Source organism: Clostridium sp. 1001275B_160808_H3, from assembly GCF_015550425.1.
Taxonomy (GTDB): Bacteria; Bacillota; Clostridia; order Clostridiales; family Clostridiaceae; genus Clostridium.
The window spans coordinates 115,343-173,013 of record NZ_JADNAT010000006.1 but is presented as its reverse complement, the minus strand read 5'-3'; the positions used below and the strand labels follow the sequence as shown (position 1 = coordinate 173,013).

Genomic DNA, 57,671 nt, shown 5'->3' with positions numbered 1-57,671 from the left:
AGAATGTATTGATAGGGTCTTTAGATAAATTAAATAAATATTTTAAAGATAAATGTGAAAATATAAAGTAAGAAAAACTAGTTGTTCTAATAAAGTAATCAGTTTAAGTTACTATAATGAATCTAATGTTTATGATATTATTAATGTATAAATATTAGGGGTGGGAGGATATTATGGGAAACACTAGTTTAGAAGTTGCTAAGTATGCAACTAGGATGGCAATTTCATCTAGAGATGAAGAGGAAGAACTTAAGGTTGAATTTAAGAAAAAAGGTGTCTTAGTAACTGCTGTAAATATAGGTGGTAATATAAATGATTCAACATCTAAAATATTAGAAAGAGCATTAGTAGCTTCTAAAAGAAATGGAGTAATAAGAGAAGAACATTTACACGAAGGTGGAGTAATTGGAGCAACTAGAGATGCATTGATGCAGGTTTGGAACAGAGCAAGTGGACAAAATGTAGGTGGAAAAGTAGGGATTGCAAGAAGAGGAGAACACCTAACTGTATGTATTTTTCTAAGTGTTGGACTCCTACATTTAGATGAAGTAGTGATTGGGATAGGGCATAGAGCTATTCCTAAATGATTAGTACAAATAAAGGTAATATGTTTATAAATATAAACATATTACCTTTATTTTTTATAAAATAACTAATAAAAATTTAAATAAAAATAATAATTATGATGTTTATATATTATGGATGGAATATATAATTTATAGAATATATTCTTTTGAATATTTTAAATTAATTCTATAAGAAAAAAGGGAAACTTAATAATAAGTAATTAAAGAAAAATAGCTTTTAACCTTATTAGATAATTACGTATAAAAATATATAAGTGAATATAAAGTTTAATATAATAATCTTACGAATTAAAGATTATTATATATGAATATTTAAACGGATTTTTGGAAAATTAATATTAGCTTTAGTATTTATAATAAAGCTAATATTTTTATTTTTGAAAATATTGGTCAAGGAATTGTTAAGTTTAACTCATTAATTGTTATAAATATAACAATTAACTACCGAAATTTACAAAATTAACTCAACAAATTTCTTGGGGATTTTTTCTAAAATTATACCATAACTCAAAAATGAGCAAGTATTCAGAAAATGGTAGAGGTATAAAGTCGAATATTATAAGAAATATCAAACTTGAATACAAAATAAATAAAGAAAGGAAAATTTAAACTTATGAAATTGCATTAAAATAGTACAAAAAATAAGAAAATAAAAAATGTGATAAACTTTTAACAAAAAAAGATTGACAAAAATTAAACAATGGAATAAAATGAAAATGTAGTTAAGTTAAACATAATATTAAAAAAGTAAATAAATCAGAATGTAAAAATTAACTTATAGATATTTAGGAGGAATAAAAGATGGCTGTAACAAATGCACAGGAATTAACTCAAAGAATTAAAGAATTAAGAGAAGCACAAAGGGTATTTGCTACTTATAATCAAGAGCAAGTAGATGAGATTTTTAGACAAGCAGCTATGGCGGCAAATGATAACAGAATTAAATTAGCAAAGATGGCAGTTGCTGAAACTGGAATGGGAATAGTAGAAGATAAAGTTATTAAGAATCATTTCGCAGCTGAATATATATATAATCAATATAAAGATATGAAAACTTGTGGAGTTTTAGAAGAAGATAAAACTTTTGGTATAACAAAGGTTGCAGAACCAATAGGAGTTATAGCAGCTATAGTTCCAACAACTAATCCAACTTCAACAGCTATATTTAAAACTTTAATAGCATTAAAAACTAGAAATGCAATAATTATATCACCACACCCAAGAGCAAAGAAAGCTACAATTGAAGCTGCTAGAATAGTATTAGAAGCAGCAGTTAAGGCTGGAGCTCCAGAGGGAATCATAGGATGGATAGATGAGCCATCAGTAGAATTATCACAAAATGTTATGAGAGAATCTGATATAATTCTTGCAACAGGTGGTCCAGCAATGGTAAAAGCGGCTTATTCATCAGGAAGACCAGCTTTAGGAGTTGGAGCAGGTAATACTCCAGCTATAATAGATGAAACTGCTCACATAAAGATGGCTGTAAACTCAATATTACTTTCAAAAACATTTGATAATGGGGTTATTTGTGCATCAGAACAATCACTAGTTGTTATAGATCAAGTTTATGATGAAGTTAAGAGTGAATTAAGTGATAGAGGAGCTTACATTCTTAAGGGTGAAGAAGTAGATAAGGTTAGAAAGATTATATTAAATGAAAAAGGTGGATTAAATGCAAATATAGTTGGTCAATCAGCTTATAAAATTGCAGAAATGGCAGGAGTTAATGTTCCAACAACAGCTAAAGTTTTAATTGGTGAAGTTGAATCTGTAGAATTAGAAGAACCATTTTCACATGAAAAATTATCTCCAATTTTAGCTATGTATAGAGTTAAGTCATATGAAGAGGCTTTAGAAAAGGCTAATAGATTAATAGAATTAGGTGGTATGGGACATACTTCAATTCTTTACACTGATCAACTTAAATCAAGAGATAGAATATTAAAATTTGGAGAAATGATGAAGACAGCTAGAACATTAATAAACATGCCAGCATCTCAAGGTGCTATTGGGGATATATTTAACTTTAAACTAGCTCCATCATTAACTCTTGGATGTGGATCATGGGGAGGAAACTCAGTTTCAGAAAATGTTGGTCCAAAGCACTTAATTAACATTAAGAGCATAGCTGAAAGGAGAGAAAATATGCTTTGGTTTAGAGTTCCAGAAAAAGTTTACTTCAAATATGGTTGTTTACCAGTAGCTTTAGAAGAATTAAGAGATATGGGTAAAAAGAAGGCATTTATAGTAACTGATAAAGTATTATTTGAAATGGGATATACAAATAAGGTTACAGAAGTTTTAGAAAGAAACGGAATACAATTTAAAATATTCTCAGATGTTGAACCAGACCCAACACTTAGATGTGCAAAAGCTGGAGCAAAAGAAATGTTAGATTTCAATCCAGATGTAATAATTGCCCTTGGTGGTGGATCAGCAATGGATGCTGCAAAAATTATGTGGGTAATGTATGAACATCCAGAAGTTAAATTTGAAGATTTAGCAATGAGATTTATGGATATAAGAAAGAGAGTTTATAAATTCCCAACTATGGGTGAAAAAGCTATGATGGTATCAATAGCTACATCAGCAGGAACAGGTTCAGAAGTAACTCCATTTGCTGTTATTACAGATGAAACTACAGGTGTTAAATATCCACTTGCAGATTATGAACTAACTCCAGATATGGCAATAGTTGATGCTGAGCTTATGATGACTTCACCAAAGGGATTAACAGCTTGTGCAGGAATAGACGTATTAGTTCACTCAATTGAAGCGTATGTATCAATAATGGCTTCAGAATATACTAATGGTTTAGCTTTAGAAGCAATAAGATTAGTATTTAAGTATTTACCAGATGCTTATAATGAAGGAACAACTAATGTTAAAGCTAGAGAAAAAATGGCTCATGCATCATGTATGGCTGGGATGGCATTCTCAAATGCATTCTTAGGAATTACACACTCAATGGCTCATAAATTAGGTGCATTCCATCACTTACCACACGGTATGGCAAACTCATTATTAATGAATGAAGTTATAAGATTCAATGCAACTGATGCTCCAACTAAACAAGCAGCATTTGCTCAATACAAATATCCAAATGCAGCATGGAGATATGCTAGAATAGCTGATCATCTTGGATTAGGCGGAAACACTGAAGAAGAAAAGGTAGAATTATTAATAAAGGCTGTTGAGAAATTACAAGCTCAAGTTAATATGCCAAAAACTATAAAAGAAGCTGGAGTATCTGAAACTAAGTTCTATGAAACATTAGATGAAATGGTTGAGCAAGCATTTGATGATCAATGTACAGGTGCTAACCCAAGATATCCATTAATGAGTGAATTAAGAGAAATGTATATTACAGCTTATGAAGGTCCAAAAACTAAAGAAGTTAAAAAAGAAACTAAGAAAAAATAATATTTTATGATAAAAAAATAGAGGCTACTCTTATGTAGTCTCTATTTTTTATTTACATATTACTCATATATGACAAGAAATTGTGATATTATTTATAAAGAGAATTTATTAAGATATTACAAAGAATTAATATTACAAAATGGAGGAAATATATGAAAAAGAAAATATTAATAATATCTTTATTATTATTTGCACAAATACTTATGTTTGGATGTACAAAGGATGTAAGTAGGCAAGATGAGAAAAGGATAAAAGAAACAATTGATTTAGTTTTATCATATAAAGATGGATACGATGATACTATGAAGAAACATATAAGTGAGGATAATTTTTATGTTTGCAATTATGTAGAGTTTTACTCATTATATATAGGTGAATTAAATCTTGAGAAATATGAAAGTAAAATAGTAAGTATAAAAAATGAAAATGGAAAATATAAAGTGTGTATGACTCTTGATATGGTAGCAAAAGCTTTAGAGACACATGGCGATGAACATGCAAGTGATGAGGCTATAGGCGAAGATGTACCAATTGAAGTAATTGTAAAAGAAAAAGACGGAGAAATTTTTATAGAAGGATTTACTGAATATGAAGATATTGAAAAGGCTAAAGAATTAAATGAAGGATTTAATTAAAAATAACAAAAAGAAAGAGTGAAAATAATGAAACCATTAGCAGAAATAATGAGACCAAAAACATTAGAAGATTTTGTTGGTCAAAATGAGATATTAGCTAAAGGAAAGCCGTTATATAACTTAATTATAAATAAGATGATTCCAAATTGTATACTGTATGGACCACCAGGAACAGGAAAAACAACTTTAGCAAATATAATGGCAAATTATGTTGATAGAAAATTTTATAAATTAAATGCTACAACTGCTTCTGTAAAAGATATACAAGAAATTACTGAGAGTTTGGATAGTTTACTTAACTATAATGGAGTAGTTATATATATTGATGAATTACAGCATTTTAGCAAAAAACAGCAACAAGCACTTTTGGAATTTATAGAGAATGGAAGAGTTACATTAATAGCAAGCACTACAGAAAATCCTTATTTTGCAATTCATAAGGCAATATTAAGTAGATGTAATATATTCAAATTTGAGGCACTAAATATACATGATATAACTATAGGGTTAGAGAAGGCGATAAAAAAGCTAATTGGTGAAGGTATTAATGTAGAGTATTCTTTAGAAGCTTTGAAGTATATTGGTGAAATTTCTCAAGGAGATTATAGAAAAGCTTATAATATATTAGAATTAACTATAAATTCACAACTTAAAAATATAAAGGAAATATCTGTAGAATATATAGAAAGTTTGAATCAATCTCATATGAGAGCAGATGCAAGTGGTGATGAGTATTACAATTTATTAAGTGCATTGCAAAAAAGCATAAGGGGCAGTGATCCTGATGCAGCTATACATTATTTAGCAAGGCTTATTAAATCAGGAAACTTAACGGCAATAATAAGAAGAATTTCTGTAATAGTAGCAGAAGATATAGGACTTGCACATCCTAATGCGCTAAGTGTAGTAAATTCAGGTATAGAGTTGGCTTTAAAGGTAGGGCTTCCAGAGGCACAAATAATACTAGCAGAACTTGTTATATATTTAGCTACATTACCTAAATCTAATAGTGCATATTTAGCTATTGCTAATGCTATGAAGGATTTAGAAAACAAGAATATAGGAGATGTACCCAATTATTTAAAGGATGCACATTATTCCGGAGCAGAAAGCTTAGGTGTTTCAGGGTATAAGTATCCACACGATTATGAAAATAACTATGTAAAACAAATATATATGCCAGAAAGATTAAAAGATTCTAAATATTATTTTCCTCAAAAAAATAAATATGAGGAAAGCATAACTATGTATTGGAACAAGATAAAATAAGGAGTTATGATGAAATGATGATTATTGACAATAGTAGAGTGGTTTGGTAAGATATATAAAGTAAATACTAGTAAAATAGTCAACATTAAAGGGGGAAGTATAATGAAGCTTTCTACTAAAGGTAGATACGGGGTCAAGGCTATGGTAGACCTTGCAATGCACTATGGAGATGCCCCCGTTTCAATAAAAACAATCTCCCAAAGACAAAATATATCAGAATATTATTTAGAGCAATTATTTTCACCACTTAGAAAAGCAAAACTTATTAAAAGTATAAGAGGTGCTCAAGGTGGATATGTGTTAAATTATGCTCCAAAGGATATAACAGTAGCAGATGTTATGAATGTACTTGAAGGACCTGTTGAAATTGCTGAATGCATTGAAGGAACAGAGTGTGATAACGTAGATTTTTGTGCTACTAGATTGTTATGGGAAAAAATTAAAAATAGTATTGATGAAGTAATGAAAAACATTACACTTCAAGATATAGTAGATGATTATGTAAGAATGAAGGATGAAAATCAATCCGTTAAGATTGTTAAAAGGAGCGAATAGACATGAGAAATGTATACATGGATTATGCAGCAACTACATATGTTAAACCAGAAGTTTTAGAAGAAATGATGCCATTCTTTACTGAAAGGTACGGAAATCCATCATCTTTCTATGGAATTTCTAGAGAAACTAAAATGGCTATTGATAAAGCTAGAAGTAGAGTTGCTAATACTTTAAATTGTGATCCAAATGAGGTTTATTTTACTGGTGGCGGATCAGAAGCAGATAACTGGGCTATTAAAGGAATAGCATCAGCTCATAGAAAAAAGGGAAACCATATTATAACAACAAAAATTGAACACCATGCAGTACTTCACACATGTGAATACTTAGAGAAAAATGGATTTGAAGTGACTTATCTGAATGTAGACAAAGAAGGTTTTATTGACTTAGAAGAACTTAAAAATGCTATAACTGATAAGACAATATTAGTTTCAATTATGTTTGCAAATAACGAAATAGGAACTATTCAACCTGTTAAAGAAATAGGGGAAATTTGTAGAGAAAGAAAAGTTTTATTCCATACTGATGCAGTTCAAGCAATAGGAAATGTTCCAGTAGATGTTAAAGAAATGAATATTGATTTATTATCTTTAGCAGGACATAAAGTTTATGGACCAAAAGGAATAGGAGCACTTTATATAAGAAAAGGCGTTAGAATTGACAACTTAATTCATGGTGGTGGTCAAGAAAGAGCTAGAAGAGCTGGAACTGAAAATACAGCTTCTATAGTAGGGCTTGGAAAGGCAATTGAACTTGCTACTGAAAATTTAGAAGAACATAATAAGAAGATAACTAAACTTAGAGATAGATTAATTGAAGGTTTATTAAATGTACCACATACAAGATTAAATGGACCAGTAGGGGAAAAAAGATTACCAGGTAATGCTAATATTACTTTTGAATTTATAGAAGGTGAATCAATACTTCTATCATTAGACTTTGAAGGTGTATGCGCATCAAGTGGTAGTGCATGTACTTCAGGATCACTTGATCCATCTCACGTATTACTAGCAATAGGATTACCTCATGAGTTAGCTCATGGATCTCTAAGATTGACATTAGGTGATGGTTCAACAGATGAAGATGTAGATTATGTACTTGAAGTTGTTCCACCTATTATAGAAAGACTTAGAAATATGTCTCCATTATGGGAAGACTTTTTAAAGAAGGGAGAAAAATATTATGATGTACAGCGATAAGGTTATGGATCATTTTAGAAATCCAAGAAATGTAGGGGAAATTGAAGATGCAAATGGCGTAGGTGAAGTGGGAAACGCTAAATGCGGAGATATAATGAAGGTTTATTTAAAAATTGAAGACAATATAGTTAAAGATGTTAAATTCAAAACATTTGGATGTGGATCTGCTATTGCTTCATCATCAATGGCAACAGAATTAATAAAAGGAAAGACTGTAGAAGAAGCTTGGGAATTATCAAATAAAGCAGTAGCAGAAGCTTTAGATGGACTTCCACCTGTAAAGATGCATTGTTCTGTTTTAGCAGAAGAAGCTATACATAAGGCAATTAATGACTATAGAAAAAACACAGGTTTAGAGCTTTGGGATTTTGAAGAACATGATGATATACATGATCATGTTCATGGTCACGAATAGGAATTAATATGAAGAAAAAAGTAGTTGTAGGTATGAGTGGCGGAGTTGATAGCTCCGTTGCTGCATATCTTTTAAAAGAGCAAGGTTACGAAGTAATAGGCGTAACAATGAAACATTTTGATGATGAAGATGAAGACTATGTTGAAAGAGAAGGTGGATGTTGTTCTCTTTCTTCAGTAGAAGATGCAAGAAGAGTTGCCGATAAACTAGGAATACCTTTTTATGTTCTTAATTTTAAGGATTCATTTAAAGAAAAGGTAATAGATTATTTTGTACAAGAGTATATGGAAGGAAAAACACCTAATCCATGTATTGCTTGTAATAAACATATAAAGTTTGATGAATTTCTAAGAAGAGCAAAAGGGATTGGAGCTGATTATGTAGCTACAGGACATTATGCTAAAATAGAGAAAAAAGAAGATGGTAGATATCTTTTAATAAAAGCAGATGATGATAAAAAAGATCAGACATATGCTTTATATAACTTTACACAAGAACAATTAAGTCAAACATTAATGCCTTGTGGAGATTATACTAAGGATAAAATAAGAGAAATAGCTAAAGAGATTGGTCTTGCAGTTCACAATAAAAAAGATAGTGAAGAAATATGCTTTATACCTGATAATAATCATGGTAAATACATTTTAAATGCTAGACCAAATCAAGTGAGAGAAGGAAATTTTGTTGATAAAAATGGTAATATATTAGGTAAACATAAAGGTATAGTTTATTATACAATTGGCCAAAGAAAAGGCTTAGGTTTAGCATTAGGAACTCCTATTTTTGTTACTGATATAAACCCAAGAACTAATGAAGTTGTTATAGGGCCAGAAGAAGATGTGTTTAAAACTGATTTAGTTGCAAAGGATGTTAACTTTATTCCTTTTGATTCTCTTAATGAAGAAACAACTGTATTTGCTAAGGTTAGATATCAGGCAAAACCTTCTGAAGCAATAATATCACCACTTGCAGATGGAAAAGTTAAAGTTTCTTTTAAGGAAAAGCAAAGAGCTATAACTAAAGGACAATCAGTTGTATTTTATGATGGAAACGTCGTTGTTGGTGGCGGAATAATAGAAGAAATTATATAAATAAGAAAATTCTCATATGTATATATGAGAATTTTTTTTTATCTTTAGGAGATAATATAGTTATTCTATATAGAAGGGAGAAAGCTTATGTTAAAGAGTAAGGATTTCTATCTACTAAAAGTGTATGATATAAGGGGGAAGTACCTAGGTGTTGTAGATGACATATATATTAATTTTCATGAAGGTAAAATAGTTGGTTTTTTTGTTTCTAATTATCTTCTGTTTAGTAAGAAAAATTTTGTTAGAAGCGGTGATATTATTTCTTTAGAAGAAGTAATGATTGTAAAAGAATTAAATAAAAAAGAAGGATTATCTTTTAAGAGTATAAAAGATATGGATATTAAAGATAAAAATAATACAATGAGAGGGGTATTAGAAGATTTAATAATTGAAAAAAAAGATTTATCAATAAAAGGCATAGTTATGAGTTCGGGAATATTTGATAGGATGATAAAAGGTAAAGAAATATTGTTATTGAAAGATTGTTTATTAGGTGAAGACTTTATCTTATATTATGGAAGTGATGAGGTTAGGCTTCAAAGTATACCTCGTAAAAGAAAAACATGTTGATATATAAGAAATATAAAAAGATTATAAATTCAATTTTAATAATCCTATCAATTGTTTTAATTTTAATTTTGTATATAAAAATTAAGACAATAAACAGTATAGTAAATATTATTTTTATAGGATTTATATTGGCCTATGCTTTAAAACCTCTAAGAGATACTATAAGTGAGAAGTTTAAATTAAGCAAAAGGATTTCGTCAATTTCTATAATACTAACTATATTATTTGGTTTAATATTACTTTCATATATAGTTATCCCTTCAATGTTAAGAGAAAGCTCTAATATTGGATATATACTAGATAATATTGATGAATATGTTAAGAATATTGTAGATAAATTGAATTTAAATGATATATCCTTTTTAAAATCAATATATAATCAAATGAGTGAAGAAATAAATATGTTTTTTAGTAAAGCTACTGATAATTTTTTGGAAAACTTAATGGTTTGTTTTGAAAGTATGATTTCTTTTGCTATTGTACCAATAGTAACATATTATTTCCTAGTTGATGGTGATCTTATTTATAATAAGCTTTTATTAATATTACCAACAGAAAAGAGGATAATTGCTAAAAAGGTTATTAGTCATATAGATAAAGTTTTGTCAAGATATATAATAAGTCAATTATTATTATCATTAATTATAGGAGTACTAACATTTATTGTTCTACTTATAATAAATGTTAAATTTGCATTAATACTTGGTATATTTAATGGTGTCTTGAATATAGTACCTTATTTTGGGCCAATAATAGGTGGAGTTCCTGCTATATTTGTAGCACTTTTGGAATCGCCCAATAAAGCGTTATGGACACTTTTAGCAATATTTTTGATACAACAAATTGAAGGAAATATATTATCTCCTAAAATAACAGGTGATAGTACTAATATGCATCCTATAATAATTATAATTTTATTGTTGGTAGGAGAAAAATTAGGTGGGCTCATAGGGATGATAGTGGCAGTTCCAATAGGAGTTATAGTTAAAGTAATATATGATGATATCAATGATTATTTGTTTTAATAAAATAATTGACATATTTTAATAAATAAACTATAATTTCATTGAAATATAAGAAAAATTAATATTTAGCGTTGAAGAGAATGAGTAAATATACACTATGTATTTAGAGAAGAAGTGGTTGGTGAAAACTTCTTACATAATATATTGAAGCTATCTTGGAGCTATATTATCTAAGTGATGTATTGTTAATACATAATTAGGGTGGTACCGCGGAATTTATGTTTTCGTCCCTTTTTTATAGGGATGGAAACTTTTTTTATTATAAAATACTGTAAAGTAAAAAATGGAGGTAATATATATGAAGTTCATGGGAACAAACGAGCTTAGAGAAGCTTATTTAAGATTTTTTGAATCAAAAGATCACTTAAGATTAGAGAGTTTTCCTCTAGTCCCTAAAAATGATAAATCTTTATTATTAATAAATGCAGGTATGGCACCTCTTAAGCCATATTTCACTGGCTTACAAGAGCCACCAAGAAAAAGAATAACTACTTGCCAAAAGTGCATAAGAACAGGAGATATAGAAAATGTAGGTAAGACTTCAAGACATGGTACATTCTTTGAAATGCTTGGGAACTTCTCATTTGGAGATTATTTTAAAGAAGAAATTATTCCTTGGGCTTGGGAGTTCATAACTGAAACTCTTCAAATTCCAAAAGATAAATTATACGTAACAATATATTTAGAAGATGATGAAGCTTATGATATTTGGTGTAAAAAGACAAATGTAGATCCAAATAGGATATTTAGATTAGGAAAAGATGATAACTTCTGGGAAATAGGTGTTGGCCCATGTGGACCATGTACAGAAATTCATTATGATAGAGGCGAGGGTGTAATTACAAATGTAGATGACTTTGTAAAAGCAAGTGATGAAGATAGAGTAGTTGAGTTTTGGAATCTTGTATTTACTCAATTTGATAAGGATGAAGAAGGAAATTACAATAAATTAGCAAATCCTAATATAGACACAGGAATGGGACTTGAAAGAATTGCAACTATAATGCAAGGTGTAGATAATATATTTGAAATAGATACAGTTAAAAATATTTTAAATAAAGTATCAGAGCTTTCAGGAGTAAAATATGGGGAAGATAAGCTTAAAGACATTTCTTTAAGAATAATAACAGATCATGTTAAATCTGTAACTATGCTAATTTCTGATGGTGTTCAACCAAGTAATGAAGGTAGAGGATATGTATTAAGAAGACTTTTAAGAAGAGCAGCTAGACATGGAAGATTACTTGGTATAAAGGGATTATTCTTAACTGAAATAGTTCAATCAGTAGTTGAAAACTATAGTGGTGCGTATCCAATGCTTATAGAAAATAAAGAATATATAGAAAGAATAGTTTCACTAGAAGAAGAAAGATTTAATGAAACAATAGATTCAGGAATGAACATATTAAATGACTATATAGAAGATATGGAATCTTCTAATGAAAAAACTTTAAAGGGTGAAAAAGCATTTAAACTATATGATACTTATGGATTCCCTATAGAGTTAACAGAAGAAATCTTAGAAGAAAAAGGCATGAATGTTGATCACGAAGCATTTAGAAAAGAAATGGATGAGCAAAGACAAAGAGCAAGAAGTGCAAGAGGGGAATCATCATATATGGGAAGCGATGAAAGCCCAATTAATAAGATAGAAGCTTCAATAAATACTGAGTTTATTGGATATAGCAATGTTGAAGTAGATTCTAAAATTCTTGTTTTAGCTAATGATAATGAGTTTGTAGATGAATTGTCAAAAGGTGAAAAGGGATATATAGTTACTGAAAAAACACCTTTTTATGCTGAAATGGGTGGTCAAGTAGGTGACAAAGGTATTATAAAAACTTCTTCTGGAGAAGCTTGTGTCTATGATACTAAGAAAAATGTTGGTGGAAAAACTATTCATTATGTTAAAGTTTTAGATGGAACAATAAAGATAAATGAAGTGGCAAATCTAAAGATAGATGTTTTAAGAAGAAATAATATAACTAAGAATCATACTGCTACACATATGCTACATGAGGCGTTAAAACAAGTTGTAGGTAAGCATGTAAATCAAGCAGGTTCATATGTTGATGATGAAAGATTAAGATTTGACTTTGCTCACTTTCAAGGGTTAACAGAAGATGAAATAGAAAAGGTAGAAGAGTTAGTTAACAAAAAGATAATGGAAGTATTTAATGTTAATACAAATCTTATGACTTTAGATGAAGCAAGAGAATCAGGTGCAATGGCTTTATTTGATGATAAATATGGAGATAAGGTTAGAGTTGTAAGTGTTGGAGAATTCTCAAAGGAACTTTGTGGAGGTACTCACGTTAATAACTCAGGAGAAATTGGATTATTTAAAATAATAAATGAAGCAGGTGTTGCTGCTGGAATAAGAAGAATAGAAGCAGTGTCAGGATTAAATGCTATAAAATATATGGAAGAAAAGCAAAGACTCCTAAAAGAAGCATGTAGTGCTTTAAAATGTAGTGAAAAAGATGTATTAAAGAAGATAGCTTCACAAGGTGTTGAAATTAAAGAAAAAGAAAAAGAAATTTTAGAGCTTAAGAGCAAGTTAACAAGCGGTGTCGAAGATGATATTTTAGCCTCAGTTAAAGAAGTAAATGGTGTAAAAGTAGTAGCTTATGGTGTAGAAGGAATAGATGGAAATGCATTAAGAGACTTAGGAGATAAAATGAGAAATAAACTTTCAAGTGGAGTTGTTGTCTTATTAAGTAATGTAGGTGGAAAAGTTAATGTGGTTTCTATGGCTACTAAGGATGTTTTAGAAAAAGGTATTCATTGTGGAAAGATAATTAAAGAGGTTGCTGCAGTAGTAGGCGGAGGCGGCGGTGGAAGACCGGATATGGCTCAAGCTGGCGGTAAGAATCCAGAAAATATCAAATCTGCAATTGAAAAAACATACGTAGTAGTAGAATCTTTAATAAAATAATCTTTAGTAAAATAGTGTACTTTTATAATTATATGGTTTATAATATAATTAAATTAAGTAAACCCGTGAATAGAATTTTTAAAATAAGAGATAATATTATTAGGGATACTGTTAAACTAAATATAAGTAAGGGGGTGAGCTGCAAATAGCAGCAGTTGTATGAATAATAACTTAGATCAAACAATGCAATTTAATTTAAACATCAACAAAGAGGATTTAACAAAGTCAATATTGACAGATGTTTACAATGCGTTACAGGAGAAAGGTTATAATCCGATAAATCAGTTAGTTGGATATCTTATTTCAGGGGACCCTTCTTACATCACAAGCTACAACGGAGCAAGAGCTTTACTAAGAAAACTTGAAAGAGATGAAATTCTTGAGGAAGTTATAAAATCTTATTTAGAAATAAAATAAAGAGTGCCCGTTAAATCGGGCACTCTTTAATGTTTAAGGAGATAAATATGAGAATACTAGGTTTAGATGTTGGATCTAAAACTATAGGTGTTGCAATAAGTGATCCTTTAGGTTGGACTGCACAGGGAATTACTACTATAAGAAGGACTAAAAGAGAGCAGGATATAGAAGAAATCAAAAAAATATGTAAAGAATATTCTGTTGAAACTATAGTAATAGGTTTACCTAAAAATATGAATGGGACTATAGGGGAATCAGGAGAAAGAGTACTAGAACTTTCAGAGATAATAAAAGAAGCTACAGGTATAAAAATTGAGATGTGGGATGAAAGACTTACTACTGTAGCTGCTCATAAGGCGATGCTTGAAGCGGACTTATCAAGGGGAAAAAGAAAGAAAATAGTTGATAAAATAGCAGCTACTTATATACTACAAGGATATTTAGATAGGCTTAGTATGAAATAATTAATTCATTTCCAATTGAAAATTATTATTGACAACCATTAAGGTAAAAATTACAATTATAAAAAAAGGAGAGAAAATTTATGGATAAGGATTTAAAACAATTAGAATTATATGATGAAGATGGAAAATTAGTAAAGTTAAATGTTGTTGCATTTTTTGATATGGTAAATCCAGATACAGAAGAAAAAAGTGAATATGTTATAGTTTATGATGATGATTATACTGAAGATGATATATTTGCTTTAAAGGTAGGAGTAGATGAAGACGGAGATGATCTATTAATACCTATAGATGACGAAGTTGAATTAGCAGCCGTTCAAGAAGCTTATGATACTATTTTTGCTGATGAAGAATAAAATCTAACTAAGAAAAAAGGAAAGGGGTGTTGTTTGTGGAACAATCAAATAGTATAGATTTTAATGTTTTAAAAGAAGATTTAAAACAAAAAGGGTATAAATTGACGCCTCAAAGAAGAGCTATAGTTGACACTATTATAGATAAAGAAGGAGAACATTTAACTGCAGAAGAAATTTATGATGAAGTTAAAAAGAGTTGTCCTGAGATTGGTTTAGCTACAGTATATAGAACTATAATTTTGTTAGAAGAATTAGGTGTAATCTGTAAGCTGGATTTAAATGATGGTTGTAGTAGATATGAATTAGTTCGTAAAGATGAGGGGCATAGACACCATCACTTAGTTTGTAATGAATGCAAAAGCGTTATTGAGGTTCAGGATGATTTATTAGATGAACTTGAAGAAGAAGTTGAAAGATCATATGGTTTTAAAATTGTAGACCATAGTGTTAAATTCTTTGGTGTTTGTAGAAAATGCCAAAGCAAAATGGATAACAATAAATAAGATAAATAAGGGAAATCCTCTCTATGGAGATGACAACCTTTGTAATACATATTTTAGGAAGAAGGAGGGGACATATTGAAAAACGAGAAGGCAAAAGTTAAGATTATTCCTTTAGGTGGGATAAATGAAATAGGTAAAAATATAACTGCAATAGAATATAAAAATGATATAGTAGTTATAGATTGCGGCTTGAAATTCCCAGATGAAGATATGTTCGGTATTGACTTAGTAATACCAGATATTAGTTATTTATTAAAAAATAAAGATAAGATAAGAGGGATATTTTTAACTCATGGGCACGAGGACCATATAGGTGCATTACCTTATGTTTTAAAACAATTAGATGTACCTGTATATGGAACAAAATTAACTCTTGGAATTGTTGAAACTAAGCTTAAGGAGCACGGATTATTAAGTTCAACAGAATTAATAAGAGTTAAACCAAGAGATGTAATTAAATTAAACTCAGTTTCAGTAGAGTTTATAAAAACAAATCATTCTATTGCAGATTCAGTTGCAATAGCAATACACACTCCACTTGGGGTAGTTTTACACACAGGAGATTTTAAAATTGACTACACTCCTATAGATGGAGAACCAATGGATTTTGCAAGATTTGCTGAAATTGGTAAAAGAGGTGTGTTAGCAATGATGGCTGATTCAACAAATGTTGAAAAGCCAGGATACACTATGTCTGAAAAAGTAGTAGGTGAAAGTTTTGCAAGATTATTTTCGAAAGCAAAAGGTAGAATTATCGTTGCAACATTTGCATCTAATGTACACAGAATACAACAAATAATTGATGCAGCAAGTATGCATGGAAGAAAAGTTGCAGTATCAGGAAGAAGTATGGAAAATATAGTAGCTGTAGCTGCGGAACTTGGATATTTAGAATTTGAAAAAGATATTTTGGTCAGCATAGATCAAATCAACAAGTACACAAATGACAAAGTAGTAATTATAACTACAGGTAGTCAAGGTGAACCAATGTCAGCACTTGCAAGAATGGCAAGTTCAGAGCATAGAAAGGTTAACATTGTAGAAGGTGATACTGTAATAATCTCTGCAACGCCAATTCCTGGAAATGAAAAATTGGTTTCTAAGGTTATAAATCAATTATTCCAAAAGGGTGCTGAAGTTATATATAAATCATTAGCTGAAATTCATGTATCTGGGCATGCGTGTCAAGAAGAATTGAAGTTAATGCAATGTTTAGTAAAACCAAAGTTCTTTATACCAGTTCATGGTGAATATAGACACTTAAAGCAACATGGTGAGCTAGCAATATCTTTAGGTATGCCAGAACAAAATGTTATAATTCCTGAAAATGGTGGAGTTATAGAAGTTAATAGAAGTAGTATTAGAAGAAATGGATCTGTAAATTCAGGTCAAGTCTTTGTTGATGGATTAGGTGTTGGAGACGTTGGAAATATTGTTTTAAGAGATAGAAAACATTTATCTCAAGATGGTATTTTAACTGTTGTAGTAACCTTATCAAAAGAGAATAATTCAGTTATTGCAGGACCTGATATAATATCTAGAGGGTTTGTTTATGTTAGAGAATCTGAGGGATTAATGGACGAGGCTAAAGAAATAGTTAAGGATGCTCTAAGACAGTGTGAAGAAAATAATATAACTGATTGGGCAAGCTTAAAGTCTAAAGTAAGAGATGAACTAAGAGGATATCTATATGAAAAGACAAAAAGAAAACCTATGATATTACCAATAATAATGGAAATATAATCTGTAAGGTTGACATTTTGCAATAATAATCTTAGAATGGAATATAGTCTAAGATATAAATTTTAAAAAAAATTGGATACAGGTGTATCCAATTTTATTTTGGGAAAAATAAGTTATAGGTTTACATTAAAAATATACTGGAGGAAATTAAATGAATTTAATAAGTAGAGATGATATAAGAAATATAGCTATAATAGCTCACGTTGACCATGGTAAGACTACACTTGTAGATGCTTTATTAAAAGAGAGTCACGTTTTTAGAAACAATGAAAAAGTAGAAGAAAGAGTAATGGATTCAAATGATTTAGAAAAAGAAAGAGGAATTACAATTCTTTCTAAAAATACAGCTATTATGTACAATGGGGTTAAAATAAATGTAGTAGATACTCCAGGGCATGCTGACTTCGGTGGAGAAGTTGAACGTGTACTTAAGATGGTAGACTCTGTTTTATTAGTAGTTGATTCTTACGAAGGCCCAATGCCTCAAACTAAGTTTGTTTTAAAGAAGGCATTAGAACTTGGATTACAACCTATAGTTGTTATAAATAAGATAGACAAACCAAATGCAAGACCAGAAGAAGTAATTGATGAAGTATTTGAATTATTCCTAGAGCTTGGAGCAGATGATGAACAATTAGATTTCCAAATAATCTATGCATCTGCAAGAGAAGGATTTGCAAGATATAATGTTGAGGATACAAATACTGATATGGTTCCATTATTTGAAACTATATTAGAAAATGTAGAACCTCCAAAGGGATATATAGATGGACCTTTCCAAATGCTTGTAACTACATTAGATACAAATGAATATGTAGGAAGAATAGCTATTGGTAAAATACATAGAGGAACCGTTAAAAAGAATCAACAAGTTGCTTTAGTAAGAAAAGACGGTAGTACAACAAATTATAGGGTTTCAAGTATATTTACATATAACGGATTAAATAGAGAAGATGCTCAAGAAGCTTCACTTGGAGATATAATTGCATTAAGTGGTATTCCTGATTGTAATATAGGGGAAACTATAGCAGATGCCCAAGAACCTGAAGCTCTACCATTTGTTGAAATAGATGAACCTACATTAAGTATGAACTTTATGGTTAATGATTCTCCTTTTGCAGGTAGAGAAGGTGAATTTGTTACATCAAGACATTTAAGAGATAGATTATTAAAAGAATTAGAAACAAACGTAAGTTTAAAAGTTAATGAAGTATCTTCAGATTGCTTCGAAGTTTCAGGAAGAGGGGAACTACACTTATCTATTCTTATTGAAACAATGAGAAGAGAAGGTTATGAATTCCAGGTTTCAAAAGCCAATGTTATCTTTAAAGAAGAAAATGGTAAAAAGTTAGAACCTATGGAGTACTTAACTATAGACGTTCCAGAAGAATTTATGGGACCTGTTATGGAAAAATTAGGACCAAGAAAAGCTGAAATGGTAAATATGACTTCAGCAGTAAATGGTTATACAAGATTAGAGTTTGTTGTTCCAGCAAGAGGTTTAATTGGATTTAGAAGTGAATTCATGACTGATACAAAAGGTAATGGTATAATGAACCACGTATTCCATGGATATGATAAATATAAAGGAGAAATTCCAGGAAGAAGTAGAGGATCAATATGTTCATTTGAAGATGGTGATGCAATAACATATGGCCTATTTAATGCACAAGAAAGAGGAACATTATTTATTGGAGCTGGAATTCCTGTATATCAAGGAATGATAGTTGGTGAATGTTCAAGAGCAGAAGATATAGATATAAACGTATGTAAAGGTAAAAAGTTAACTAATACTAGAGCATCAGGATCAGATGATGCACTTAAGCTAACACCACCAAGACCAATGTCATTAGAACAATGTCTTGAATTTATTAATGCAGATGAATTAGTTGAAGTTACACCTGAAAATATAAGAATGAGAAAAAGAGTATTAGATGCAGCTGAAAGAAGAAGAATATCAAGTAGAAGTAAAAAATAATAAATGAAATAAAATCTCTTTATAAGTATAAAAAAAAGTATTATAATAAAGTAAATAGCCATAATAGGCTATTTACTTTATATGTAGGGGGTTTTTATGAGAAAATTTAAATCCAAAACAATTCCCATAATAATAATTTTAATACTAATTATAAGTTTGTTTGTTTTATTTAAAAGAGTAATAAATAAACCATTAAACACTTCAGAAGACATAGTTATCAATGTACAAGAAGGGGATAGTTTTTATAGTATAATAAATACTTTAGCAAAAGAAAAAAAAATTAAAAGTCTGCCGCTTATTAAATTGTTTGTTAAGGTTTCAGGAAAAAACATAGATGTGAAACCAGGTGAATATGTGTTACAAAAAGATTTAAGTGTTAATGAATTAATAAATAAATTAACTAATGAATCGTCACTAAATATAGTGAAGTTTACAGTTCCTGAAGGATATACAATAGATGACATAAGTGAGGAAATGGAAAGACAAGGAATATGTAGTAAAGAGGATTTTATTAAAGCTATAAAAGAATATGAGTTGCCGTCATTTGTAAAAATAAATAGTGAAAAAAGATATAATTTAGAAGGATATTTATTTCCAGATACATATTTAATAAAAGTTGGAGAAACACCTAAAGAAATAATTACAAAAATGGTTTCAAGATTTAAAGAAATTCTTAATAAAGCAATGGAAGAAACAAATACAAATATTGAGGATGAAGATATTGAAACTGTAATAACAATTGCATCAATGATTGAGAAAGAAGCAATAGTTCATTCTGAAAGGCCTATGATTGCATCTGTAATAATCAATAGACTAAATATTGATATGATGTTACAGATAGATGCAACTGTAATATATGCATTAGGTGAACATGTAGATACAGTATTATATAGTCATTTAGAAACAAATTCTCCATATAATACATATAAAAATTATGGATTACCTGTAGGACCAATCTCTAATCCAGGTTTAGAATCAATAAAAGCTGCACTAAAACCTGATGAAACAGATTATTTATTTTATGTTTTACAAAATGATAAAACCCATTACTTTACTAATAACTATGAAGATTTTATGGAAAAACAAGATGAACTTGGATATTAAGATAAAAACTTAATGTTATAAATTATAGCCGCTATTCGGAGGAGTAATATGAGTGGAATAACCCATGATTATATGGAAGAATATATAAGAAGTTTAATACCTGAAGCTTGTGATAAATACAGAGATTTAGAGGATTTTGCTAAAGAAAACAAGGTTCCAATAGCACAAAAAGAAACAGCTAAATTTCTAGAATTTATGGTTAGTATGAAAAAACCTTTAAGGATTTTAGAACTTGGAACAGCTATAGGATATTCAGCGATATTAATGTATGAAGCTTCAGGTACGAAACCAACTATTACTACTATAGAACGTGATGAAAATATGATAAGATATGCTAGAGAAAATTTTAAAAAGTATAATCTCGAAGGGAAAATAGAGATTAAAGAAGGAGATTGTCTAGAAATTTTAGAGGATTTAAAAGAACCATATGATTTAATATTTATGGATGCTGGCAAAGGTCACTACAATCATTTTTTACCACATTGTTTAAGATTGTTAAAAGATGATGGAATTATAGTAGCAGATAATGTTTTGTTTAGAGGCATGGTTGCATCTAATGAATTAGTAAAAAGACGAAAAATTACAATAGTAAAAAGAATGAGAGAATACTTAGAATTAGTATCTAATGATAAAAATTTAATAACTTCTGTAATACCAATGGGGGATGGAATTGCAGTGACTAAAAGGAGGTAAAAATATGATAAAACCAGAAATTTTAGCACCAGCAGGGAGCCTAGAAAAATTAAAAATTGCAATAGACTTTGGAGCAGACGCAGTATATATAGGTGGAGGAAGGCTTAATTTAAGAGCTTTTTCAGATAACTTCACAAACGAAGAAATGGCAGAAGGTGTAAAATACTGTCATGATAGAGGGAAAAAATTATATGTAACTATGAATGTATTTCCAAGAAACCATGACTTAAAAGGTGTAGAAGAATACATTAAAGGATTATATGATTTAGGTATAGATGCAATTATAGCTGCAGATCCATCAATAGTAATGGCAGCTAAAATAGCAGCACCAGATTTAGAAATACATTTAAGTACTCAAGCTAATACAGTTAACTGGATGGCAACTAAGTTTTGGTATGAACAAGGTGTTAAGAGAGTAGTTTTAGCTAGAGAATTAACTTTAAATGAAATTAATGTAATAAAAGCAAATATACCAGAGGATTGCGAATTAGAAGTATTCATACATGGTTCAATGTGTATTGCATATTCAGGTAGATGTCTTATTTCAAATTATATGTTAGGCAGAGATGCTAACAAGGGAATATGTTCAAATGCATGCAGATATAAGTATTATTTAGTTGAAGAAACTAGACCAGGCGAATATTATCCAGTTGTAGAAGATGATAATGGTACATATATAATGAATTCAAAAGATTTATGTATGATAAAGCATATACCAGAACTTATTAAGAGCGGGATTCATTCATTAAAAATAGAAGGAAGAATGAAGAGTGAATTTTATGTAGCTTCAGTTGTTAAAGCATATAGAGAAGCTGTTGATTCATATATGGCAAATCCTGAAGGCTATGAATTTAAGCAAGAATGGATGGATACATTATTAAAAATAAGTCATAGACAATATCATACAGGTTTCTTCTTTGGCAAGACTGGAGAACAAAATTATGATGTGTCATCTTATGTTAGAGATTATGATATAGTAGGTATTGTTCAAAGTTATGATCCTGAAACTAAAGAAGCAACTATCCTTCAAAAAAATAGAGTTTTTGAAGGAGATGAAGTTGAAGTTTTAAGAGCTCATACACCTAATTTCAATGTAAAACTTGAAGAAATGTTTGATGTGGAGAAAGATGTTAAAACTAATGTTGCGAATAGAGCACATATGATATTTAAAGCTAAAGTTGAGACTCCATTAAAAGAAAAAGATATGTTAATTAAAGGTAAGAAAGTTTTAGAGCTATAGACATAAGAAGGAGGAACTATAATGAAAAAGCCAATCTTAATTGGAATAACTGGGGGAACAGGATCTGGTAAAAGTAGCATTGCAGATGCCATATATTCAAGTTTTTCTAATGAATGTATAGTAATGATACAACAAGATATGTATTATAAAGATCAAAGTCATTTATCTATGGAAGAAAGGGTAAAAACAAATTATGATCATCCAAGGGCATTTGATAATGATTTGCTAATTAAACATTTAAGCGATTTAATGAATGGAATTGCTATCGATAAGCCTATTTATGATTTTTCAAATCATAATAGAGCTAAAGAAACAGTAAGGATAGAGCCTAAAGATATCATAATCGTTGAAGGTATATTGGTATTAGAAGATGAAAGACTTAGAGAGCTGTTAGATATAAAGGTATATGTTGATACTGATGCTGATATAAGAATCCTTAGAAGATTAGTTAGAGATATTAATGAAAGAGGAAGAACTGTAGATTCAGTTATTAGTCAATATTTAGATGTTGTTAGACCTATGCATATGCAATTTACAGAACCAACAAAAAGATACGCAGATATTATAGTTCCAGAAGGTGGACAGAATAAAGTTGCAATTGATATACTTGTGACTAAAATAAAAGATATAATAAAATAGAAAAAAATGTATAGAAAACACCTCTAAAGGCTAGAATTAAGCCTAGGGAGGTGTTTTTTTAATAATGAATAAAAATAGAGTGAATTTAAAAAGAGTTATAATAATAATGGGGAGTTACTTAATAATTATATCTTTATTGATTGTAAGATTATACTTTCTTCAGATACATCCATCATCCAATGTTTCGGGACAAATGCAAAATTACCAATCAGAAAATCTATCTCAGATGAAATATAGAATTTTCGATACTAATGGAAAGGACATGATGGATTATAATAAAAAATATATAGTAATATTAGATACTAAGCCTTTTATGCTTAATAACTATGAAGAGACATTAGAAGATTTAATGGCCTTAAATTTTATCATGAAATCTGAAGAGCCTGATTTTAACTATTCAGATGTTATGAAAAATGATGGTAAAATATACTATAATGTTAGTGAGGAAACTTTTAATAAAGTAAATAAATTAAAGAATATAAAAGGAATATATACCTATACATATGATGAAGTTGATACTAAAGAAGCTTGGAAGACAAGTAATTTTTTAGCTAATATATCTGATGAAAATGTTATTGAAGGATCACTAGAATACGATTTAAATTCTTATATAAAAAATAATACTTATCCAGAAGCTAAATTTTATTTAGATGAAAAAGCTATTTATGGAGATGGGGAGCTAACTTTAGAAAATAATAATAATATTAAACTAACTGTAGATGAAACTTGGGAAGATAAAGTTAGGGAAGTACTTAAAAAAGAGGATTATGCATTTTTAAAAAATGTTGGCGTAGTAGTATCTGATGTTGAAACAGGGAAGATAAAAGCTATGGTTCAGAAGGATGAAACTCAAGCTAATGTAGATTTAGGAATAGAGCAATTAGGCTATGAACCAGGGTCAATATTTAAAGTAATAACAGAAACCATTGCATTAGATAAAGGTATTATAAGTCCAACAGATGTTTTTTCTTGTACTGGTGAGATTTGTAGCAAGAATGGCAAACCTTATGGTCATGGCGATTTATCAGTAGAGGATGCACTAAAAGTATCATGTAATGATATTTTTGCAAAAGTAGGGGCAAAAGTTGGCTATGATGAAATGATGACTTACTTAGAAAAGATGGGATTATTTAAACCAGTTTTAAACTTAAAAGGTGAAAATAGAAATGAAGCTTCAGGAGTAAAGCCTACTTTAGAAAATAGTATGAATAATATTTCAATAGGTCAAACTATAATGGTTACTCCAGTACAAATGGCTGGATTATATAATACAGTAGTTAATGATGGAGTTTATATAAAGCCTACTATAGTTGAGTCAATAGTAGATGATAATGATAATATTGTAAAAGAATTTAAAGAAGAGCAGGTAAGGGTATTCAGTCAAACTGCTGCAAGACTAGCTCAGGAAACTATGTCTAAAGTAATTTGGGAAGGTTCAGGGTTTGAAGCTAAGGTAGAAGGTGTTAATATTGGAGGTAAAACTGGTACATCAACAGGTAATGGTGGTACTAATCATGGGTGGTTTGCTGGATATTTTGAAATGGATGGCAAAAAGTATACTATAGTGGTTATTGCCCCTAATATCGGAGAAAAACATCCAGATGGAAGAGAACTTGGAGGAGGAAATACTGGAGCTCCTATATTTAGAGATATAGTTACATCATTAACTAAGAAATAAGAAGCTTAATTTTAATAAAAAAATATAAAATTATTATAAATAATAAAACTGTTATAAAATCTGTGTTGATTTTATAACAGTTTTTATTTTATGAGATAATATGATTTTATAAGTTGTATTATATATGGATATAAAAAATTAATAATAATGAAAAATGACTCATATAACAATATAAAAAAATATTCCAACTTTATTTTAAGAAACACAAGCAATATTTTCGGATTTCATCATATTATATAATAAGCACTACGAGGAGGAAGTTCTGTGTTTTTTTTATCTAATATTATAGAGCTGTTATGTAATTCTGTATTTTTAACAGGATATATTTCAGGCAATAATACATTTCCAAAACCACTTGATGAAGAAGAAGAAGAGCAATATTTAAAACTTTTAAAAAATGGGGACAAAGAAGCAAAAAGTATATTAATAGAAAGAAATCTTAGATTAGTAGCACATATAGTAAAAAAATATAATTTCCCAAATAAAGACATTGACGAACTAATATCTATAGGAACTGTTGGGCTTATAAAGGCAATAGATTCATTTGATGCATCAAAAGGAACTAGATTAGCGACTTATGCATCAAGATGTATAGAAAATGAAATATTAATGCTTTTTAGAAATAATAAAAAACAAAAAAATGAAGTTTATTTACAGGATCCTATTGGAGTTGATAAAGAAGGAAATGAAATTTGCTTAATTGATGTCTTAAGTAGTGAAAAAGATTCTGTTTTAGAAAAAGTTGAAAGTAACCTTCAAATTAAGCAATTATATAATAAAATATGTGTTTCATTAAGCGAAAGAGAAGGAGAAATTGTGAAAATGAGGTATGGTCTTATTGATGGTAGGTGCAGAACCCAAAGGGAAATAGCAGCATTATTAGGAATATCAAGATCATATGTTTCAAGAATTGAGAAGAAAGCTTTAAAGAAATTGAAAAAAGAATTATCAACAAAATAGTGTTATAAACACATATATCCTATGTTGAAATATTATGTAATATAAAGAAGGAATATGAAAAGTTTTATCGAATAAATTAAAGTAGACATAGTCTAGCAACATGGAGGATATAGAATTATGTATGTGTTGAATGATTTATTAAATGAGACAATAGAAAAGGGTGCATCAGATTTGCACTTGACAGTTGGGTTACCTCCAACTATAAGAGTTAATGGAAGTTTGATCAAATTAGGAACTGAAAAACTAATGCCAAGTGCATTAAGGGATTTTTCAAAAGAAATTTTAGGAGAAAATTTTGAGTTATATAATAAAACTGGTGAAATGGATACATCGTATTCTATTTCTGGAACAGGAAGGTTTAGAGTAAATATATTTAAACAAAGAAACAGTGATGCTATTGCTATTAGAGTAATTGCATTAAAAATACCTAGTTTAGATGAATTAAAGCATCCTAAAGTGATAAAGGATATAATTCAAAAGCAAAGAGGATTAGTATTAGTTACTGGGCCAACAGGAAGTGGCAAAAGTACAACATTAGCAGCCATGATAAATGAAATAAACAATACAAGAGAGGCCCATATTATAACATTAGAGGATCCAATAGAATACCTTCATAAGCATAATAATTGCATTATAAATCAAAGAGAAATAGGAAAAGATAGCAAAAGTTATCAAAGTGCACTAAGAGCTATTTTAAGAGAAGATCCAGATGTTATACTTGTAGGGGAGATGAGAGACCTAGAAACTATTTCAATTGCAATAACTGCAGCAGAGACAGGTCATTTAGTATTCTCCACACTACATACAATAGGAGCTGCTAAAACTATTGATAGAATTATAGATGTTTTTCCACCGCATCAACAGCAACAAATAAGAGTACAATTAGCAGCGGTATTACAAGGTGTTGTATCTCAGCAATTAGTACCAGTTGAAGATAATAAAGGAAGGGTTGCGGCCTTAGAGGTAATGACTACAACACCGGGTATTCAAAATTTGATTAGAGAAGGTAAAACACATCAAATAGAATCAGCAATTCAAACAGGTGGAAAATATGGAATGAAAACTATGGATATGGCGTTAGCAGAATTATATAAAAAGGGAATCATAAGTGGAGAAACTGCATTAACATATTCAGTTGATAGAGATACTATAAAAAGAATAATGATGTTATAAAACAGAGTTTATACTCTGTTTTTTTTATTAAATTTATAAAATAGTATAACTTATTAGAGGAAATTTAGAATCTTTGTTGAATATAAGATTATAAATATTTTTTTATATATTTTAAATGTATTTAACAATAGATAATAAGAAAAGCTTATTATACATGGATAAAGGGAGTGTTATTAAAAGAAGTACGGATGATTTCTTTAAAAATAATCATAATATTAACGAAAAGGTTGAGTTATTTCACTGTAGATGATAAAATATAATTGAATTTTATTAAATTTAATTATAAAAATTATGGTTATATTTATAAAAGTAAATAAAATTTACATTGATTTCTAAATTTTAATAGTAATTAAAAAGAATATAAGTAAAAAATACAAGTGAAAGTCCAAGAATATACATTTATTGTCTTTAAATAACAAAATCTTTCTTATTTAGGATATTAAAGTATTGTTAAAAAGGTACAGTATGATGTAAAATTAATATACGAAGATATATTATTATTGAATTTGAGATTAGTAAATGAATGAAGAGAAGAAACAAAGTAGAAAAATTACTAGTAGATATTTTCTAAAGGAGGAATTATTTTGTTAGATTTCGAAGTAGATATGCAAGAGTTAACCAACATTAAGGTAATTGGTTGCGGAGGCGGTGGAGGAAATGCCGTTAATAGAATGATTGCTGAAGGGCTAAAAAACGTTGAGTTTATTGCCGTTAATACAGATAAACAAGCTTTAATGCTATCTCATGCTAATGTTAAAATCCAAATTGGAGAAAAGTTAACAAAGGGGCTAGGAGCTGGTGCTAATCCTGAAATAGGAAAAAAAGCAGCAGAAGAAAGTAGAGAAGAAATAGCTGAAGCTATAAAGGGAGCAAACATGGTATTTATAACTGCTGGTATGGGCGGTGGAACAGGTACTGGTGCAGCTCCTGTAGTTGCAGAAATAGCTAAGTCTATGAGCATACTAACTGTAGGTGTAGTTACTAAGCCATTTCCTTTTGAAGGTAAAAGAAGAATGAGACATGCGGAAATGGGGATTGAAAACCTTATGAAGGCTGTTGATACTTTAGTTATTATACCAAATGAGAAATTACTAAGTATGGCTGATAAGAAGACAACTTTATTAGACTCATTTAAATTAGCAGATGAGGTATTAAGACAAGGGGTACAAGCTATATCTGACCTTATAACTATTCCAGGGGTAGTTAATGCTGACTTTGCAGACATAGAAACTGTTATGTTAAATAAAGGGCTTGCTCATATGGGAGTCGGTCATGGAACTGGAGATACTAAAGCACAAGATGCTGTAAGACAAGCTATTTCATCTCCATTACTTGAAACATCAATAGATGGAGCAACAGGAGTTATTATTAACTTTACAGGTGGAGTAGACCTTGGAGCTATAGAAGTATATGAAGCAGCTGATATCGTTAGAGAAGCGGCTGATCCAGATGCAAATATAATATTTGGAGCTGTTATAGATGAAACACTGTCTGATGAAATTAGAATAACAGTTATAGCTACAGGATTTGAGGAAGATAACAATAAAATATTACATCATGAACCGGTATTTGAGAAGAAAGTAGTTAAAGAGCAACCAATTAAACAGGAAGTTGAAATATCCGAGCCTACAAAAAGAGTAGATCCTCTTTTAGATATTGAAACTGACAGTGTAAATATACCAAGCTTTTTAAGATCAAGAAAATAGTTAATTAAAAAGACTAAGAAAGTCATACTTTCTTAGTCTTTTTTGTTTTTAATGCGCATTAACAATTATAGTACTTCTTTGTTTTTTTTATTATAATAATCAAATAACTGTAGTTATATGTAATAAATAAGAGATGAAAATATATTTTGCGAAGAGTTTTTATGACAAAATTTTAAAGAGTAACAGTTTATAATTTAAGTACGAGGGGGGAGATGTATATGGTAGTTTACATAGATATACTTATAATAGAAAATTTTATTGTAAATCTATTTTTATTATTAATTACTATGAAGGTGTCTAGGTATAAATATAATAAAACTATTTATTTTGCAGCTGTAATTGGATCGCTTTATACGATAGTATTATTCTTTGAAAATAGTATTTTAACATCTTTACCATTTAAACTTTTAGTAGTCTTAATAATGGTCACAATTTCAAATAAAAGTTTTAAAATACTTAGTATTATAAAAGCTTCAATAACATTTTTAATTATGTCATTTACACTAGCTGGATTTTGTTTTAGTTTTTCGTTGATGGACAACCAGTACAGTATCTTTGATTCTTTTAAAATAAGTAATTATTCTATGAAGTATTTATTAATATCAATAATGATACTATACATAGTTATAGTTAGGGTAGTAGATTACTTAAGGGAAAGAGCTGTAATTAATAATTTTATATATGAAATTGAAATATCTGATGAAAAAAACACATTATTTATTAAAGGATTATTAGATACTGGAAATGCTTTAAGAGAGCCTGTTACTAATTTGCCTTGTATTATAATAGAAAATGATTTTTTAAATGGATTTGAGATACAAAAGGATGAAGAATTTTACATTCCTTATAGCACTATTGGAGAGGAAGGAAATTTAAAGGGGTTCAAAAGTGAAAAAGTAAGAATTCGTGGAGAAGATAAAGAATGGAGAACTATAGAAGCTATAATTTGTAGCTGTAAAAATAAATTAAGTAAGGAAAATGAATTTAACGCATTATTATCAAGAGGAGTAATATAGGTGAGAATATGATGAATTTAAGAGTATTAATAAATAGAATTTTACAAAGACTTAAAATTTTTAAGAATGAAGTCCATTACGTGGGAGGAAATGATGCACTTCCACCACCTTTAAAAAAGGAGGAAGAAGAAGAACTTGTAGAGAAACTTATACATGGTGATGAATCTATAAGGGATATATTAATTGAAAGAAACTTAAGATTAGTAGTATATATAGCAAGAAAATTTGAAAACACAGGAGTATGCGTAGAGGATTTAATTTCTGTAGGAACTATTGGATTAATAAAGGCGGTTAATACTTTTAATCCAGAGAAAAAGATAAAATTAGCTACGTACGCTTCTAGATGTATAGAAAATGAAATTTTAATGTATTTAAGAAGAAATAGTAAAGTAAAAGCAGAAATATCTTTTTATGAGCCATTAAATATTGATTGGGATGGTAATGAACTTTTATTATCAGATATTTTAGGAACTGAAAATGATATTGTTTATAATTTGATTGAAGATGAGGTTGATAGACAGTTATTATTTTTAGCATTAAAGCATTTAAATGATAGGGAAAAAGAAATAGTTAAGCTAAGATTTGGTTTAAATGGTACTAGAGAAAAGACTCAAAAAGAGGTTGCAGATATGCTTGGAATATCTCAATCATATATTTCAAGGTTAGAAAAGAAAATAATAAATCGATTGAAAAAAGAAATCAATAAAATGATATAGGTTGTCTTTAGTATAAAATTAATCACTCTCGGGGATAATTTTTAATGCAGTATGTTATTACTTCCGAAGGGGTTGATGAGCTTGATTATTAATAAAGTAGAAATATGTGGAGTAAATACTTCAAAACTACCTATATTAAAAGAAAAAGAAAAAAGAGAGTTACTTTTAAAAATGAGAGATGGAGATAAGGGTGCTAGAGAAACTTTTATTAAAGGTAATTTAAGATTGGTTTTAAGTGTTATACAAAGATTTAATAATAGAGGTGAAAATGTTGATGACTTATTCCAAGTGGGCTGTATAGGGCTAATGAAGGCAATAGATAATTTTGATTTAGGTCAAAATGTTAAATTTTCAACTTATGCAGTACCAATGATAATAGGGGAAATAAGGAGATATTTAAGAGATAATAACTCAATAAGGGTTAGTAGATCACTAAGAGATATAGCTTATAAAGCTTTATTAGTAAGAGATAAACTAATAAAGGAAAATAACAAAGAACCTACTGTTTCACAAATAGCTAAAGAACTTAATTTACCAAGAGAAGAAGTAGTATTTGCATTAGATGCTATACAAGATCCAGTATCTCTATTTGAGCCTATATATCATGATGGTGGAGACGCCATTTATGTTATGGATCAAATAAGTGACTCAAAAAACAGTGATGAAAATTGGCTTGAAAATATATCTATAAAAGAGGCAATGAAAAAGTTAAATGATAGGGAAAAGCTTATATTAACATTAAGGTTTTTTAATGGAAGAACTCAAATGGAAGTTGCTGACGAAATAGGAATATCTCAAGCTCAAGTTTCAAGATTGGAGAAAACTGCATTAAAGCATATGAGAAAGTATGTATAGAGCTCTTTTAATAGAGCTCTTTTAAAATAATAAAAGATGTACATGCTATTAATTTTGTATTGAATAAATTAAATCTTAAGAACATAAGAATATTTATTATAGGCGATTATTTAAAGGGGGATTTTTTATGGGATTATTTGATAATATTAAAACTGAAAATGAAATGTATTCTGAAGTAGAAGAAGATGATTTATTACTACATTCTTTAAATGCATTAAGAACTATGGAAGTCATAGATATTAAAACAGGATCGAAAATGGGATATATAAAAGATTTTGTTATTAATATAGAAGAAAGTAAGGTTATATCAATAATATTACCAGGAACCGCGAAGGGCTGGTTTAGTAAGGAAGAAGATTTAGAAATACCATGGAGTAAGGTTAAAAAAGCAGGAGTAGAAGTTATATTAGTTGATAGTTCTGATATAGAAGGATTTAATTTATAAAATAATATCTAGTAAAATTCTAAAAAAATCTGTATAATCTATATATACTTAAGACAATACTTAGGAAAGGCGTGAATAAAATGAGATGTCCTTTTTGCTCCTTTGAAGAGAGTAAGGTAGTAGATTCTAGATCTACAGATGATAATACTACTATTAGAAGAAGAAGAGAATGTTTGAACTGCAATAAAAGATATACTACATATGAAAAGGTTGAAGATATTCCGATATTAGTTGTTAAGAGAGATTTGACAAGAGAAAATTTTAATAAAGAAAAGATAATTAATGGTCTAATTATAGCTTGTCAAAAAAGACCAATATCAAGAAAACAAATAGAAGAGTTAGCAGAAGACGTTGAAAAGGCTATTTCAAATAAAATGATAACAGAAGTTAATTCTAAAATCATTGGAGAAATGGTAATGGAGAGGCTTAAAAATTTAGATGAAATATCATATGTTAGATTTGCTTCTGTTTATAGACAATTTAAAGATATAAATACTTTTTTAGAAGAAATTAAAAATTTGGTATCTAATGAATAAAAAGTTAACTTAAAGTAGAAATTTTCTATTTTAAGTTAACTTTTTTTATGTAAAAAACAAGGTTAAAAGTAAGTTAAAACATGATTAATAAAGTAAAAAAAAATAGAAAACATACTTAATAAATGGTAAAATGTATTAAAACAAATTAAAGAGGTGACTACATGATAAACTTATCTGTAAGGGATTTTAAGTTAAAAAAAGATTTTTTAGTTTATGATTTAGGAAAAATAGAGCTAGTTTTTTCAACAGCAGAAAAAGATAGAAGTTTTAATAGACATACAGAGGATGGAGTTAATAATTTAAAAAGTATAATAAAAGATTTTGATTTAAGTGACATTGTTTATTTAAATCAAATCCATAGTGATAAAATTTATACTTATGACAAAAATTATATAAATATAAAAGATGAAGAAGGAGATGCTTTAATTACAAAAGAGAAAAATATAGCAATAGGGGTGTTTACAGCAGATTGTGTGCCAATAATAATAGTGAATGAAAAAAGTAATATAGTAGCAACTATTCATAGTGGGTGGAAGGGAACATTTAACTCAATAGCTTTGAAGACTTTATTAAGAATGAAGGATGAGTTTAATATAGATATAAATGAAACAAAGGTTTTTATAGGACCACATATAAGAAAGTGTTGTTATGAAATCTCTGAAGAATTGAAAGAAAAATTTATAGAAAAGACCATGATAGAAGAAGATAAATTATTTGATGGAAAAAATTTAAGTATGCAAGAATGTATCTTAAAAGATTTAAGAGAATTTGGGATAAATGAAAATAATATATATTCACTAAATTTATGTACACATTGTGAGAAGAATATAAAGTTATATTCATATAGAAAATCAGTTGGTACTTACGGAAGACTATTTTCATTTGCATTTATAAAATAGGGAGGAATATTAATGGCAGAAGAAAAAATACTAGTAGTTGATGATGAGGACCATATAGTAGAACTCATAAGCTATAATTTAATGAATTCAGGTTATAAAGTTTTAACTGCTAATAATGGAATAGATGCTGTTAAACTAGCAAAAGAAGAAAATCCAAAGCTTATACTATTAGATTTAATGATTCCTGGATTAGATGGATATGATGTCTGTAAAGCTATAAGAAGTGATAATGATACTAAAGATATATCGGTTATAATGTTAACAGCAAAAGGAGAAGAGTTAGATAAAATATTAGGGCTTGAGCTTGGCGCCGATGATTATATGACAAAACCTTTTTCAATAAGAGAATTACTAGCAAGAATAAAAGCAGTTTTAAGAAGAACCAAGTCATTAGGGGGAAGCGAGGAGATATTTAAGACAAAGGGAATTCTAATAAACTTTGATAGAAGAGAAGTAATTATATCTGATAAAAAAATAGATTTAACACTAAAGGAATTCGAGCTGTTAGAAATATTAATTAAAAATAAAGGGAAAATATTAACTAGAGAAACTCTTCTAGATAAAATATGGGGATATGAGTATGTTGGTGAAACGAGAACTGTAGATGTTCATATTAGATATTTAAGAAAAAAGATAGAAGTAGATGATAAAAATCCAAAGTTTATAGAAACTATAAGAGGAGTAGGATACAGATTTAATCCTAATAACTAAATTATGAAGAAGAGAATATTAGCATCATCATTAATAACTGTAATTTTTGCATTACTAATTGTAACATGTTCTTTTATAGCATTAGTAAATATTAAAGAAATAGATAAAACTAAAGAAATTTTATCTGTTTATAATAATTTAGTAATAAAATCAAATAGCTTTAAAGATGGCAATTTAGATGAGTTTAAAATAAATAATACAAAGGTAAGATTTACTTTTGTGGATAAGTATGGAAATGTATTGAAAGATACTGATGGGGAAAATCTTGAAAATCATTTAAATAGAGATGAAATAGTTGAAGCTTTAGAAGGAGGAGAAGCTTCATCTACTAGATATAGTAATACTGAAGCTACAAATGTTATTTACTATGCAACTAAAATAGATGAAAATATATTAGTAAGATCATCTGTACCTTTATATACAATAAAAGTATTTTCTGAAAGTTATATTATATATTATTTTATAGTTATAGTATTTGTAATTTTATTATCATTAGGGCTTTCTTTAAAACTGATTAGAGCTATAATTTATCCTGTTAAGGAATTAGAAATTGCTACTAATAAAATTGCAAATGGTGATTATAGTAGAAGAGTTAGTATATATACAAATGATGAAATTGGATCATTAGCAAGCACTTTTAATAATATGGCAGATCAGTTGCAATCTAGAATTAGTGATTCACTAGATAAACAAAATAAGTTGGAAGCTATATTGGAAAGTATGGAGAGTGGAGTAATTGCAGTAGATAATAAGCAAAAGGTAATGCTTATTAATCCATATGCTAAAAATTTGTTTGGCATACAAAAGGATATTATAGGAGAAAATATTTCAGAGTATATAATTGATTATGATATATTAAGCTTTATGAAGAATATTCCAGCAATAGGAACAAAAGAAATAAAAATTATTCATCCAATATTAAGAGAACTTAGAATTAAGAAAGCTCCTATAATAAATGATAAGAAAATTCCAATAGGTGTAGTAATAACTGTTTTAGATATAACAGATATAAAAAGGCTTGAAAATATAAGAAGTCAGTTTGTTGCAAATGTATCTCATGAATTAAAAACGCCGTTAACATCCATAAAAGGTTTTGCTGAAACACTTAAATTTGTGGAGGATTCACCTACTAGAAATAAATTTTTGGATATAATTGATAAAGAAGCAGAAAGATTAACCAATTTAATAAATGATATATTAATTCTTTCTAATATTGAAAATAATCATAAAATGAAAGATGAAAAGTTTAATCCATCAAAGGTAATAGAAGATGTTATAAATATGGTTACTCCTCAGATGAATAGTAAACAAATTGAAATAGATTTTTCGAATAATTGTACAAATGAATTGATTGGAGATAGAGATAAATTCTTTCAAATGATATTGAATTTAGTAGAAAATGCTATAAAATACTCAAATGATAAAACTTTAATAAGTATTAAGACTTATGAGGTTAATGATTACACCTATATAGAAGTAGAAGATAATGGAATTGGCATCCCTAAAGAGGATTTACCAAGAATATTTGAAAGATTTTATAGGGTTGATAAATCAAGAGCTAAGGGTGGAACTGGTTTAGGATTAGCCATAGTAAAGCATATAGCTAAAATGTTTAATGGAGAAATTTTTGTTAAATCAACTTTAAATAAAGGAACTAAATTTACAATAAAATTAAGAAAAAATATAAATATAAATGATTTTACATATTAAAAAGAAAAGGCTGTATTGCCTTTTCTTTTTTTGTATTTAAATCTGAAGTAGTGTTAATTTTTCTTAACAAGATCATAACTTTTCTTAACTTTGAACTAATATTTACTTAACTTTTAGGGATTAATATAAGTATGTAGAGAAAATTAATAAATATAAAAGATTAAATTAAATTATTAATTGGAGGAGAAATTTATGAAAAGAAAGAGCTTAAAACTTATATGTACAGTTTTATTAGTTACAATAATAGGAGGAGCTTTTGTAGGTTGCGGTAATGGCGAAGAAAATGGTGAAGGTGCTGGAAAGTCAGTAACAATATCAATTTCAGGGTCGACATCAGTTGGACCGTTAATGGAAAAAATTGCAGAAAAGTATGAGGGTGACAATGGTAATGTATCAATTGAAATAAATCAAGTAGGATCTTCAGCAGGAATAAAAGATACTATAAATGGAATATCTGAAATAGGTATGTCTTCAAGAGAACTAAAGAGTGAAGAAGAAAAAGAAGTTAAGTCAACGGTTATAGCTTATGATGGTATAGCAATAATAACTAATAAAAATAATCCAATTAAAAATATTACATTAGATCAAATAAAAGAAATATTCACAGGAAAAATAACTAACTGGAGTGAAATTGAAGGTGGAAAAAATGCACCTATAGTTGTATCTTCAAGAGAAGAGGGGTCAGGAACAAGAGACGCATTCCAAGAAATAGTTGGATATAAATCAGAAGAATTAAAAGCTGATGCAATGATTTCTAATGGAAATGGGGGATTAAAAGAAATAGTTGTAGGAAATGAAAATGCAATTGGATTTGTATCTTTTGAATACTTAGATGACAAAGTAAATATTGTAAATGTTGAAAATGTTGAGCCAAAAGCTGACTTAGTAAAATCAGGAGAATATAAGATTTCAAGACCATTCTTATTAGCAACTAAGGAAGGAAACTTAAGTGAAAATGGTCAAAAACTAATTGATTTTATTTTAAGTGATGAAGGTCAAATAATAGTTAAAGAAAATAAATTAATTCCAGTTAAATAACTTTGAGTTATTAAGAATGCTCATTATCGAGCATTCTTACTTTCATAGGAGAGGATAAGCATGTTAAATGTAAAAAAAAACAACAATAGTAAATACTTAATAGAAAATATATCAAAAGGAGTATTTTTAGCAAGTGCTCTAATTGCAGTAATAAGTTTATTGTTAATTATATGTTTTGTATTTTATAAGGGATTAACGCCTTTTGTAAGTAAAGGATATTCTTTTAAAGATTTTTTATTTGGAACAAGGTGGATTCCTAGTTCTGACCAATTTGGAATTTTACCAATGGTACTAGCATCTATTTTTGGAACTTTAGGATCTTTAATAATAGGAGTACCAATTGGAATACTGACAGCTATTTTTATAGCAGAAATTGCGCCTAAAAAAGTTGGTAAAATAATATCTGGAGCCGTTGAACTTTTAGCAGGAATTCCATCAGTTTTATATGGGGTATTTGGCTTAGCGGTAATAGTACCATGGATTATGGACACATTCAGTTTACCAAAAGGGCAAAGTCTTTTAGCGATTATAATAGTTTTAGCAATTATGATGCTGCCAACAATAGTAACAGTTTCAGAAACTGCAATTAGAGCAGTTCCTAAATCATATAAAGAAGGATCTTTAGCTCTTGGAGCTTCACATATAGAAACAACTTTTAAGGTTGTTGTACCAGCTGCAAAATCAGGTATTTTAGCCGCTGTTGTTCTTGGTATAGGTAGGGCCATTGGAGAAACTATGGCAATAATATTAGTAGCAGGGAACTCAGCTATAATTCCAAGTTCATTAATGGATTCTGTAAGACCTTTAACTACGAATATTGCATTAGAAATGGGTTATGCATTCGGAACACATCAAGAAATGTTGTTTGCAACAGGAGTAATATTGTTCTTATTTATATTATTGTTAAACTTAGTATTAAGTAAACTTTCTAATAAGGAAGGTAATTAGATATGAGAAAATTTAAAGAAAATTTACTAAAAGCATTAGTATGGATTTCTGCCGGACTCACAGTTGGAGTATTAATATTTATATTAGGATTTATATTTTTAAAAGGTTATAAAGATATAAATATAAGTTTTTTAACTAAAAATTATTCCGCATCAGGTAATGGTGGGATTTTACCTATGATAGTGGCTACCTTATATACGGTTTTTATATCAATAATAGTAGCAACGCCAATAGGAATATTAGCTGCTATTTATTTAACAGAATATGCAAAGCAAGGTAAATTAGTGAAAATTATAAGATTTGCAACAGAAAGTTTATCTGGAATACCATCAATAGTATATGGATTATTTGGGTCAATATTTTTTGTTGTAACATTAAAACTTGGATATTCATTATTGGCAGGATCACTAACAGTGGCAATAATTATATTGCCAGTAATAATGAGAACCACAGAAGAAGCTTTAAAATCAGTTCCAGCATCATATAAGGAAGCATCATTGGGACTAGGAGCAACAAGATTCCAAACTCTTTATAAGGTTATAGTGCCTAGTGCTATTCCAGGTATTTTGGTTGGGGTAATACTATCAGTAGGGCGTGTAGTCGGAGAATCGGCAGCAATACTTCTAACTGCAGGTACTGTTGCTAAAATGCCTAAAGGGATAATGTCTAGTGCAAGAACACTAACAGTTCAATCCTATTTAGTGACCCAGGAATCTGGAGATATAGAACAAGCAGCAGCTGTTGGTATAGTATTAATAGCAATAATATTGATTTTAAATATTTTAGCAAAGTTAATAACGAAGAAATTTAGTAAAGCAAATTACTAATTAAGAATAAAAGCTAAGAGGTGTAAGTATGTCAAAGGAATTAATGCCTAAAATTAGAGTAAGAAATTTGAATTTATATTATGGGGATAATCAAGCATTAAAAAACATAAACATAGATTTGGAAGAAAATAAAGTAACAGCATTTATAGGACCTTCAGGATGTGGTAAATCAACATTTTTAAGAACCTTAAATAGAATGAATGATTTAATAGATAATGTTAAAATTGATGGTGAAATACTAGTTGATGGAGAAAATATTTATAAAAGTAAAGATGTTATAGCATTAAGAACAAAGGTAGGAATGGTTTTTCAAAAGCCAAATCCTTTTCCAATGTCAATTTATGATAATATAGCATATGGGCCTAGATTACATGGGATAAGCGATAAAAAAGCTTTAGATGAAATAGTTGAGAAAAGTTTAAAAGGTGCAGCACTTTGGGATGAAGTAAAGGATAGACTCAAAAAAAGTGCTTTAGGTTTATCAGGAGGACAGCAACAAAGGCTTTGTATAGCTAGAACTATAGCAGTTTCACCAGAAGTTATATTAATGGATGAGCCAACTTCTGCACTTGATCCTATTTCAACTAATAAAATGGAAGAATTGATGGAAGAGTTAAAAAAGAAATACACAGTTATAATAGTAACTCATAACATGCAACAAGCAGGAAGAATTGCTGATAAAACTGCATTTTTCTTAAATGGTGAGGTAATAGAATATGCTGATACGGAAGATATATTCTATAAGCCTAAGGATAAAAGGACAGAGGATTATATTACAGGAAGATTCGGCTAAAAATATATAAGAGGTGATTTGAAATGATGAGAGAAGTAATGAGCAACAAGATAAAATTGTTAAACTCAGAACTTATAGAAATGGCTAGCTTGGTAGAAAAACAAATATATGACGGTATGACTGCGCTTAAAAATCAAGATTTAGATTTAGCAAAGAAAGTTATGAAAAATGATGATAAGGTGGATAATCTTCAAAGAGAGATAGAAGAAAAGTGTGTAAAGTTTATGGCTACTGAATCACCAGTTGCAAGAGATTTAAGAAGTATATATACTACATCTAAAATTGTAACTGACCTTGAGCGAATGGCTGATTATGCAGTAGATATTTGCAAGATAGTTCCAAGAGTTAAAGGGGTAAATTTTTCGAATGAAATAGCACCAATTTGGCAAATAGTAGATATAATTATAAGCATGATAAAACTTGCAATTGAAGCCTATGTAAATGGAGATGAAAAAGCTGCATATGAAATTTGCGATATGGATGATAGAGTAGATGAAATTTATCAAGGCATGTTTGAGATTGTATTAAAGAAAATGGGGAAAGATGAATCCATGATAAATCAAGGAACACAAATATTATTTGCATCTAAGTATTTAGAGAGAGTTGGTGACCATGTCACTAATATATGTGAGTGGATAATATTCTCTAAGAATGGTAATTATGTTGATTTAAATGAATAGATAAAGAAAAACATCCCCTATAATGGGGATGTTTTCTGTTGACTAGAATTTATTATTAATGTAATATAACATCAAGTGATTATTATACTTAGGTGGGGTATGCTTATAATTAAATAAGCTCTCTATCACAAAAAATAAACTAAGTATTTATGGATATTTAAGTTGATTAAAAAAAGATAATGTTAATTTAGATAAACTATAAGACAATATGTTTAAGATATTGAGGTGAAAAAAATGAAAAATCTAATAAAAAAAGTAGACCTTGGAAGTATCGCGGAAGAGGTTGGAATAGAAGTTAATGACGTATTACTATCAATTAATGGCACACCTATAGATGATATTATAGATTATAAATTTTTAGCTGTAGATGAAGAAGTACTACTAGAAATTGAAAAACCTAATGGTGAAGTTTGGGAATATGAAATTGAAAAGGAATATGGAGAAAATTTAGGTCTTGAATTTGAAGGCGGAATAATGGATAAGGCAAAGAGCTGTTCTAATAAGTGTATGTTTTGTTTTATAGATCAACTTCCTAAAGGAATGAGAAATTCTTTATATTTTAAAGATGACGATTCAAGATTATCATTTTTACAAGGTAATTTTGTAACTTTAACAAATATGAAAGATGAAGACATAGATAGGATAATAAGATATAAAATAAGTCCTATAAATATTTCAGTACATACAACAAATCCAGAGCTTAGAGTAAAGATGTTGAAAAATAGATTTGCAGGAGCTATAATGGATAGACTTAAAAAGCTTAGAGATGCAGAAATTGAAATGCATGCACAAATAGTTTGTATTCCTAATGTAAATAATGGAGAAGAATTAAGAAAAACTGTTCTTGATTTATATGAATTACATCCATATGTGAAAAATGTAGCTGTTGTACCAATAGGAATTACTAAGTTTAGAGAAAACCTACCTTATGTTGATACATTTACAAAAGAAACATCAAAAAAAGAAATAATGATGATACAAGATCTACAAAAGAGGTTTATTGAAGAAACAGGAGCACCATTTGTTAGATTATCAGATGAATTTTATATAGTATCTGGATTAGATGTTCCAAACGAAGAATTTTATTCAGAATATGACCAACTAGAAGATGGGGTTGGAATGATTAGATATTATAGGGAAGTAGTGCAAAGATCAATAGAATTTCTAGATAAAAAGTCAAAAGGAAGTTTTTCAATGGTAACTGGAGAATTAGCTTATGATGAAATAAAAAGGTCTGCAGATCTTATTATGAAGCATAATTCAAACATTGAAATAGATGTATATAAGGTTATTAATAACTTCTTTGGAAATACTATAACTGTAGCAGGACTTTTAACTGGAACTGATATAATAGATCAATTAAAAGGAAAGATAAAAACAGATTATTTAATTATGCCAAGTAATATGTTTAGAAAAGGATATGAACTTGCACCTGCAGATATGGTTATGTTAGATGATTTAAGAATTGATGATGTAGAAAAAGCGTTAGGCGTTAAGGTGATAGTTTGTGATTATACAGGAGATGACCTTATTGATATAATAAATGCAAATTGTAAGGAGGAAAAATAATGGCTAAACCAATAGTAGCAATAGTTGGAAGACCAAATGTAGGTAAATCTACCCTATTTAATAAATTAGCTGGACAAAGAATATCTATAGTTCAAGATACACCGGGGGTAACTAGAGATAGAGTATATGCTCAAGCAGAATGGCTTAACTATAATTTTACAATGATAGATACTGGTGGTATAGAACCAGAAAGAGAAGATATAATAGTAAAACAAATGAGAAGGCAAGCAAATATAGCTATAGAAACTGCTGATGTCATAATATTTGTTGTGGATGGTAAGGAAGGGTTAACTCCTGCTGATCATGAAGTAGCAAATATGCTTAGAAAAAGTAAAAAAGAAGTAGTTTTAGTAGTTAATAAAGTAGACTCTTTAAAAGAGGAAGAGAACGCATGGGAATTCTATAACTTGGGAATTGGAGACCCAGTAACTATTTCAGCTTCTCAAGCATTAGGGCTTGGAGATATGCTAGATAGAGTTGTAGAAAACTTTGATAAATTTATCGAAGAAGATGAAGAAGATGAATTTATAAGAATAGCTATGATAGGAAAACCTAATGTAGGAAAATCATCTTTAATAAATAGATTATTAGGAGAAGAAAGATTGATAGTTTCTGATATCCCAGGAACAACAAGAGATTCTATAGATAGTGCTTTAGAAACTGAGCAAGGGAAGTTTGTTTTAGTTGATACAGCTGGTCTTAGAAGAAAAAGTAAGGTTAAAGAGGAAATAGAAAGATATTCAGTGATTAGAACATATACAGCTATTGAAAGAGCTGATGTATGTATATTAATGATAGATGCTACTGAAGGTGTTACTGAACAAGATGAAAAAATAATAGGTTATGCTCATGAAATGAATAAAGCTATTATGGTTATAGTAAATAAGTGGGATTTAATTGAAAAAGATGATAAAACAATGCAAAGATATAAAGAAGAACTACAAATGAATCTTAAGTTTCTAAAGTATGCAAAGTACTTATTTATATCTGCTAAGACAGGACAAAGAACACATAAGGTTTTAGAAACTGCAAAGGAATGTTATGATAACTATTCAAAGAGAATCCCTACAGGAATATTAAATGAAGTTATAAATAAAGCGGTTCTTATGAAAGAACCTCCGATAGTAGGACTTAAGAGAATGAAAATATATTATGCAACTCAAGTAGCATCAAAACCACCAAAGTTCATATTCTTTGTTAATGATTCAAGTGCATCTCATTTTTCATATGAAAGATATCTTGAAAATCAATTAAGAGAAAGCTTTGATTTTAGTGGAACAGGTATTCAAATAGAATATAGAGAAAGGAAGGAATAAGCATGAGCAAGGTGACTTTTTTAGGCGGAGGTAGTTTTGGTACTGCTTTAGGAATATTGTTAGCTAAAAAGGAAAATAATGTTAGCATATACGATAGAAATAAAAATGTTGTTGACGATATAAATATAAATAGAAAAAATAATAGATATATTAAAGATCTACATATACCTGAAAATGTCACTGCTTATACGAATCTAGATGAGGCTATAGAAGGAGCAAATTATATAGTATTATCAGTTCCATCTCATGTAATAAGAACAATTGCAAGATCATTAAAAGGTAAAATAAATGATGATGTAATTATAGTAAGTATAGCAAAGGGAATTGAAGAAGGAAGTAATTTAAGATTATCGCAAGTTATTAAAGATGAATTGCCAAATAATGAAGTTGTGATATTATCTGGACCTAGTCATGCTGAGGAAGTTGCTTTCGATATTCCAACAACTGTAGTTGTTTCTTCTGAAAATATAGAGGCTGCTAAAAAAGTTCAGGATTTATTTATTAATAAAAACTTTAGAGTATATACTAATGAAGATTTAGTAGGTGTTGAAATAGGTGGTGCAGTTAAGAATATTATTGCATTAGCAGCAGGAGTTTGTGATGGTATTGGATATGGAGATAACTCAAAGGCAGCTCTTATGACGAGGGGAATGGCCGAAATAGTTAGAGTTGGAATGAAGCTTGGAGGAAAGTCTGAGACTTTCCTTGGGCTAACAGGAATGGGTGATCTTATAGTAACTTGTACCAGTCTTCATTCTAGAAATAGGAAGGCAGGATATTTAATAGGTAAAGGAAAGACAACTGAGGAAGCTATTAAAGAAGTCGGAATGGTTGTTGAAGGTATTAAAGCATGTAAGGCTTTTTATGAAGTTAAAGAAAATTTAAATGTAGAAATGCCTATAACAGATATCTTATATAAGATTTTATTTGAAAATAAAAATCCTAAGGAAGCCGTTATAGATTTGATGGAAAGAAAAAGAAAAAGTGAAATATACTAATGAGAAAGGAGAAGTAAAGTTTACTTCTCCTTTTTCATTAGTAATAAATTATAACTAGAGACAATATATTATTATATATGTAATTGAGAAAAAATTAAAATTTAAAAAAAGTTGTATACTTTTTTCCACTCTCGAATATATATATAGTGTTAAAAATAAATAGGAGGTTACACCGTGGACAGCTTTAATATATACAAGGATATAGCTGAAAGAACACAAGGGGACATATATGTAGGTGTTGTTGGTCCAGTTAGAACAGGTAAGTCAACATTTATAAAAAAGTTTATGGACCTTATGGTAATACCAAAGATTGATAATAATTATAAGAAGGAAAGAGCAAAGGATGAACTACCTCAAAGTGGATCAGGAAAAGGCATTCACACCACAGAGCCTAAATTTATTCCAAATGAGGCTGTAGAAATTACTATTGATGAAGACATAAAATTTAAGGTTAGAATGGTTGATTGTGTTGGTTATATAGTAAAGGGTGCAGTAGGATATATGGATGGCGACCAAGCTAAAATGGTAAATACTCCATGGTATGAATACGAGATACCTTTTGAAGATGCAGCAGAAATAGGAACTAGAAAAGTAATAACAGATCATTCTACAATAGGCCTTGTAGTAACAACAGATGGAAGTATTACAGGGATAGAAAGAGATGAGTACTTAGAAGCGGAAGAAAGAGTAATAGAAGAATTAAAGGCAATAAATAAGCCTTTTATAGTTGTACTTAATACGAAATATGTCAATGCTCCAGAAACAAGAGCAATGAAGAAAGAATTAGAAGAAAAATATGATGTTACAGTTCAAGTTATGGATGTAGCTAATATGAATGAAAATGATGTAGAGGATGTATTTAAACATGTACTTAAAGAATTCCCAGTTAAAGAAATCAATATTGAAATGCCTAGCTGGGTTGAGAAGTTAGAACCAGAGCATTGGTTAAAAAAGAATTTCTTTGGTATAATTAAAGGAATGTGTGAAAACATAAGTAGAGTTAGAGATATAAAATCTACATTGAATCTATTAAAAGAGGAAGAAAACCTAGCTCCAACAGAAATGAGTTCAGTTAATTTAGGTGAAGGTAAGGCAACAATTACTATGAAGCCTAAAGATGGAATATTCTATAACATATTAAGTGAAATTTGTGATTTAGATGTTAAGTCTGAAAGCGATTTATTATCATTAATAAAAGAACTTAACTTTGCTAAAAAAGAATATGATAAAGTGAAAGATGCATTAATTGATGTACGTGAAACTGGTTATGGTTTAGTTGCACCTCAATTATCAGAGATGAAATTTGAAGAACCTGAAATGGTTAAGCAAGGAACCAAGTTTGGTGTCAAATTAAAAGCATCAGCACCATCATTGCATTTTATTAAAGCTAATATAAAAACTGAGATAAGTCCTATAATGGGTTCAGAAAAAGAAAGCGAAGAGCTTGTAAAGTCTTTAATGGAACAATTTGAAAAAGATCCAGCTTCATTATGGCAAAGTAATATGTTTGGTAAACCGCTAGAAGTATTAATTAAAGAAGGATTACAAAATAAACTATATAAAATGCCTGATGATGTTCAAGTAAAGATTCAAAAAACTCTTCAAAAGATTATAAATGAAGGTAGTGGCGGATTAATCTGCATAATATTATAAGGGAGGAAGACTAGTCTTTTTTTTAGGCTAGTCTTTTTCTTTTTTTATACAAATTTCTAATATCAGTAAATTTATACAATGTTAATGAATAATATATTATATAAGAGATGTTTTACAAATTAAGCTCATATACACTATACAGAATTGAGGGATAGATATGGAAGACAGATTTAGTACCTATAAGAGAGTAGGGTATTTTAAAGAAAGAATGGCAGAAAACTTAGGGGTAAAATTTACAGGTACCATCTATGCATCCCCAGGGGTAATAAAGCATATTAAAAAAAGACATGGAAAACATTTGAGTAAAAAGATAGCTGGGAATTTAATAGAATGTATGAAAGATATAATTGAAGAACCAGACTATATAGGAGTATATAAGCTAACTGAAAATGGAACTCATATTGAATTGATTAAAAAGGTAGATTCTAATATACTAATAGGTATAGATATAGATAACGAGAGAGATTATATATATGTTTCTACTATGTATCCTATAACAGAAGGGAAGATAAATAATAAATTATATAGTGGAAAATTAATAAGATGGAGATAAAAATAAAAGTTGAAACATTTTAATATAAAAGCTATAATATGTATATTGGCTTAGAATAAAGAGATTATTGAGGTGAGAAATGGCTCCTCATGCGCTGGATTTTCAGTAATAAGAGATGTAGGATACGCCGACCTACCAATAATCAACTTTTACAATTTTTAAACTTTTGGGTACACCAAGAGTTTTTATTTTATAATTAACTTTAGGAGGAAACTATGAAAAAGGTAGCAGTAGTTTTTAATGGTGGAACAATTTCAATGAAGGTTGATGAAAGAATTAAAGCAGCTGTTCCAAGCTTGACTGGGGAAGAAATAATGTCAATGGTAACTGGAATAGAGGAGTTTGCAGAGGTAGAATCTCATAGCTTTTCTAGCAAGCCTTCTCCACATATGACTATACAAAATATGTTAGAGCTTAGTAAATTTATAAAAGAATTAATAGATAGAGATGATATAGATGGTGTAGTGTTAACTCATGGGACTGACACTTTGGAAGAAACAGCATATTTTTTAGATTTAACTATAGATACTGAAAAGGTCATAGTAGTTACTGGAGCAATGAGAAGTAGTTCAGAGCTTGGTTATGATGGTCCTTTTAATTTAGCGACTTCTATTTGTACAGCAATTTCAGAGGATGCTAAAGGTAGAGGTGTGTTAGTTTGTTTTAATGGAGAACTGAATTCAGCAGCTGAAGTTACAAAAGTAAATTCTATGGCACTTAATGCTTTTAAGACTCCTAACTTTGGTCCGATAGGTATAGTAGATAATAATAAAGTTTTATTTTATAGAAATACAAAAAAACATAGGGTATATCATGTAGAAAATATAATTGATGAAGTTGCTTTAATAAAATGTGTTGCAGGAATGGGTGCGGATTATATAGATTATTTTATAGATAAAGGATATAAAGGAATAGTAATTGAAGCATTAGGAAGAGGGAATGTTCCACCTACTATGGTTGATGGTATAAAAAGAGCTTTAAATAAGAATATACCTGTGGTTGTTGTATCAAGATGTTTTGAAGGAAGAGTTTATGAATCATATGGATATGATGGAGGCGGAAAGATGCTTAAGGATTTAGGGGTATTTTTTGAAGAAAGTATGCCAGGACAAAAGGCAAGAATTAAGCTTATAGTAGCTCTTTCAAGTAAAAAAGCAATTGATATTAGAGAATCATTCAAAAATAATACGAATTTTAACGGAAATTAAAATAAAATCATGCGTATATATTGACAAGGATTTATCTAAAATATATAATAATATTCGCAGAGGAGATAACTCATATAATATTGGCGATAAGGGTCAAAAGTTTCTACCGAGATACCGTAAATATCTTGACTATGAGTAAAATGCGAGCAAGTTTATATTGTTAGATATATAATCATGTCAGCATTTCTAGCTAAAAGCCGCTATGAGTTATCTATTGATAATTCATAGCGGCTTTTGTTGTATAAAAATACTAGGGGGATTAGCAATGAAAAACTCATCAAAAACACAAGTATTATTACCTATATTATCAAATGAAAATGTAAATTTAAAAAGAGAAATAGTAGCTGGTATTACTACTTTCTTAACAATGGCTTACATAATAGCAGTAAATCCAAATATATTATCAGAAACAGGAATGCCAGCAGGGGCTTTAGTTACTGCAACCTGTTTAACAGCAGCTATTGGATGTATATTAATGGGGATATTTGCAAACTTACCTTTTGCACTAGCATCTGGAATGGGACTTAATGCATTTTTTGCCTTTTCAGTTGTGATAGGAATGGGAATATCTTGGGAAATGGCTTTAACAGCAGTATTTATAGAAGGAATTATATTTATATTATTATCTATATTTAAAGTTAGAGAAGCTGTTGTAAATGCAATACCAATGACAATGAAGCATGCAGTAACTGCAGGTATTGGAGTTTTTATAGCATTTATAGGAATGGTTGGAGCAGGATTAGTAGTAAATGATGATTCAACATTAGTAACAATGGGACACTTTTCACCAACAGTTATAATTGCATTAGTTGGTGTTGTTATAATAGCAGTATTAGATAAAAAGAAAATAAAAGGATCTATATTATTTGGAATATTGACAAGTACATTACTAGCATGGGGATATGCATTAATAAATCCAGAAGTTGCAGCAGACCTTGGAATATATTTACCAGAAGGATTATTTAAGTTTGAAAGTATAGCACCAATAGCAGGGAAGTTAGATTTTTCACATTTAACAAACAAAGAAACCATAGGAACATTTATAGTTGTAATATGCACTTTCTTATTCGTTGATTTCTTCGATACAGTTGGTACTCTAGTAGGTGTATCATCAAGAGCAAATATGCTTGACGAAAATGGAAATGTTCCTAATGCAGGTAGAGCTTTATTAGTTGATGCTGTTTCAACAACAATAGGAGCAGCAATGGGAGTATCCACAGTTACAACATATGTAGAAAGTTCAACAGGAGTTGCAGCAGGGGGAAAAACAGGGTATACAGCAATAGCTACTGGAATATTGTTCTTACTTGCTATGTTCTTTTCACCGGTATTTATAGCTATACCATCATGTGCTACTGCACCAGCATTAATTTATGTAGGATACCTAATGCTTGGGGCTGTAAAAAATATTGAATTTGATAATATAACTGAGGGTGTGCCAGCTTTCCTAACAATAACAACTATGGCTTTAACATATAGTATAGGTGATGGTTTAACTATAGGAATATTATCATATGTAGTTATTAATTTAATTTATAACTTATTATGTAAAGATAAAGAAGATAGAACTAAGGTATCAGTAGTTATGATAATACTTGCAATATTATTCATAATTAAGTTAGCTTTTCTATAAAATAAAGATAATTTATATCAAAATTTATATAAATTATAAAAGAGATAACTCTTTTGTATTCGTAAATCCCAAAAAAGAAGTAGAATTTATCTACTTCTTTTTTAGTGATAAAAATAAAATGTTAACAATTTATGAACAAGTTATTGACAGTTAAGTGAAATATAAATTAATATTAATATGTTCTTAAGGAATTAAAATAATATAAATCTATAAAATGATTTCTATAAATTTATAACGATTTATAGAAATATACATATTTATAAAATTTATATAAGATAGGCTGTGGAGGCATATATGGTTAAAAGTATGACTAGTTTTGGCAGAGCTAGTAGCGAAGAAGGAAATAAATATTTATTTTCAGTTGAAATGAAAAGTGTAAATAGTAGATATTTAGACGTTAATGTAAGATTACCTAAAAGCATAATTTCTTTGGAAGAAGAAATTAGAAAGTTAATAAACTCAAAGCTTTTTAGAGGAAAAGTAGATGTTTTTATTAATCAAAAAAGTTATTCCGGTGGAGAAGGAATAGCTAAATTAAACTTGAGACTTGCAGAAAGTTACTATAATTGTTTAAAAGAAATAGAAGAAAATCTTAATTTAAAAAATGATATCACAGCTACTCAAATAGCAAGATTTTCAGATGTTATAACAATTGTTGAAGAAGAGGGTTCAATAGAAGAAATTTGGGGTGTTATAAAGCCGCTTATAGATTCATCTTTATCAATGATGGATGAAATGAGAATACTTGAAGGCGAGAAGCTTAAAGAAGATATTCTACAAAAATTAAATGAAATAGAGTCTTTAGTTTATGAAATAGATAAAATAGCATATACAGTGCCAAGTACATATAAAAAGAAACTAGAGTTAAAACTTAAAGATTTACTTGGTGGCATAGAAATAGATGAGACAAGAATAGCGCAAGAAATAGCTATAATAGCAGATAAGTCTGCAGTAGATGAAGAAATTATCAGATTAAAAAGCCATTTAAATCAAATGAGAAAAACCTTTGAAGAAGGCGGGCAAATTGGAAGAAAACTTGATTTTATAATTCAAGAAATGAACAGAGAAGCTAATACTATTGCTTCTAAATCCAGTGATATGAATATGACAAATTATGTCATTAACATAAAAAACTTAATTGAAAAAATAAGAGAACAATCGCAAAATATAGAATAACTAGGAGGAAAGTAATGGGTATAAAGTTAATTAATATTGGATTTGGTAATATAGTTTCTGCTAATAGACTTGTTGCTATTGTAAGTCCAGAATCAGCGCCTATAAAAAGAATAATACAAGAGGCTAGAGATAGAGGAATGCTTATAGATGCAACTTATGGTAGAAGAACAAGAGCTGTAATAATAACAGATAGTGATCATGTTATATTATCAGCTGTTCAACCAGAAACAGTAGCTCATAGACTTGTAGCAAAAGATGAAGCTGTAGATGAGGTTGATGAATAATGCAGAGTAATAGAGGTGTATTAATAGTTATTTCAGGTCCATCAGGAGCGGGAAAGGGTACTATTTGTAAGGAACTATTAGAAAGACATGAAAATATATACATTTCAGTTTCAGCTACAACAAGATCTCCAAGAGCTGGAGAAGTAGATGGAATAAATTATTACTTCTTAACAAAAGAATCTTTTGAAGAAAAAGTAGCTGAAAATGGATTCTTAGAATATGCTAATGTACATGGAAACTTTTATGGTACTCCAAAAGTTAATGTGGAAAAAATGCTTGAAGAAGGTAAGGATGTGATATTAGAAATTGATATCCAAGGAGCATTACAAGTTAAAGAAAATTTCAGTGAGGGTGTATTCATCTTTATTCTTCCTCCATCAATGGAAGAATTAAAACAAAGAATTATAAAAAGAGGCAGCGAAACAGAAGAATCATTAATGACTAGATTTAAAAATGCATATAAAGAAATAAATTATGTATCAAAATATAATTATGCTGTAGTTAATGATACTTTAGATTTAGCAGTTTCAAAGGTAGAATCAATTATAGCTGCTGAAAAGTGCAGAGTTGATAGAATAAAAGAAAATACAATTTTAGATTCTAAGGAGGGCTTAATTCATGAACAACTCTATGATTAATCCATCAATAATGGATTTACTTAAAAAGGTAGACGACAGATATTCTTTAGTAATAGTTACTTCAAAAAGAGCAAGACAAATAATAGATGGAAGTGAACCAATGGTTGCAACAAAATCAAAGAAGCCATTAACAATTGCTATTAATGAAGTTAATGAAGGTGAAGTAGGATATGAACCTGCTCCTTTAAAAGAAGGATTTAAATAATTATGAATGAAAAAAAGTGTGTATGTATAGGAGTAAGCGGAGGGATTGCAGTTTATAAAGCTTTAGACATAGTAAGTGCTTTAAAAAAGAAAGATATTGATGTAAGAGTTATTATGACTGAATCTGCAACTAAGTTTGTAACTCCTTTATCATTTCAATCATTAAGTCAAAATATGGTTGTAACTGATATGTTTGCAGAACCTAAGGCTTTTGAAATACAGCATATATCACTAGCAAAAAGAGCAGATGTTTTCTTAGTGGCACCAGCCACTGCAAATATAATTGGAAAAGTTGCAAATGGAATATCTGATGACATGCTATCCACGACTATTATGGCCACAAAAGCAAAAGTTATTTTTGCTCCAGCTATGAATACTAATATGTATGAAAATGCAATAGTCCAAGATAATATGGAAAAATTAAAGAAATATGGATATGAATTTATTGAGCCAGCTTCAGGAAGACTTGCTTGTGGCGATTTAGGAAAAGGGAAGCTTGCAGATGTAAATACAATTGTAGAAAGAGTATTAGAAGCATTAGATGAAAAAGAATTTACTAAGGATTTAAGCGGTAAAAATGTTTTAGTTAGTGCAGGACCAACTCATTCTAAAATAGATCCAGTAAGGTTTATTACAAATAGGTCTACAGGAAAGATGGGATATTATATAGCAGAAGAAGCTAAACGTAGAGGTGCTAATGTCACATTAGTATCAGGACCTACAAATCTTAATCCTCCTAATGGAGTGACTGTAATAAATGTAACAACAAATGAAGAAATGAAAAATGCAATTTTAGATAATTTTGAAAAAAGTGACATAGTTATTAAATCTGCGGCTGTTGCAGATTATAAAGCAAAAAATTATAGTAATGAAAAGATAAAAAAAGGTGATGAAGATTTAGTCCTAACCTTTGTAAGAGATAATGATATCTTAAAAATATTAGGCGAAAAGAAAAGTAATCAAATTCTTGTTGGATTTGCAGCAGAAAGTAATGATGTATTAGAAAATGCAAAGAGGAAACTAAAAAATAAGAATTTAGATTATATAGTAGCTAATGATATTACAAGTGCTGACACCGGATTTGGAAGTGAAGATAATAAAGTTATTATCATTTCAAAAGATGGAGAAGAAATATATTTAGATAAGATGAGTAAAAAAGAAGTTGCATCTAAAATATTTGAAACTATATTAAGAAAGCGCTAAGATGCGCTTTCTTCTTGTATAGGGGGAAATAGAACCTAATAAAAGGGTGATGAATTTGAAAATATATGCACAAATTATTATAAATAGTGATGCTTTAGATATAGATAAACCCTTTACTTATGAAATACCAGATGATCTTAAAAGTGATATAAGGGTAGGGCAATGGGTAAAGGTACCTTTTGGAATGAAAAATTCCCTTGTAGATGGATTCATATTATCTATAAAAGAAGAGGAAATAAAAGGTATTAGAATAAAAAAGATAAAATCTATAGGTTCAATAGAACCGCTTTTAAATAATGACGATTTAAGACTTGTTTACTTTATAAGGGAAAATTATTTATGTAAATATATAGATGCAATAAGACTTCTTATTCCACAAGGTGTCTTAAAGGGTGCAAAAAATAAATACAAGATGGTAATAGCACTAGGAAATAAGTCTTACGGCAAAGACGTTGAAGAGAAATATGGAGATATATTAAAATTTATAAAAGATAATAATGGGAAATTTAATAAAAATGAACTTGTAAATTTACATTCACTTTCATTATATAAAATAAATAAGCTTATTAAAGAGGGATATTTGAAAGTGGATGAAGAAATAGTATATAGATATAATGATAAAGAATATATTGATTATAAAGAGAAAAAGCTTACAAAGGATCAAATTAAAGCTTTAGAAAAAATTGAAAAGTCTGATAAAAAAGTATTTTTACTGAAAGGTGTTACCGGATCAGGAAAAACAGAGGTATATATGAAGCTTGTAAGTGATACTATAAGAGATGGGAAATGTGCTATAGTTTTAGTTCCTGAAATTTCTTTAACACCACAAATGATAGAAAGATTTAAAGGAAGATTTGGAAAGGAAGTTGCAGTTTTTCATAGTAAATTATCAGATGGAGAAAGATATGATGAATGGTTTAGGGTGAAAGAAGGAAAAGCTAAACTTGTAATAGGAGCAAGAAGTGCGTTGTTTTTACCAGCACCTAACTTAGGTGTAATTATAATAGATGAAGAACATGAAAGTACTTATAAGTCTGAACAAAATCCTAAATATGTAACAAGAGAAGTAGCTGAATTTTTAAGTGAAATAAAAGATTGTAAAGTTATATTAGGATCAGCAACCCCTTCTATAGAGACATATTACAGGGCTATAACAGAGGAGATAGAATTAGTAGAATTAAATAATAGAATAGATAATAAGCCAATGCCTATAATGGATATAGTAGATATGAGAGAAGAATTAAATAGTGGTAATGTTTCTATGTTTAGCAGAAAACTTTTTACTGAAATCAAGGAAGCATTAAATAAGAAAGAGCAAATCATTTTGTTTTTAAATAGAAGAGGATTTTCTACATTTGTATCTTGTAGAAGCTGCGGATATGTATTTAAATGCCCTAAGTGTGATATAGCAATGACATTCCATAAAAATGGATATTTAGTGTGTCATTATTGTGGTTACGGCCAAAAGCAACAAAAGATTTGTCCAAAATGTAAAAGTAAGTATGTAAAACATTTTGGGGCTGGTACAGAGCGGGTTGAAGAAGAGGTTACAAAGTACTTTAAGGATGCTAGAGTTCTAAGAATGGATGTAGATACTACAAGAGGTAAGAATTCTCATGAAGAAATATATAAAGCATTCAAAAATGGAGAAGGAGATATCCTTATTGGAACTCAAATGATATCAAAAGGTCTAGATTTCGAAAATGTAACATTAGTAGGAATACTTGCTGCTGATATGTCTATAAATATACCAGATTATAGATCAGCAGAAAGAACTTTTCAAATAGTAACTCAGGTTGCTGGAAGGGCAGGTAGAGGAAGTAAAGAAGGTAAAGTAATTGTTCAAACATATAATCCAGAGCATTATAGTCTAATTTATGCAAAAAACTATAATTATGAAGGGTTTTATGATGAAGAATTTACTACAAGGGGTTTGATGTATTATCCTCCTTTTGGTAAAATACTATTAGTGAATGTTTCTTCTAAAAATGAAAACTCACTTAAAGATTTTATGAAATTAATAAAAGGTGAGATGGAAATAATTAAAGATGAATATTTAAATATAGAAATGCTTGGACCAGTTCCATGCATAGTTTCTAAAATAAAAGATAATTATAGATGGCAAATATTATTTAAAGGTGATTTATCTCTAGATTTTTGTAAAAAAATAAAAGATAAACTTTATCAATTAAATAAGAATGTATATAATGAAGTAAAAGTAACTATTGATATTAATCCAAACAATTTGACTTAGGAGGTAAAGAAATGGCAATTAGAAATATAAGACAAAATGGCGATGAAGCATTAAGAAAGAAATGTAAGGTTGTTACTGAAATAACACCAAGAACACTTAAATTAATAGAAGATATGGCAGACACTATGTATGAAGCCGATGGAGTTGGTTTAGCAGCACCACAAGTTGGAATACTTCAAAGAATATTTGTTATAGATGTTTATGATGATTATGGATTAAGAGTATTTATAAATCCAGAAATTTTAGAAGTTTCAGGAAGTCAATTAGGAGAAGAAGGATGTTTAAGCGTACCTGGAGAAGTTGCAGATGTTGAACGTCCAAATTATGTAAAGGTAAAAGCTTTAAATGAAAAGGGAGAAGAGTTTGTTTTAGAAGCAACAGAACTTTTAGCAAGAGCTATACTTCATGAAAATGACCACTTAAATGGAACTCTATTTATAGATTATTTAAAATAGCAAAGGAGGATTAACATGAAAATAGTATTTATGGGAACTCCAGATTTTGCAGTACCATCATTAAAAAAGATAATAGAGACTTATGGAGTTGAAAGTGTATTTACTCAACCTGATAAACCGAAGGGAAGAGGAAAGAAAATGGCCTATTCTCCAGTTAAGGAAGTAGCTTTAGAAAAAAATATAAGGGTTTTTCAACCTATTAAATTAAAAGAAGATAGGGAAGCTATAGAGTATCTAAAAGAGTTAAAGCCAGATTTTATAATTGTAGTAGCTTTTGGTCAAATACTGACTAAAGAAGTGTTAGATATTCCAAAGTATGGATGTATAAACCTACATGCATCATTGTTACCGATGTATAGAGGAGCAGCACCTTTAAACTGGGCTATAATAAAAGGTGAGAAGAAATCTGGTAATACTACAATGTTAATGGACGTAGGTCTTGATACTGGAGATATGCTTCTTAAGGATGAAGTTGAAATAACTGATAATATGACAGCTGGAGAATTACATGACGTATTAATGGAGAAAGGTGCAGAACTCTTAATTAATACTATAGAGGGATTGTATAATGGAAGCATCATTCCAGAAAAGCAAAGTGAAGAAACTTTTTACGCTAAAATGTTAAATAAAGAACTTGGAAGAATAAATTGGAATAATACTGCTAAGGATATTCATAATTTAATTAGAGGACTTAATCCATGGCCTATTGCGCATACTACTTATGATGATAAATCAATGAAAATATATGAGAGCGAAGTATTATGTGAAAATAGTAATAAAGAGCCTGGTACTATAATAAATGTATCAAAAGAAGGTATGAAAGTTTCAACAGGTTCAGGAGTACTATTAGTTAAAAAAATTCAATTTCCAAATGGTAAGCCTTTAACTATAGAGCAATATATAAATGGTAATGAACTAGAAATAAGTAAAAAAGTTATTTAAGAGCTATAATAATTAATTAAACTATATAAAAGGAGATGGGTTTATGTTTTACCCAGGATTTTTATTTGACCCAACATATTTAATTTTAATACCAGCTATGATAATAGCTTTTTGGGCACAGTTTAAAATAGATAATGCTTATAAAAAGTATAAAACTGTTAGAACTTTAAGTGGTGTTACTGGAAGCGAAGTTGCAAGAAGTATATTAGATGGAGCAGGACTTTTTGATGTAAGAGTTGAAAGGTATGGAAAGCATCTTGGAGATCATTATGATCCATCATCAAGAGTAATTAGACTTTCACCAGAAGTATATGACGGAGCAACTGTAGCAGCTGCTGGGATAGCTGCCCATGAATGCGGGCATGCAATTCAGCATCAAACTCACTATGCACCTTTAGTTTTAAGAACTAGGATAGCGCCAGTTGTTAATATAGGAAGTACATTATCAATATATTTATTCATGATAGGGATATTCTTAGGTAATCCACTATTTGCTAAGGTTGGTATAATATTCTTTGGAGGTGCAGTTATTTATCAATTAGTAACCCTTCCAGTAGAATTTAATGCATCAACAAGAGCATTAAATATATTAAAAACTAGAACCTTCCTATATGGAGATGAATTAAAAGGAGCACAAAAAGTTTTAGATGCAGCTGCAATGACATATGTAGCAGCAACTCTTATGGCTATTTCTCAGTTAATAAGATTAATAGCTATAAACAATAGATATAATGATAATTAAGAGGTAGAAGGATGAACAGTAGAAAACTTGCAAGACAAATTATACAAAGAGTTTTAGAAGAAGGAGCATATTCAAACCTAGTTCTTTCAAATGAACTTAATAGCAGAGATATTGAAGATAAAGATAAGGGACTTGTAACAGAAATTGTGTATGGTACTTTAAGAAGAAAGAAAACTTTAGATGTATTAATAGGAAACTTTGTTAAAGATATTAATTTAATTGATACAACTGTATTGAATATATTAAGAGTAGCTATTTATCAAATGTACTTTTTAGATAAAATACCTGAATATGCTGCTTGCAATGAAGCAGTAGAAGAAGCAAAGGAAATTTCTTTAGAAGCATCAAAGCTTGTAAATGGTATTTTAAGAAATTATATTAAGGATGAAAAGGAAATTGTAGTTCCAGGAAATAGAATAGATGAACTTGCTTATAAATTTTCTTTCCAACCTTGGATGATAAGATTGTTTATAAAACAATATGGTGAAGAAAGAACTATGAGATTAATGGCTGGATTAAATGAAACGCCAAAGGTTACTGTAAGAGTAAATGAATTTAAAGCAGAGTATGATGAAGTTTATGAAAAATTAGAGGAAATAGGATATAATATTGAAGATGGATATGCTTGTCCAGAAGCGATAGCTATAAAAGGTGGAAAAGGGATAGAGGATAACGAATTATTTAAAGAAGGACTTATTACAGTTCAAGATGAAAGTGCAATGCTAGTGGCACCTCTATTAGATTTAAAAGAAGGAGATAAAGTACTTGATCTTTGTGCTGCTCCAGGTGGTAAAACAACTCACATTGCTGAATTACTAGCAAATACTGGGGAAGTTTTAGCTTTTGATTTACATGAAAATAAACTTTCTCTTATAGAAGAAAATGCAAATAGATTAGGATTAAATAATATAGTGTGTAAGGCTATGGACGCTACCAAGCTAAATAGTGATTATATAAGCTATGGAGATAAAGTATTAATAGATGTACCTTGTTCAGGACTTGGTATAATAAGAAAGAAACCAGAAATAAAATGGAATAAAACAAGACAACAATTAAAAGATTTAGTTCCAATACAAAGAGAAATAATGGAAAATGCATGGCAATATTTAAAGCCAGGTGGAACTCTTGTTTATTCTACATGCACATTAAATAAAGAAGAAAATGAAGAAAATCTACAATGGTTCTTATCAAAACATAATGATGCAGAAATAGAAAAAATATATATAGGAAACAACAATAACTTTATATACAATGAAGATGGAAGTTTAACTATATTACCAAATGATTCTATGGATGGTTTCT

Annotated in this window: 56 protein-coding genes, 1 riboswitch and 1 other annotated feature (2 of these 58 running past the window's edge); all 56 genes read left to right on the top strand. The window is 29.2% G+C overall.

Annotated features, from left to right (window positions below):
• On the top strand, positions 1-71 hold the 3' end of the coding sequence (locus tag I2A75_RS06700) for a MarR family transcriptional regulator (protein WP_195263697.1). It extends 382 nt beyond the left edge of the window; only the last 71 of its 453 coding nucleotides appear in the window; its start codon lies off the left edge, out of view; its stop codon occupies positions 69-71.
• 102 nt (positions 72-173) lie between these two features.
• A complete protein-coding gene (locus tag I2A75_RS06695) occupies positions 174-587 on the top strand; it encodes a HutP family protein (RefSeq protein WP_195263696.1) in 414 nt (137 codons plus the stop codon).
• An 801-nt stretch (positions 588-1,388) separates the two neighbouring features.
• Positions 1,389-4,013, top strand: coding sequence for a bifunctional acetaldehyde-CoA/alcohol dehydrogenase (gene adhE, locus I2A75_RS06690; protein ID WP_195263695.1), 2,625 nt, complete (start codon positions 1,389-1,391; stop codon positions 4,011-4,013).
• Positions 4,014-4,165: 152 nt separating this feature from the next.
• Positions 4,166-4,648, top strand: a complete 483-nt coding sequence (locus tag I2A75_RS06685; protein WP_195263694.1) for a hypothetical protein — start codon at positions 4,166-4,168, stop codon at positions 4,646-4,648.
• A 27-nt stretch (positions 4,649-4,675) separates the two neighbouring features.
• On the top strand, positions 4,676-5,917 hold the full coding sequence (locus I2A75_RS06680; RefSeq protein ID WP_195263693.1) for a replication-associated recombination protein A: 1,242 nt from the start codon (positions 4,676-4,678) through the stop codon (positions 5,915-5,917).
• Positions 5,918-6,019: 102 nt separating this feature from the next.
• On the top strand, positions 6,020-6,472 hold the full coding sequence (locus tag I2A75_RS06675; RefSeq protein ID WP_195263692.1) for an Rrf2 family transcriptional regulator: 453 nt from the start codon (positions 6,020-6,022) through the stop codon (positions 6,470-6,472).
• A 2-nt stretch (positions 6,473-6,474) separates the two neighbouring features.
• Positions 6,475-7,674 (top strand): cysteine desulfurase NifS, encoded by a 1,200-nt coding sequence (nifS, locus tag I2A75_RS06670; RefSeq protein WP_195263691.1) that lies wholly within the window; start codon positions 6,475-6,477, stop codon positions 7,672-7,674.
• Positions 7,658-8,089 (top strand): Fe-S cluster assembly scaffold protein NifU, encoded by a 432-nt coding sequence (nifU, locus tag I2A75_RS06665; protein WP_008678265.1) that lies wholly within the window; start codon positions 7,658-7,660, stop codon positions 8,087-8,089. Before nifS ends, nifU begins: the two co-directional genes overlap by 17 nt.
• A 2-nt stretch (positions 8,090-8,091) precedes the next feature.
• Positions 8,092-9,180, top strand: a complete 1,089-nt coding sequence (gene mnmA / locus I2A75_RS06660; protein WP_195263703.1) for a tRNA 2-thiouridine(34) synthase MnmA — start codon at positions 8,092-8,094, stop codon at positions 9,178-9,180.
• 87 nt (positions 9,181-9,267) lie between these two features.
• Positions 9,268-9,750: a PRC-barrel domain-containing protein gene (locus I2A75_RS06655; protein WP_195263690.1), complete on the top strand. Its 483-nt coding sequence runs from the start codon at positions 9,268-9,270 to the stop codon at positions 9,748-9,750.
• Positions 9,744-10,775, top strand: coding sequence for an AI-2E family transporter (locus tag I2A75_RS06650; RefSeq protein WP_195263689.1), 1,032 nt, complete (start codon positions 9,744-9,746; stop codon positions 10,773-10,775). Before I2A75_RS06655 ends, I2A75_RS06650 begins: the two co-directional genes overlap by 7 nt.
• A 62-nt stretch (positions 10,776-10,837) precedes the next feature.
• Positions 10,838-11,010: a binding site (T-box leader), on the top strand.
• Positions 11,011-11,073: 63 nt separating this feature from the next.
• A complete protein-coding gene (gene alaS, locus I2A75_RS06645; RefSeq protein WP_195263688.1) occupies positions 11,074-13,713 on the top strand; it encodes an alanine--tRNA ligase in 2,640 nt (879 codons plus the stop codon).
• A 159-nt stretch (positions 13,714-13,872) separates the two neighbouring features.
• On the top strand, positions 13,873-14,130 hold the full coding sequence (locus I2A75_RS06640) for an IreB family regulatory phosphoprotein (protein ID WP_008678270.1): 258 nt from the start codon (positions 13,873-13,875) through the stop codon (positions 14,128-14,130).
• Between the two features lie 47 nt (positions 14,131-14,177).
• Positions 14,178-14,594, top strand: a complete 417-nt coding sequence (gene ruvX / locus I2A75_RS06635; RefSeq protein ID WP_195263687.1) for a Holliday junction resolvase RuvX — start codon at positions 14,178-14,180, stop codon at positions 14,592-14,594.
• Positions 14,595-14,674: 80 nt separating this feature from the next.
• Positions 14,675-14,950 (top strand): DUF1292 domain-containing protein, encoded by a 276-nt coding sequence (locus I2A75_RS06630; protein ID WP_195263686.1) that lies wholly within the window; start codon positions 14,675-14,677, stop codon positions 14,948-14,950.
• A 35-nt stretch (positions 14,951-14,985) separates the two neighbouring features.
• Positions 14,986-15,453 (top strand): Fur family transcriptional regulator, encoded by a 468-nt coding sequence (locus tag I2A75_RS06625; RefSeq protein ID WP_195263685.1) that lies wholly within the window; start codon positions 14,986-14,988, stop codon positions 15,451-15,453.
• Positions 15,454-15,528: 75 nt separating this feature from the next.
• Positions 15,529-17,196 (top strand): ribonuclease J, encoded by a 1,668-nt coding sequence (locus I2A75_RS06620; RefSeq protein WP_195263684.1) that lies wholly within the window; start codon positions 15,529-15,531, stop codon positions 17,194-17,196.
• A gap of 151 nt (positions 17,197-17,347) precedes the next feature.
• Positions 17,348-19,174 (top strand): translational GTPase TypA, encoded by a 1,827-nt coding sequence (gene typA / locus I2A75_RS06615; RefSeq protein WP_195263683.1) that lies wholly within the window; start codon positions 17,348-17,350, stop codon positions 19,172-19,174.
• A 96-nt stretch (positions 19,175-19,270) separates the two neighbouring features.
• Positions 19,271-20,278, top strand: a complete 1,008-nt coding sequence (mltG, locus tag I2A75_RS06610; protein WP_195263682.1) for an endolytic transglycosylase MltG — start codon at positions 19,271-19,273, stop codon at positions 20,276-20,278.
• A 48-nt stretch (positions 20,279-20,326) separates the two neighbouring features.
• Positions 20,327-20,971 (top strand): O-methyltransferase, encoded by a 645-nt coding sequence (locus tag I2A75_RS06605; protein WP_195263681.1) that lies wholly within the window; start codon positions 20,327-20,329, stop codon positions 20,969-20,971.
• A gap of 4 nt (positions 20,972-20,975) precedes the next feature.
• Positions 20,976-22,211: a U32 family peptidase gene (locus I2A75_RS06600; RefSeq protein WP_195263680.1), complete on the top strand. Its 1,236-nt coding sequence runs from the start codon at positions 20,976-20,978 to the stop codon at positions 22,209-22,211.
• A 21-nt stretch (positions 22,212-22,232) separates the two neighbouring features.
• Entirely contained in the window at positions 22,233-22,850 is a 618-nt protein-coding gene (gene udk, locus I2A75_RS06595) for a uridine kinase (RefSeq protein WP_195263679.1), read from the top strand.
• Between the two features lie 64 nt (positions 22,851-22,914).
• Positions 22,915-24,528 (top strand): penicillin-binding transpeptidase domain-containing protein, encoded by a 1,614-nt coding sequence (locus tag I2A75_RS06590; protein WP_195263678.1) that lies wholly within the window; start codon positions 22,915-22,917, stop codon positions 24,526-24,528.
• A 264-nt stretch (positions 24,529-24,792) separates the two neighbouring features.
• Entirely contained in the window at positions 24,793-25,488 is a 696-nt protein-coding gene (sigK, locus tag I2A75_RS06585; RefSeq protein ID WP_008678288.1) for an RNA polymerase sporulation sigma factor SigK, read from the top strand.
• A gap of 117 nt (positions 25,489-25,605) precedes the next feature.
• Positions 25,606-26,661 carry a type IV pilus twitching motility protein PilT gene (locus tag I2A75_RS06580; RefSeq protein ID WP_195263677.1) on the top strand — a complete coding sequence of 352 codons (1,056 nt, stop codon included), beginning with the start codon at positions 25,606-25,608 and terminating at the stop codon, positions 26,659-26,661.
• A gap of 584 nt (positions 26,662-27,245) precedes the next feature.
• Positions 27,246-28,367, top strand: coding sequence for a cell division protein FtsZ (ftsZ, locus tag I2A75_RS06575; protein ID WP_195263676.1), 1,122 nt, complete (start codon positions 27,246-27,248; stop codon positions 28,365-28,367).
• Between the two features lie 218 nt (positions 28,368-28,585).
• Positions 28,586-29,383: a sigma-E processing peptidase SpoIIGA gene (gene spoIIGA, locus I2A75_RS06570; protein ID WP_195263675.1), complete on the top strand. Its 798-nt coding sequence runs from the start codon at positions 28,586-28,588 to the stop codon at positions 29,381-29,383.
• Positions 29,384-29,391: 8 nt separating this feature from the next.
• Positions 29,392-30,099, top strand: a complete 708-nt coding sequence (gene sigE / locus I2A75_RS06565; RefSeq protein ID WP_195263674.1) for an RNA polymerase sporulation sigma factor SigE — start codon at positions 29,392-29,394, stop codon at positions 30,097-30,099.
• A gap of 81 nt (positions 30,100-30,180) precedes the next feature.
• Entirely contained in the window at positions 30,181-30,954 is a 774-nt protein-coding gene (sigG, locus tag I2A75_RS06560) for an RNA polymerase sporulation sigma factor SigG (RefSeq protein ID WP_195263673.1), read from the top strand.
• A 127-nt stretch (positions 30,955-31,081) separates the two neighbouring features.
• The gene (locus tag I2A75_RS06555) at positions 31,082-31,399 is read left to right on the top strand and encodes a YlmC/YmxH family sporulation protein (RefSeq protein ID WP_195263672.1); all 318 of its coding nucleotides are present in this window, start codon (positions 31,082-31,084) and stop codon (positions 31,397-31,399) included.
• Positions 31,400-31,479: 80 nt separating this feature from the next.
• The gene (nrdR, locus tag I2A75_RS06550) at positions 31,480-31,935 is read left to right on the top strand and encodes a transcriptional regulator NrdR (protein ID WP_195263671.1); all 456 of its coding nucleotides are present in this window, start codon (positions 31,480-31,482) and stop codon (positions 31,933-31,935) included.
• 161 nt (positions 31,936-32,096) lie between these two features.
• On the top strand, positions 32,097-32,834 hold the full coding sequence (gene pgeF, locus I2A75_RS06545) for a peptidoglycan editing factor PgeF (protein WP_195263670.1): 738 nt from the start codon (positions 32,097-32,099) through the stop codon (positions 32,832-32,834).
• Positions 32,835-32,846: 12 nt separating this feature from the next.
• Positions 32,847-33,545 carry a response regulator transcription factor gene (locus I2A75_RS06540; protein WP_195263669.1) on the top strand — a complete coding sequence of 233 codons (699 nt, stop codon included), beginning with the start codon at positions 32,847-32,849 and terminating at the stop codon, positions 33,543-33,545.
• Between the two features lie 3 nt (positions 33,546-33,548).
• Positions 33,549-35,255, top strand: a complete 1,707-nt coding sequence (locus I2A75_RS06535) for an ATP-binding protein (protein ID WP_195263668.1) — start codon at positions 33,549-33,551, stop codon at positions 35,253-35,255.
• A gap of 192 nt (positions 35,256-35,447) precedes the next feature.
• Complete coding sequence (locus I2A75_RS06530) at positions 35,448-36,293, top strand: phosphate ABC transporter substrate-binding protein (protein ID WP_195263667.1); 846 nt, start codon at positions 35,448-35,450, stop codon at positions 36,291-36,293.
• A gap of 60 nt (positions 36,294-36,353) precedes the next feature.
• Positions 36,354-37,241, top strand: coding sequence for a phosphate ABC transporter permease subunit PstC (pstC, locus tag I2A75_RS06525; protein ID WP_195263666.1), 888 nt, complete (start codon positions 36,354-36,356; stop codon positions 37,239-37,241).
• A gap of 2 nt (positions 37,242-37,243) precedes the next feature.
• A complete protein-coding gene (gene pstA, locus I2A75_RS06520; RefSeq protein WP_195263665.1) occupies positions 37,244-38,068 on the top strand; it encodes a phosphate ABC transporter permease PstA in 825 nt (274 codons plus the stop codon).
• A gap of 43 nt (positions 38,069-38,111) precedes the next feature.
• Positions 38,112-38,861: a phosphate ABC transporter ATP-binding protein PstB gene (pstB, locus tag I2A75_RS06515; RefSeq protein WP_195263702.1), complete on the top strand. Its 750-nt coding sequence runs from the start codon at positions 38,112-38,114 to the stop codon at positions 38,859-38,861.
• 23 nt (positions 38,862-38,884) lie between these two features.
• Positions 38,885-39,541 carry a phosphate signaling complex protein PhoU gene (gene phoU, locus I2A75_RS06510; RefSeq protein ID WP_195263664.1) on the top strand — a complete coding sequence of 219 codons (657 nt, stop codon included), beginning with the start codon at positions 38,885-38,887 and terminating at the stop codon, positions 39,539-39,541.
• Between the two features lie 234 nt (positions 39,542-39,775).
• Positions 39,776-41,110, top strand: a complete 1,335-nt coding sequence (locus I2A75_RS06505) for a DUF512 domain-containing protein (RefSeq protein WP_195263663.1) — start codon at positions 39,776-39,778, stop codon at positions 41,108-41,110.
• Positions 41,110-42,426 carry a ribosome biogenesis GTPase Der gene (gene der / locus I2A75_RS06500; protein ID WP_195263662.1) on the top strand — a complete coding sequence of 439 codons (1,317 nt, stop codon included), beginning with the start codon at positions 41,110-41,112 and terminating at the stop codon, positions 42,424-42,426. Before I2A75_RS06505 ends, der begins: the two co-directional genes overlap by 1 nt.
• 2 nt (positions 42,427-42,428) lie before the next feature.
• On the top strand, positions 42,429-43,424 hold the full coding sequence (locus tag I2A75_RS06495) for an NAD(P)H-dependent glycerol-3-phosphate dehydrogenase (protein ID WP_195263661.1): 996 nt from the start codon (positions 42,429-42,431) through the stop codon (positions 43,422-43,424).
• Positions 43,425-43,598: 174 nt separating this feature from the next.
• Positions 43,599-45,077 (top strand): stage IV sporulation protein A, encoded by a 1,479-nt coding sequence (gene spoIVA / locus I2A75_RS06490; protein WP_195263660.1) that lies wholly within the window; start codon positions 43,599-43,601, stop codon positions 45,075-45,077.
• 157 nt (positions 45,078-45,234) lie between these two features.
• Positions 45,235-45,630 carry a PBECR2 nuclease fold domain-containing protein gene (locus I2A75_RS06485; RefSeq protein ID WP_195263659.1) on the top strand — a complete coding sequence of 132 codons (396 nt, stop codon included), beginning with the start codon at positions 45,235-45,237 and terminating at the stop codon, positions 45,628-45,630.
• 215 nt (positions 45,631-45,845) lie between these two features.
• Positions 45,846-46,838 (top strand): asparaginase, encoded by a 993-nt coding sequence (locus tag I2A75_RS06480; RefSeq protein ID WP_195263658.1) that lies wholly within the window; start codon positions 45,846-45,848, stop codon positions 46,836-46,838.
• Positions 46,839-46,888: 50 nt separating this feature from the next.
• Positions 46,889-46,990, top strand: a riboswitch (purine riboswitch).
• A gap of 113 nt (positions 46,991-47,103) precedes the next feature.
• Entirely contained in the window at positions 47,104-48,471 is a 1,368-nt protein-coding gene (locus tag I2A75_RS06475; protein WP_195263657.1) for an NCS2 family permease, read from the top strand.
• A gap of 294 nt (positions 48,472-48,765) precedes the next feature.
• Positions 48,766-49,647, top strand: coding sequence for a YicC/YloC family endoribonuclease (locus I2A75_RS06470; protein ID WP_195263656.1), 882 nt, complete (start codon positions 48,766-48,768; stop codon positions 49,645-49,647).
• Positions 49,648-49,661: 14 nt separating this feature from the next.
• A complete protein-coding gene (locus I2A75_RS06465; protein WP_008678315.1) occupies positions 49,662-49,931 on the top strand; it encodes a DUF370 domain-containing protein in 270 nt (89 codons plus the stop codon).
• Entirely contained in the window at positions 49,931-50,569 is a 639-nt protein-coding gene (gmk, locus tag I2A75_RS06460) for a guanylate kinase (RefSeq protein ID WP_195263655.1), read from the top strand. The genes I2A75_RS06465 and gmk overlap by 1 nt, the downstream gene beginning before the upstream one ends.
• Positions 50,550-50,774: a DNA-directed RNA polymerase subunit omega gene (gene rpoZ / locus I2A75_RS06455; RefSeq protein ID WP_195263654.1), complete on the top strand. Its 225-nt coding sequence runs from the start codon at positions 50,550-50,552 to the stop codon at positions 50,772-50,774. Before gmk ends, rpoZ begins: the two co-directional genes overlap by 20 nt.
• A 2-nt stretch (positions 50,775-50,776) precedes the next feature.
• Entirely contained in the window at positions 50,777-51,976 is a 1,200-nt protein-coding gene (gene coaBC, locus I2A75_RS06450; protein WP_195263653.1) for a bifunctional phosphopantothenoylcysteine decarboxylase/phosphopantothenate--cysteine ligase CoaBC, read from the top strand.
• Between the two features lie 55 nt (positions 51,977-52,031).
• On the top strand, positions 52,032-54,230 hold the full coding sequence (gene priA / locus I2A75_RS06445; protein ID WP_195263701.1) for a primosomal protein N': 2,199 nt from the start codon (positions 52,032-52,034) through the stop codon (positions 54,228-54,230).
• Positions 54,231-54,241: 11 nt separating this feature from the next.
• Positions 54,242-54,685: a peptide deformylase gene (def, locus tag I2A75_RS06440; protein WP_195263652.1), complete on the top strand. Its 444-nt coding sequence runs from the start codon at positions 54,242-54,244 to the stop codon at positions 54,683-54,685.
• A gap of 15 nt (positions 54,686-54,700) precedes the next feature.
• On the top strand, positions 54,701-55,627 hold the full coding sequence (fmt, locus tag I2A75_RS06435; protein ID WP_195263651.1) for a methionyl-tRNA formyltransferase: 927 nt from the start codon (positions 54,701-54,703) through the stop codon (positions 55,625-55,627).
• Positions 55,628-55,670: 43 nt separating this feature from the next.
• Positions 55,671-56,369: a zinc metallopeptidase gene (locus tag I2A75_RS06430; RefSeq protein ID WP_195263650.1), complete on the top strand. Its 699-nt coding sequence runs from the start codon at positions 55,671-55,673 to the stop codon at positions 56,367-56,369.
• Positions 56,370-56,380: 11 nt separating this feature from the next.
• Positions 56,381-57,671 carry the 5' portion of a 16S rRNA (cytosine(967)-C(5))-methyltransferase RsmB gene (gene rsmB, locus I2A75_RS06425; RefSeq protein WP_195263649.1) on the top strand. The gene runs 29 nt beyond the window's last position, so the window shows 1,291 of its 1,320 coding nt (coding positions 1-1,291); its start codon is at positions 56,381-56,383; the stop codon falls past the right edge of the window.

What these genes read in the sequence shown, in the direction of transcription:
- spoIIGA (WP_195263675.1), top strand. Translation starts at nt 28,586, where the DNA reads ATGGTAGTTTACATAGATATACTTATAATAGAAAATTTTATTGTAAAT.
- der (WP_195263662.1), top strand. Translation starts at nt 41,110, where the DNA reads ATGGCTAAACCAATAGTAGCAATAGTTGGAAGACCAAATGTAGGTAAA.
- I2A75_RS06605 (WP_195263681.1), top strand. Translation starts at nt 20,327, where the DNA reads ATGAGTGGAATAACCCATGATTATATGGAAGAATATATAAGAAGTTTA.
- I2A75_RS06630 (WP_195263686.1), top strand. Translation starts at nt 14,675, where the DNA reads ATGGATAAGGATTTAAAACAATTAGAATTATATGATGAAGATGGAAAA.
- adhE (WP_195263695.1), top strand. Translation starts at nt 1,389, where the DNA reads ATGGCTGTAACAAATGCACAGGAATTAACTCAAAGAATTAAAGAATTA.
- I2A75_RS06695 (WP_195263696.1), top strand. Translation starts at nt 174, where the DNA reads ATGGGAAACACTAGTTTAGAAGTTGCTAAGTATGCAACTAGGATGGCA.
- rpoZ (WP_195263654.1), top strand. Translation starts at nt 50,550, where the DNA reads ATGAACAACTCTATGATTAATCCATCAATAATGGATTTACTTAAAAAG.
- pgeF (WP_195263670.1), top strand. Translation starts at nt 32,097, where the DNA reads ATGATAAACTTATCTGTAAGGGATTTTAAGTTAAAAAAAGATTTTTTA.
- I2A75_RS06555 (WP_195263672.1), top strand. Translation starts at nt 31,082, where the DNA reads ATGGGATTATTTGATAATATTAAAACTGAAAATGAAATGTATTCTGAA.
- pstB (WP_195263702.1), top strand. Translation starts at nt 38,112, where the DNA reads ATGCCTAAAATTAGAGTAAGAAATTTGAATTTATATTATGGGGATAAT.
- gmk (WP_195263655.1), top strand. Translation starts at nt 49,931, where the DNA reads ATGCAGAGTAATAGAGGTGTATTAATAGTTATTTCAGGTCCATCAGGA.
- pstC (WP_195263666.1), top strand. Translation starts at nt 36,354, where the DNA reads ATGTTAAATGTAAAAAAAAACAACAATAGTAAATACTTAATAGAAAAT.
- I2A75_RS06685 (WP_195263694.1), top strand. Translation starts at nt 4,166, where the DNA reads ATGAAAAAGAAAATATTAATAATATCTTTATTATTATTTGCACAAATA.
- I2A75_RS06530 (WP_195263667.1), top strand. Translation starts at nt 35,448, where the DNA reads ATGAAAAGAAAGAGCTTAAAACTTATATGTACAGTTTTATTAGTTACA.
- sigE (WP_195263674.1), top strand. Translation starts at nt 29,392, where the DNA reads ATGATGAATTTAAGAGTATTAATAAATAGAATTTTACAAAGACTTAAA.
- I2A75_RS06640 (WP_008678270.1), top strand. Translation starts at nt 13,873, where the DNA reads ATGAATAATAACTTAGATCAAACAATGCAATTTAATTTAAACATCAAC.
- phoU (WP_195263664.1), top strand. Translation starts at nt 38,885, where the DNA reads ATGATGAGAGAAGTAATGAGCAACAAGATAAAATTGTTAAACTCAGAA.
- mltG (WP_195263682.1), top strand. Translation starts at nt 19,271, where the DNA reads ATGAGAAAATTTAAATCCAAAACAATTCCCATAATAATAATTTTAATA.
- I2A75_RS06535 (WP_195263668.1), top strand. Translation starts at nt 33,549, where the DNA reads ATGAAGAAGAGAATATTAGCATCATCATTAATAACTGTAATTTTTGCA.
- I2A75_RS06485 (WP_195263659.1), top strand. Translation starts at nt 45,235, where the DNA reads ATGGAAGACAGATTTAGTACCTATAAGAGAGTAGGGTATTTTAAAGAA.
- ruvX (WP_195263687.1), top strand. Translation starts at nt 14,178, where the DNA reads ATGAGAATACTAGGTTTAGATGTTGGATCTAAAACTATAGGTGTTGCA.
- def (WP_195263652.1), top strand. Translation starts at nt 54,242, where the DNA reads ATGGCAATTAGAAATATAAGACAAAATGGCGATGAAGCATTAAGAAAG.
- I2A75_RS06540 (WP_195263669.1), top strand. Translation starts at nt 32,847, where the DNA reads ATGGCAGAAGAAAAAATACTAGTAGTTGATGATGAGGACCATATAGTA.
- nrdR (WP_195263671.1), top strand. Translation starts at nt 31,480, where the DNA reads ATGAGATGTCCTTTTTGCTCCTTTGAAGAGAGTAAGGTAGTAGATTCT.
- I2A75_RS06470 (WP_195263656.1), top strand. Translation starts at nt 48,766, where the DNA reads ATGGTTAAAAGTATGACTAGTTTTGGCAGAGCTAGTAGCGAAGAAGGA.
- I2A75_RS06430 (WP_195263650.1), top strand. Translation starts at nt 55,671, where the DNA reads ATGTTTTACCCAGGATTTTTATTTGACCCAACATATTTAATTTTAATA.
- I2A75_RS06590 (WP_195263678.1), top strand. Translation starts at nt 22,915, where the DNA reads ATGAATAAAAATAGAGTGAATTTAAAAAGAGTTATAATAATAATGGGG.
- I2A75_RS06675 (WP_195263692.1), top strand. Translation starts at nt 6,020, where the DNA reads ATGAAGCTTTCTACTAAAGGTAGATACGGGGTCAAGGCTATGGTAGAC.
- I2A75_RS06680 (WP_195263693.1), top strand. Translation starts at nt 4,676, where the DNA reads ATGAAACCATTAGCAGAAATAATGAGACCAAAAACATTAGAAGATTTT.
- I2A75_RS06495 (WP_195263661.1), top strand. Translation starts at nt 42,429, where the DNA reads ATGAGCAAGGTGACTTTTTTAGGCGGAGGTAGTTTTGGTACTGCTTTA.
- I2A75_RS06600 (WP_195263680.1), top strand. Translation starts at nt 20,976, where the DNA reads ATGATAAAACCAGAAATTTTAGCACCAGCAGGGAGCCTAGAAAAATTA.
- I2A75_RS06480 (WP_195263658.1), top strand. Translation starts at nt 45,846, where the DNA reads ATGAAAAAGGTAGCAGTAGTTTTTAATGGTGGAACAATTTCAATGAAG.
- alaS (WP_195263688.1), top strand. Translation starts at nt 11,074, where the DNA reads ATGAAGTTCATGGGAACAAACGAGCTTAGAGAAGCTTATTTAAGATTT.
- I2A75_RS06475 (WP_195263657.1), top strand. Translation starts at nt 47,104, where the DNA reads ATGAAAAACTCATCAAAAACACAAGTATTATTACCTATATTATCAAAT.
- I2A75_RS06465 (WP_008678315.1), top strand. Translation starts at nt 49,662, where the DNA reads ATGGGTATAAAGTTAATTAATATTGGATTTGGTAATATAGTTTCTGCT.
- fmt (WP_195263651.1), top strand. Translation starts at nt 54,701, where the DNA reads ATGAAAATAGTATTTATGGGAACTCCAGATTTTGCAGTACCATCATTA.
- I2A75_RS06580 (WP_195263677.1), top strand. Translation starts at nt 25,606, where the DNA reads ATGTATGTGTTGAATGATTTATTAAATGAGACAATAGAAAAGGGTGCA.
- typA (WP_195263683.1), top strand. Translation starts at nt 17,348, where the DNA reads ATGAATTTAATAAGTAGAGATGATATAAGAAATATAGCTATAATAGCT.
- nifU (WP_008678265.1), top strand. Translation starts at nt 7,658, where the DNA reads ATGATGTACAGCGATAAGGTTATGGATCATTTTAGAAATCCAAGAAAT.
- nifS (WP_195263691.1), top strand. Translation starts at nt 6,475, where the DNA reads ATGAGAAATGTATACATGGATTATGCAGCAACTACATATGTTAAACCA.
- I2A75_RS06655 (WP_195263690.1), top strand. Translation starts at nt 9,268, where the DNA reads ATGTTAAAGAGTAAGGATTTCTATCTACTAAAAGTGTATGATATAAGG.
- pstA (WP_195263665.1), top strand. Translation starts at nt 37,244, where the DNA reads ATGAGAAAATTTAAAGAAAATTTACTAAAAGCATTAGTATGGATTTCT.
- I2A75_RS06650 (WP_195263689.1), top strand. Translation starts at nt 9,744, where the DNA reads ATGTTGATATATAAGAAATATAAAAAGATTATAAATTCAATTTTAATA.
- udk (WP_195263679.1), top strand. Translation starts at nt 22,233, where the DNA reads ATGAAAAAGCCAATCTTAATTGGAATAACTGGGGGAACAGGATCTGGT.
- I2A75_RS06505 (WP_195263663.1), top strand. Translation starts at nt 39,776, where the DNA reads ATGAAAAATCTAATAAAAAAAGTAGACCTTGGAAGTATCGCGGAAGAG.
- coaBC (WP_195263653.1), top strand. Translation starts at nt 50,777, where the DNA reads ATGAATGAAAAAAAGTGTGTATGTATAGGAGTAAGCGGAGGGATTGCA.